Annotated in this window: 52 protein-coding genes, 3 tRNA genes, 1 pseudogene and 1 riboswitch (2 of these 57 cut by a window edge); of the genes and pseudogenes, 52 read left to right on the top strand and 4 right to left on the bottom strand. The window is 31.1% G+C overall.

Going from position 1 to position 57671, the window contains the following annotated elements:
• The 12 genes from B5S50_RS04375 to B5S50_RS04325 all read left to right on the top strand — a co-directional run.
• A protein-coding gene (locus B5S50_RS04375) for a sensor histidine kinase (protein WP_207644834.1) crosses the window boundary here: on the top strand, window positions 1-970 show its 3' portion. 212 nt of this gene lie to the left of the window's left edge; 970 of the gene's 1182 nt are visible here — the last part of the coding sequence; the start codon falls outside the window, past its left edge; the stop codon is at window positions 968-970.
• Window positions 951-1625, top strand: a complete 675-nt coding sequence (locus B5S50_RS04370; protein WP_065079560.1) for a response regulator transcription factor — start codon at window positions 951-953, stop codon at window positions 1623-1625. Before B5S50_RS04375 ends, B5S50_RS04370 begins: the two co-directional genes overlap by 20 nt.
• A 318-nt stretch (window positions 1626-1943) precedes the next feature.
• The gene (locus B5S50_RS04365) at window positions 1944-2120 is read left to right on the top strand and encodes a Flp family type IVb pilin (protein ID WP_013239524.1); all 177 of its coding nucleotides are present in this window, start codon (window positions 1944-1946) and stop codon (window positions 2118-2120) included.
• A 66-nt stretch (window positions 2121-2186) separates the two neighbouring features.
• Complete coding sequence (locus B5S50_RS04360) at window positions 2187-2606, top strand: TadE/TadG family type IV pilus assembly protein (protein WP_083985792.1); 420 nt, start codon at window positions 2187-2189, stop codon at window positions 2604-2606.
• A 12-nt stretch (window positions 2607-2618) separates the two neighbouring features.
• Window positions 2619-3512, top strand: a complete 894-nt coding sequence (locus tag B5S50_RS04355; protein WP_217303204.1) for a pilus assembly protein TadG-related protein — start codon at window positions 2619-2621, stop codon at window positions 3510-3512.
• A 35-nt stretch (window positions 3513-3547) separates the two neighbouring features.
• Window positions 3548-4513, top strand: a complete 966-nt coding sequence (gene cpaB / locus B5S50_RS04350; protein ID WP_065079558.1) for a Flp pilus assembly protein CpaB — start codon at window positions 3548-3550, stop codon at window positions 4511-4513.
• An 11-nt stretch (window positions 4514-4524) separates the two neighbouring features.
• Window positions 4525-5403, top strand: a complete 879-nt coding sequence (locus B5S50_RS04345; RefSeq protein WP_254306705.1) for a response regulator — start codon at window positions 4525-4527, stop codon at window positions 5401-5403.
• Window positions 5404-5428: 25 nt separating this feature from the next.
• Window positions 5429-5683: a hypothetical protein gene (locus B5S50_RS21485; RefSeq protein ID WP_254306704.1), complete on the top strand. Its 255-nt coding sequence runs from the start codon at window positions 5429-5431 to the stop codon at window positions 5681-5683.
• A gap of 78 nt (window positions 5684-5761) precedes the next feature.
• The gene (locus B5S50_RS04340; protein WP_065079556.1) at window positions 5762-7090 is read left to right on the top strand and encodes a CpaF family protein; all 1329 of its coding nucleotides are present in this window, start codon (window positions 5762-5764) and stop codon (window positions 7088-7090) included.
• Between the two features lie 49 nt (window positions 7091-7139).
• Window positions 7140-8102, top strand: coding sequence for a type II secretion system F family protein (locus B5S50_RS04335; RefSeq protein ID WP_065079555.1), 963 nt, complete (start codon window positions 7140-7142; stop codon window positions 8100-8102).
• A 16-nt stretch (window positions 8103-8118) separates the two neighbouring features.
• Window positions 8119-9039, top strand: coding sequence for a type II secretion system F family protein (locus tag B5S50_RS04330; protein ID WP_065079554.1), 921 nt, complete (start codon window positions 8119-8121; stop codon window positions 9037-9039).
• Between the two features lie 4 nt (window positions 9040-9043).
• Window positions 9044-9391: a DUF192 domain-containing protein gene (locus B5S50_RS04325; RefSeq protein WP_242872172.1), complete on the top strand. Its 348-nt coding sequence runs from the start codon at window positions 9044-9046 to the stop codon at window positions 9389-9391.
• A gap of 15 nt (window positions 9392-9406) precedes the next feature.
• Here B5S50_RS04325 and B5S50_RS04320 read toward each other — a convergent pair whose 3' ends face one another.
• Window positions 9407-10318 carry a LysR family transcriptional regulator gene (locus B5S50_RS04320; RefSeq protein ID WP_065079552.1) on the bottom strand — a complete coding sequence of 304 codons (912 nt, stop codon included), beginning with the start codon at window positions 10316-10318 and terminating at the stop codon, window positions 9407-9409.
• 288 nt (window positions 10319-10606) lie between these two features.
• Between B5S50_RS04320 and aroD the strand changes: the two genes are divergently transcribed.
• The 5 genes from aroD (at window position 10607) to B5S50_RS04295 (ending at window position 17405) form a co-directional block, all read left to right on the top strand.
• Window positions 10607-11374 carry a type I 3-dehydroquinate dehydratase gene (gene aroD, locus B5S50_RS04315; RefSeq protein WP_065079551.1) on the top strand — a complete coding sequence of 256 codons (768 nt, stop codon included), beginning with the start codon at window positions 10607-10609 and terminating at the stop codon, window positions 11372-11374.
• A gap of 42 nt (window positions 11375-11416) precedes the next feature.
• The gene (locus B5S50_RS04310; protein WP_065079550.1) at window positions 11417-12292 is read left to right on the top strand and encodes a shikimate dehydrogenase; all 876 of its coding nucleotides are present in this window, start codon (window positions 11417-11419) and stop codon (window positions 12290-12292) included.
• 216 nt (window positions 12293-12508) lie between these two features.
• Window positions 12509-14506: an FAD-dependent oxidoreductase gene (locus B5S50_RS04305; protein WP_217303203.1), complete on the top strand. Its 1998-nt coding sequence runs from the start codon at window positions 12509-12511 to the stop codon at window positions 14504-14506.
• A 61-nt stretch (window positions 14507-14567) separates the two neighbouring features.
• Window positions 14568-15440 carry a sugar phosphate isomerase/epimerase gene (locus B5S50_RS04300; RefSeq protein ID WP_065079548.1) on the top strand — a complete coding sequence of 291 codons (873 nt, stop codon included), beginning with the start codon at window positions 14568-14570 and terminating at the stop codon, window positions 15438-15440.
• 42 nt (window positions 15441-15482) lie between these two features.
• The gene (locus B5S50_RS04295; protein ID WP_217303202.1) at window positions 15483-17405 is read left to right on the top strand and encodes an FAD-dependent oxidoreductase; all 1923 of its coding nucleotides are present in this window, start codon (window positions 15483-15485) and stop codon (window positions 17403-17405) included.
• Between the two features lie 453 nt (window positions 17406-17858).
• Here the strand turns inward: B5S50_RS04295 and B5S50_RS04290 are convergent.
• Window positions 17859-19203: pseudogene (locus B5S50_RS04290) on the bottom strand (transposase).
• 172 nt (window positions 19204-19375) lie between these two features.
• On the opposite strand from B5S50_RS04290, the gene B5S50_RS04285 reads away from it, so the two are divergent.
• From B5S50_RS04285 to B5S50_RS04190, 20 genes are all read left to right on the top strand, one after another.
• Window positions 19376-20575 carry an MFS transporter gene (locus B5S50_RS04285; RefSeq protein ID WP_065079546.1) on the top strand — a complete coding sequence of 400 codons (1200 nt, stop codon included), beginning with the start codon at window positions 19376-19378 and terminating at the stop codon, window positions 20573-20575.
• A 305-nt stretch (window positions 20576-20880) separates the two neighbouring features.
• On the top strand, window positions 20881-22191 hold the full coding sequence (locus tag B5S50_RS04280) for an MFS transporter (protein WP_217303201.1): 1311 nt from the start codon (window positions 20881-20883) through the stop codon (window positions 22189-22191).
• Between the two features lie 314 nt (window positions 22192-22505).
• Window positions 22506-23477, top strand: a complete 972-nt coding sequence (locus tag B5S50_RS04275; protein WP_217303200.1) for an alpha/beta hydrolase — start codon at window positions 22506-22508, stop codon at window positions 23475-23477.
• 220 nt (window positions 23478-23697) lie between these two features.
• On the top strand, window positions 23698-24615 hold the full coding sequence (locus B5S50_RS04270) for an alpha/beta hydrolase (RefSeq protein WP_065079543.1): 918 nt from the start codon (window positions 23698-23700) through the stop codon (window positions 24613-24615).
• 158 nt (window positions 24616-24773) lie between these two features.
• Window positions 24774-25655, top strand: a complete 882-nt coding sequence (locus tag B5S50_RS04265; protein WP_065079542.1) for a hydrogenase small subunit — start codon at window positions 24774-24776, stop codon at window positions 25653-25655.
• 13 nt (window positions 25656-25668) lie between these two features.
• Window positions 25669-27054, top strand: coding sequence for a nickel-dependent hydrogenase large subunit (locus B5S50_RS04260; protein ID WP_065079541.1), 1386 nt, complete (start codon window positions 25669-25671; stop codon window positions 27052-27054).
• Window positions 27051-27515, top strand: coding sequence for a hydrogenase maturation protease (locus B5S50_RS04255; protein WP_065079540.1), 465 nt, complete (start codon window positions 27051-27053; stop codon window positions 27513-27515). Before B5S50_RS04260 ends, B5S50_RS04255 begins: the two co-directional genes overlap by 4 nt.
• Window positions 27516-27929, top strand: coding sequence for a cytochrome b5 domain-containing protein (locus B5S50_RS04250; RefSeq protein ID WP_242872171.1), 414 nt, complete (start codon window positions 27516-27518; stop codon window positions 27927-27929). It abuts the gene before it with no gap.
• 35 nt (window positions 27930-27964) lie between these two features.
• Complete coding sequence (locus B5S50_RS04245; protein WP_065079539.1) at window positions 27965-28231, top strand: hypothetical protein; 267 nt, start codon at window positions 27965-27967, stop codon at window positions 28229-28231.
• 131 nt (window positions 28232-28362) lie between these two features.
• The gene (locus B5S50_RS04240; protein WP_065079538.1) at window positions 28363-28653 is read left to right on the top strand and encodes a DUF503 domain-containing protein; all 291 of its coding nucleotides are present in this window, start codon (window positions 28363-28365) and stop codon (window positions 28651-28653) included.
• Window positions 28654-28943: 290 nt separating this feature from the next.
• Complete coding sequence (locus tag B5S50_RS04235; RefSeq protein WP_217303199.1) at window positions 28944-30455, top strand: cell wall-binding repeat-containing protein; 1512 nt, start codon at window positions 28944-28946, stop codon at window positions 30453-30455.
• A 184-nt stretch (window positions 30456-30639) separates the two neighbouring features.
• Window positions 30640-30815, top strand: a riboswitch (cobalamin riboswitch).
• A gap of 237 nt (window positions 30816-31052) precedes the next feature.
• Window positions 31053-31832 (top strand): cobalt ECF transporter T component CbiQ, encoded by a 780-nt coding sequence (gene cbiQ / locus B5S50_RS04230; protein ID WP_065079536.1) that lies wholly within the window; start codon window positions 31053-31055, stop codon window positions 31830-31832.
• Between the two features lie 12 nt (window positions 31833-31844).
• Window positions 31845-32681 carry an energy-coupling factor ABC transporter ATP-binding protein gene (locus B5S50_RS04225; protein WP_217303198.1) on the top strand — a complete coding sequence of 279 codons (837 nt, stop codon included), beginning with the start codon at window positions 31845-31847 and terminating at the stop codon, window positions 32679-32681.
• Window positions 32682-32913: 232 nt separating this feature from the next.
• Window positions 32914-34947, top strand: coding sequence for a methyl-accepting chemotaxis protein (locus tag B5S50_RS04220; RefSeq protein WP_217303197.1), 2034 nt, complete (start codon window positions 32914-32916; stop codon window positions 34945-34947).
• A gap of 114 nt (window positions 34948-35061) precedes the next feature.
• Window positions 35062-35259: an alpha/beta-type small acid-soluble spore protein gene (locus tag B5S50_RS04215; RefSeq protein WP_013239496.1), complete on the top strand. Its 198-nt coding sequence runs from the start codon at window positions 35062-35064 to the stop codon at window positions 35257-35259.
• A gap of 434 nt (window positions 35260-35693) precedes the next feature.
• Window positions 35694-37211 carry a hypothetical protein gene (locus tag B5S50_RS04210; protein WP_217303196.1) on the top strand — a complete coding sequence of 506 codons (1518 nt, stop codon included), beginning with the start codon at window positions 35694-35696 and terminating at the stop codon, window positions 37209-37211.
• 166 nt (window positions 37212-37377) lie between these two features.
• Complete coding sequence (locus tag B5S50_RS04205) at window positions 37378-37968, top strand: ECF transporter S component (RefSeq protein WP_217303769.1); 591 nt, start codon at window positions 37378-37380, stop codon at window positions 37966-37968.
• An 84-nt stretch (window positions 37969-38052) separates the two neighbouring features.
• Window positions 38053-39012, top strand: a complete 960-nt coding sequence (locus B5S50_RS04200) for a P1 family peptidase (RefSeq protein ID WP_217303195.1) — start codon at window positions 38053-38055, stop codon at window positions 39010-39012.
• Window positions 39013-39315: 303 nt separating this feature from the next.
• Entirely contained in the window at window positions 39316-40494 is a 1179-nt protein-coding gene (rpsA, locus tag B5S50_RS04195; RefSeq protein ID WP_217303194.1) for a 30S ribosomal protein S1, read from the top strand.
• Window positions 40495-40660: 166 nt separating this feature from the next.
• Window positions 40661-42544 carry an EAL domain-containing protein gene (locus B5S50_RS04190; protein WP_254306703.1) on the top strand — a complete coding sequence of 628 codons (1884 nt, stop codon included), beginning with the start codon at window positions 40661-40663 and terminating at the stop codon, window positions 42542-42544.
• 75 nt (window positions 42545-42619) lie between these two features.
• Here the strand turns inward: B5S50_RS04190 and B5S50_RS04185 are convergent, their stop codons facing one another.
• The gene (locus tag B5S50_RS04185; RefSeq protein ID WP_217303192.1) at window positions 42620-43321 is read right to left on the bottom strand and encodes a radical SAM protein; all 702 of its coding nucleotides are present in this window, start codon (window positions 43319-43321) and stop codon (window positions 42620-42622) included.
• Between the two features lie 294 nt (window positions 43322-43615).
• Between B5S50_RS04185 and B5S50_RS04180 the strand changes: the two genes are divergently transcribed.
• The 13 genes from B5S50_RS04180 (at window position 43616) to B5S50_RS04120 (ending at window position 55251) form a co-directional block, all read left to right on the top strand.
• The gene (locus B5S50_RS04180; RefSeq protein ID WP_217303191.1) at window positions 43616-43759 is read left to right on the top strand and encodes a cyclic lactone autoinducer peptide; all 144 of its coding nucleotides are present in this window, start codon (window positions 43616-43618) and stop codon (window positions 43757-43759) included.
• A gap of 99 nt (window positions 43760-43858) precedes the next feature.
• Window positions 43859-45178: an ATP-binding protein gene (locus B5S50_RS04175; protein ID WP_217303190.1), complete on the top strand. Its 1320-nt coding sequence runs from the start codon at window positions 43859-43861 to the stop codon at window positions 45176-45178.
• Between the two features lie 4 nt (window positions 45179-45182).
• Window positions 45183-45734: an accessory gene regulator B family protein gene (locus B5S50_RS04170; RefSeq protein ID WP_065079529.1), complete on the top strand. Its 552-nt coding sequence runs from the start codon at window positions 45183-45185 to the stop codon at window positions 45732-45734.
• A 150-nt stretch (window positions 45735-45884) separates the two neighbouring features.
• A complete protein-coding gene (locus B5S50_RS04165; RefSeq protein ID WP_065079528.1) occupies window positions 45885-46058 on the top strand; it encodes an aspartyl-phosphate phosphatase Spo0E family protein in 174 nt (57 codons plus the stop codon).
• 310 nt (window positions 46059-46368) lie between these two features.
• Window positions 46369-46443 (top strand) — tRNA-Gln (locus B5S50_RS04160).
• Window positions 46444-46445: 2 nt separating this feature from the next.
• Window positions 46446-46521: transfer RNA gene (locus B5S50_RS04155), tRNA-Lys, on the top strand.
• A 71-nt stretch (window positions 46522-46592) separates the two neighbouring features.
• Window positions 46593-46677 (top strand) — tRNA-Leu (locus B5S50_RS04150).
• A gap of 165 nt (window positions 46678-46842) precedes the next feature.
• On the top strand, window positions 46843-48171 hold the full coding sequence (locus B5S50_RS04145; RefSeq protein WP_013239484.1) for a hemolysin family protein: 1329 nt from the start codon (window positions 46843-46845) through the stop codon (window positions 48169-48171).
• 73 nt (window positions 48172-48244) lie between these two features.
• Window positions 48245-49429: a cyclopropane-fatty-acyl-phospholipid synthase family protein gene (locus B5S50_RS04140; protein WP_217303189.1), complete on the top strand. Its 1185-nt coding sequence runs from the start codon at window positions 48245-48247 to the stop codon at window positions 49427-49429.
• Between the two features lie 88 nt (window positions 49430-49517).
• Entirely contained in the window at window positions 49518-51527 is a 2010-nt protein-coding gene (locus B5S50_RS04135; RefSeq protein WP_217303188.1) for a UvrD-helicase domain-containing protein, read from the top strand.
• A complete protein-coding gene (locus B5S50_RS04130; RefSeq protein ID WP_217303187.1) occupies window positions 51524-53719 on the top strand; it encodes an ATP-dependent helicase in 2196 nt (731 codons plus the stop codon). Before B5S50_RS04135 ends, B5S50_RS04130 begins: the two co-directional genes overlap by 4 nt.
• A gap of 12 nt (window positions 53720-53731) precedes the next feature.
• Entirely contained in the window at window positions 53732-54469 is a 738-nt protein-coding gene (locus B5S50_RS04125) for a PD-(D/E)XK nuclease family protein (RefSeq protein ID WP_242866895.1), read from the top strand.
• A 161-nt stretch (window positions 54470-54630) separates the two neighbouring features.
• Window positions 54631-55251 (top strand): IDEAL domain-containing protein, encoded by a 621-nt coding sequence (locus B5S50_RS04120; protein ID WP_217303186.1) that lies wholly within the window; start codon window positions 54631-54633, stop codon window positions 55249-55251.
• A 39-nt stretch (window positions 55252-55290) separates the two neighbouring features.
• Here B5S50_RS04120 and B5S50_RS04115 read toward each other — a convergent pair whose 3' ends face one another.
• The gene (locus B5S50_RS04115) at window positions 55291-56010 is read right to left on the bottom strand and encodes a polysaccharide deacetylase family protein (RefSeq protein WP_063600640.1); all 720 of its coding nucleotides are present in this window, start codon (window positions 56008-56010) and stop codon (window positions 55291-55293) included.
• A 329-nt stretch (window positions 56011-56339) separates the two neighbouring features.
• Here B5S50_RS04115 and B5S50_RS04110 point away from each other — a divergent pair, with 329 nt between their 5' ends.
• Both B5S50_RS04110 and thiI read left to right on the top strand, forming a co-directional pair.
• Complete coding sequence (locus B5S50_RS04110; RefSeq protein ID WP_217303185.1) at window positions 56340-57476, top strand: cysteine desulfurase family protein; 1137 nt, start codon at window positions 56340-56342, stop codon at window positions 57474-57476.
• Window positions 57473-57671 carry the 5' end (the start) of a tRNA uracil 4-sulfurtransferase ThiI gene (thiI, locus tag B5S50_RS04105; protein WP_122059759.1) on the top strand. 944 nt of this gene lie beyond the right edge of the window, so 199 of the gene's 1143 nt are visible here — the first part of the coding sequence; it begins with the start codon at window positions 57473-57475; its stop codon lies beyond the right edge, outside the window. The genes B5S50_RS04110 and thiI overlap by 4 nt, the downstream gene beginning before the upstream one ends.

Below are 57671 nucleotides of genomic sequence, written 5' to 3'. Positions count from 1 at the left end.
TAGAAGAAGATTGGCTCATGTATCTGCAAACTTTAATAAGTATACTGAAGATGATATTAAGGAAGCTTATGAAGCAGCATCTGATATGAGAATTAAGTTTTATACGAAGATAAATGAAGAAAAGTCATTGAGAAAAGAAAGAGATAGCCTGGAAATAACCATAAAAAAGATAATGGATAATATTGAAAATGGTGAAAGGATAATTAATCAAATAAGTATTGCTATGGGTTATTTAGAAGGTGATGTTCTTTCTGCTTTAGAAGGATCAGATAAGAATTCTGAAATGTTTATTGGTATAAAAATTTTAGAAGCTCAGGAAAGTGAAAGAAAAAGAATTGCAAGGGATATTCACGATGGACCGGCTCAACATATGGCTAATGCAGTTATGAAAGTAGATATATGTAAGATGGTTATTGAAAAAAATTTGGAAGAGGGACTTAAGGAATTAGAAGATTTAAAGGAAAGTGTTAAGGTGGCATTAAAAGAAGTTCGAAGTATTATTTTTGATTTAAGGCCTATGTCTTTGGACGATTTAGGTTTAAGGCAAACTATAGATCAAACGGCAAATACTATTTTCAAAGAGTCAAATATTGATATAAAGATAAAAATGAAGCCAATCCAAATGGAAATAGAACCTATTATTCAAGTAGCAGTATATAGAATTGTTCAAGAAATATTTAATAATATCAGGAAACATTCTAAAGCAAAACATGCAAAGGTAAGAATGGATTTTGGAACAAAATATTTAATGTTAATAATAAATGATGATGGTGTTGGGTTTAATGTAGAAGAGACTTTAAAGAGAGTAAATACTAAAGGAGCGTCCTATGGACTTATTGGAATTTTAGATAGAGTAAAACAACTTCAGGGAGAAATTGAAATCAAATCCTCTGAGAAAGTAGGCACAACTTACACTGTTAAGCTTCCTATTAATCGAGAGGTGATAAAGAATGAAGAACAAGGTGATTAGAATATTAATTGCCGATGATCATGATATAATAAGGCAGGGGTTAAAAAGGATTATAAGTTTTGAAGAGGATATGGATATTGTATGTGAGGCAGAAAATGGAGAGAAGGCTTTAAAACTTTTAAATAATCATGAGTTAGATGTTGTTGTGCTGGATTGTAATATGCCAATTATGGATGGTATTCAGGTTCTTAAAAGTATAAAGGATAAGGACAATAAAATTAAGGTTATAATGTTAACTGTTGAAGATGATAGAAAGACACTTAATACGGCTATAAGTATTGGAGCCGATGGCTATATGCTTAAAGATTCAGCTGGAACAGATATTGCAGAAGCAATTAGAAGAGTGTATAAGGGTGAAAAATACATCGATAAGTCTTTGGTTTCCACACTTTTTTCTGACATAAAAATTAAGGCAAAGAAAGCATCTAATATTTTAGATAATCTCTCAAAAAGGGAAATTGAAGTGCTTGATAAAATTTCAAAAGGATTTAGTAACAAAGAAATAGGAGAGCAGTTGTACATTTCTGAAAAAACAGTTAAAAATTATGCTACAAATCTTTTTAAAAAAATAAATGTAGACGATAGAGTTCACGCCGCAATTGTTGCAATAGAAAATAATATTGATGAATATTATAGAAGTAAATATGAAATTTAATCATAGAGTATTTTTTAGTGATTGGGTAATTACTTATCAAGTGATTCTTAGGTTCACGTGGAGTTTGCTTATAAGGAATACCTTTTTCTCCATCTGAACCTTAGAAGAACTTATCCAGGTGCGTAGCAGTGCCTATCCCCCACTTTGAAGAAGGTGGGGGGTTAGCAATGGTAGCAATCGGATAAAAATAGGGACTTTGGTCTCTATTTTTTTCTGACTTTTTTACTTATGATATGTGACTTTTGCAATCTGCCAAGTTAAAGACGGTAGATTTATAATAAAATCAATAAGAAAATAAATTTAAAGGGGATGAATAATATGCTGCAAAAATTTAAAGGATATGCCTTAAATAAGTTAAAAGAAGAAAAAGGACAAGGTATGGTTGAGTACGCACTAATAATAGGACTTGTAGCAATAGTAGTTATTGCCGTATTAGTACTACTTGGGCCAGCGATTTCTGCAAAATTTCAGGATATAATAAATGCCCTTCAATAAAATAGAAAAAGTTCTGCTGAGGTTTTTCCAAAGTACTCTAATCACAAAAAAGGTGGTTAGAGTATTTTGAAAACTAATCAAAAGGAAGTGGTTATATTGAAAAACTTAAAGAATGAAAAGGGGCAGGCTTTAGTTGAATTTGCAATAATCCTTCCAATCCTTCTATTGATTGTAATGGGAATAGTTCAATTTGGAATGGTGATAAATTCCTATCTTACTATTGAAAATGCATCGAGAGAAGGTGCAAGGGCAGGAATTATAGGCAGCACTGATCAGGAAATTCAATATTTAATTGTAGCTACTTCTCCTAATTTAGATCCTAAGAATTTAACAGTAACTATAACTCCTGATGAAAGTAGCAGAAGATCCGGGGATAGCCTTATTGTAAAAGTAACTTATAAATATAATCTCACTGTTCCAATTATAAGTAGTCTTTTTAATAATGTAATAGTATTAAATGGACAGACAACTATGAGGGTTGAGTGAGGAGAGATATAAATGAGGAAGTTAAATGATAGAGGAAATGTTGCTATTATTTCCTGTTTACTCATTACTGTATTACTTGGGTTTACTGCTTACGTACTTGATGTAGGTATGGTTTATATAGAAAAGACAAAGTTAACAAATGCAATCGACTCAGGGGCCTTAGCAGCGGTACTTGAATTACCTGATAATGAGATGAAGGCAAGGACTGCAGCTGTAGATTATCTTCAAAAAAATAATGTAGATCCAAGTCTAGCCCTAATAACTGTTGGTGTAGATCATAAGAGCATTCAAATAGAAGAAGTTAAAAATGTAAAGCACCTATTTGCTCAAGTAATAGGAATAAACAGCAGCAATATAAAGGCTAAGACAAAGGCTGTAGTTGCCCCTGCAAAATCAGTAACAGGTGGGATAAGGCCTTTTGCTGTAGAAGTATATAAATTTTCTTATGGAGACTTAGTAACACTTAAAGAAGATGCAGGAGATGGATACTCAGGAAATTATGGTGCAGTTTCGCTTGGTGGGTCTGGTGAAAGTGTTTTTAGAGCAAATGCACTATATGGTTACAGTGGAACAATATCAGTAGGTGACTATATAGATACTGAACCGGGTAATATGGCAGGAGCTTGTAATGATATAAAAAAGTATATCAACTCTGAATACAGCACTTTTGATAATTTTCCAAGAGACTCAATAAGACTATGGATAATGCCTTTAGTAGATTCTTTAGCTGTAAGTGGACAAAAGTCAGTATTAGTAGTAGGATTCGCAGCGTTTTATGTAGAGGATGTAACTAATAATTCAGGAAAAATAGAAGTTAAAGGAAGGTTTGCTAGATTTGTTTTAAATTGTCCGGTTGATACAAATTTAAATGACACAGGGTTATATGGTGCAAAATTATCAAAATAAGTAGGATTACTGATATGGGATGAAGGAGGATAGTGATGAAAAGCAGAGGACAAAAATTGATATTGATATCTTTTATTTTAGCGCTAATAGCTGCAGTGGCTGCTTTTGCATATTTACAATCGTTGAAATCGTCAAGTGAAGCGGCTAAAAAAACAACAATTTTAGTAGCAGCTGAGACAATATCTTCAGGAACCCTTATAGATAAGAAAATGATAAAAAAGATACAGGTGCCTTATAATCCTATTTTTGATAACTATATTAAAGATTCTTCAAAAATTGCGGGAAAATATGCAACTCAAACAATTTCAAAAAATGAAGGGTTTCATATTGATAAACTTTTGGAGAAGGGTGGAGATGAACTTAATTTAAAAATGGATAATGATTATAGAGCAATTTCTATTAGTGTTACAGGTGATTCAGGGGTTTCAGGATTGTTAAAACCAAAAGATTATGTGGATATCATTGTGTATACATCTGAAAAGAGAGATGGAACAAAAGTAGTTAGACCAGATGAAGCAAAAATTGTATTACAGAACATCCAGGTATTAGCAGTAGATAAACAGATAAGTAGAGAGAATAAAGAAAGTAATAGTAATAAAAGCAGTGATAATGGAAAAGCACCAACAAATTTTTTAGTAACCCTATCAGTTAAAGTATCAGATTTGGAAAAGGTAGTACTTGCTCAAAGTATAGGAAGCATCAAGCTAGCTCTTAGACCATTAAAAGATGAAAGAACTACAGAAACAAATGGAATTACATGGGAAGAGATGTCTGTTAATACTGATGAAAAGACTTTCAATAAAGAAAATAATTTAAACATTACAAGTAGTGAAAATTATAAAAGCTATATAGTGGAACCTGGAGATACCTTAGAAAATATTGGTAGAAAGTTTTATGAAGATGAAGGCAAATATACTATTATAAAAGAAGCAAATAATATACAGGATGAGAATTTAATATTAACTGGAGAGACAATTAAAATTCCAATACTCGGACAGTAGGGGGATGAAAAATGAATAAGATCAGAGTGCTAATTGCAGATGATATTGAAGAAACTAGAAATGTAATAAAAAAAATATTGAATTTAGATAAAGAAAATATTGAAGTTGTAGGAGAAGCGGATAATGGTGAAGAAGTATTTAAAATTATACCAAAGGTAAATCCTGATGTGGTTTTGATGGATATTAACATGCCTGTTTTAAATGGCTTAGAAGCTACTGAAAAGATAACCATGGAGTACCCTTCTGTAATGGTAATTATTATGTCTGTTCAGGCTGAAAGTGAGTATTTAAAAAAGGCAATGTTTCATGGTGCTAAAGAATATATAATAAAACCTTTTAACTATAATACCTTAATTGAGACTATAACAACAACTTATGAAAAGTGCAGGGAACGACAGGTAAAGCTTACAGGAAGTGCAGAAAAAGTGAGAGATGCCAAAACTATAGCTTTCTTTAGTTCTAAAGGTGGTGTGGGAAAATCAGTTTTAGCGGTTAACACAGCTATTGTTTTAAGCAAGGAATCCTATAAAAAAGTACTTCTTATAGATATGGATTTACAGTTTGGTGATATATCTATGCTGGTTAATAAGTATAGTGAAAAGACTATTTTAGATGCAGTGGAGGATGGACAAATAGATTCTTATGAAAATATAAAACCTTATTTATATAAATATAATGATAATCTTGATATATTCTTTGCTCCTCAAAAACCGGAAGCAGCGGAATATATAACAAAAGAAGCTATTGAGAAAATAATGAAGGATGTAAGAAAAGAATACGACGTAATTGTTGTAGACACAGGTATTAATTTTAATGATAGTACCCTTTATATTTTAGATATGGCACAAAAAATACTTATGGTGTCAACTATGGAGATTATAAGCTCTTAAGAATACTAAATTGGGTCTTAAAGTTATGGAATCCGTTGGATATGATAAAAACAAAGTTAAGCTTGTTATAAATAGATTTAATGTAAAGTACGGAATAAACAAAAAAGAAGTGGAGGAGGCCTTTAAGGATGGTGTCTTTGCATTTATACCAGATGAAGAAAAGACTGTTATTGCTTCAGTAAATAAAGGGATTCCTTTATGTCATGATGACAAATACTATAAATTAAAAGTAGTAAAGGCACTGGATGAAATGTGTAAGAGCTTGATTAAGGCATTTTGAAAGAAATAACAAGGGGCACTATGCGAAGAATATTTGACTTGTTATTTTCTTTCAAATACCTAAGCAGGAGGAATTACTATGTCTCTTATGAAAAGATTGGAAGAAATAAATGTAGATAAAAAAGCCAATAAATCTGTTAGGGAAGAAATAGATCCTTATTATGAATTGAAGATGAAAATTCAAAATAGGGTAATTGAAGAACTTGATATAGATTTTAATGAAATTTCTGAACATAATCAGGAATTAAAGCAAAAAATTGATTATATTGTTACCAAGCATATTGAAATGGAATCACTAAATATGACTAATAATCATAAGAAAAAAATAAAAGAAGAGCTGTTAAATGAAATTATAGGATTTGGTCCGATTACAGGATTGCTTTCAGATAACGGTGTTACTGAAATTATGGTTAATGGTCCAGAGCATGTATATATTGAAAAAAACGGAAAGCTAGTACTTACGGATGCTAAATTTAAAGATGATAATCACGTACTCCATGTTATAAAAAAAATTGTAGCACCAATTGGAAGGAGAATAGATGAAAGTTCACCTATGGTAGATGCTAGGCTCCCTAATGGCTCTAGAGTAAATGCTATAATATCTCCCTTAGCCATTGATGGTCCCTCTATCACTATTAGAAAATTTGCAGAAGATCCATTTAAAGTAGAGGATTTGGTTAGCTTTGGAACAATGACTCAAAGCATGGCGAAACTTATAAAATATTGTGTAGAAGGAAGATTAAATATAGTTGTTTCAGGTGGTACAGGAAGTGGTAAAACTACTACGTTAAATGTTCTTTCCTCATTTATACCTGAAAATGAACGTATAGTGACTATTGAGGATGCAGCAGAACTTCAGCTTTCTCAGGAGCATGTAGTAAGGCTCGAGACAAGGCCTGCAAATGTAGAAGGAAAAGGGGAAGTTACTATAAGGGATTTAGTTAGAAATAGTTTAAGAATGCGTCCTGACAGAATTATTGTAGGTGAGGTTCGTTCTGGAGAAGCTTTGGATATGCTGCAAGCTATGAATACTGGCCATGATGGATCTCTTACAACAGGTCATGCTAATTCACCAAGAGATATGTTATCTAGAATTGAAACCATGGTGCTTATGTCGGGAATGAATCTTCCAATTAAGGCTATCAGAGATCAGGTGGCTTCTGCTATTGATATAATAGTTCAGCAATCAAGGCTCATGGATGGAAGTAGAAAAATCACTTATATAACGGAGGTTCAAGGCATGGAGGGGGATGTAATTATACTTCAGGATATATTTAAGTTTGAGCAAAGGGGCGTTGATAATAAAGGAAAAGTAAGAGGAGAATTTATTCCTACAGGTATTATGCCCAAATTTGTACAGAAGCTTAAGGAGAAAGGTATAAATGTACCACCAGATATTTTGAGATAATTTCTTATTTTCTTTCAAATGCCTAAAGCAAAATCAAGGAGGAGGGCTTATGATATATGTCATAGTAACAGTGATATTTTTAATGGTGTGGCTTTTTATAAGCACTGTATTAATTGAATTATTTAGTAAAGATAAACCTATTCGTAAGCTTAAATATTTTGATGAGGATTATGCTATTTCCCAAAAGTATAAAAATAATAAGAAGGACAGGGTAAGCATATTAAAAACTCTATCAAATTTAATACCTAAGATCTGGTTAAATAAAAAGAAAGATAAAAAGCTTGAGGTTGAACTCATGAAGGCAGATTTATCTATTACTGTAGAGGAACTTCTGGTTATAAAAATACTATTTTCCTCTGCCTTTGCTTTTCTGGCATTTGCAGTTTTTAAAAATTATTTTGTTATCATTTTAATTTATATTCTAATATGGAACGTCCCCAAATTTATAATAAGAAAGAGAAAAAAAGATAGAATTAAGGACTTTGACAGTGAATTAAATGAAGGTATAACTATAATTTCAAACTCTTTAAAAGCAGGATATTCTTTCTTACAAGCTATAGCTGTAGTATCAGAAGAAACCAGTGATCCTTTTTCAAAGGAATTTAAGAAATTACTCAAAGAGATGAGTCTTGGGATTTCTGAAGAAGATGCTTTAAAAAATTTGCTTAGCAGAGTTGAATCAGAAGATCTTAGACTTATAGTGAATGTTATTTTAATACAGAAAGATATAGGAGGAAATTTGTCTGAAGTACTTGATAATATATCGGAAACTATAAGGGAGAGACAAAAGATAAAAAATGAGCTAAAAACACTGACAGCTCAGGGAAGATTATCGGGCATTATTTTAATGCTTATACCTATTTTTTTAGGGTCAGCAATTTACCTTTTTAACAAGGAGTATATACTTTTGCTATTTACAACTTCTATTGGTTTAATTATGGTAGCGGCTGCTGTATTAAGTGAGCTTCTTGGATTATTAATGATAAGAAAAATTATTAATATAGATATGTAAGAAAGGAGAGAGGTACATGCTTTATTTTGCATTTTTCATCTTCTTTTTGTCAATTTTTTTTCTTTCCTATGGAATACTAACAGCTATAAACGGTGACAAAATAAAAATTAAAAAGAGATTTACAGAGATTAATGAGCTGGATAATTTGAAAGAAGAAGAAATTGAAAATAAGACTTTTTCACAAAGAATGATAATGCCTTTTTATGAAAACTTTAGTAAGGTTATGCTTACCATAACGCCTCATCAAAAAATTGTAATGCTTAACAAAAAGTTAGAAAGAGCAGGGGTTTTAAAAAATAGTACTGCTCAAAAATGGATGCTTAAAAAGAGCATGATTATCTTGATTTTTTCTACAATTCTAGGAGTACTTGTGCTAATGGTTGATTTTAATATAATGAAAGTTATTGTTTTTACAATACTTATAGTGATAACTATTAATGCCTTCTTTAATTTTTATCTATCAAGAAGAATTCAAAATAGAAAAGATAAAATTTTAAAGGACTTACCTTATACTTTAGATTTAATTACAGTTAGTGTTGAGGCAGGTTTATCCTTTGACGGTGCTATAGCTAGAGTTATAAGTAATATAAATGGAGAACTTTGTGATGAATTTGCAAAGAGTCTTAAGGAAATTACTATGGGAATAGAGCGAAAAGCCGCCCTTAAAAATATGAGTGAACGTTGTGATGTAAAGGAACTTTCCATGTTTATTAGTTCGTTAATTCAGGCAGATGAATTAGGAGTAAGTTTAAGCAAAGTGATCAGAATTGAATCTGCAAATTTGAGAGAACATAGGAGACAGGTGTCTAGAGAAAAGGCTATGAAGGCTCCTATTAAAATGCTTTTTCCATTAATTTTTTTTATTTTCCCTACCATATTTATAATTATATTAGGGCCTGCCGTTATAAGGATGATTACTATATTTGCTAAGAGGTGATAATGTGGTCAAGACTTTAGTATATGAGTCAGAGGTTATAGCTGAAATATTTATAGCAGATAGTTTTGTTAAAAGATTTTTAGGGTTTATGTTTCGTAAAAAACCACATCATGAGGGGATTTTGATTAAGCCTTGTAACAGCATTCATACATTCTTTATGAAATTTTCTATTGACGTTTTGTTTGTAAGTGAAGACATGAAAGTGATAAAAAAAGTAGAAAATTTGAAACCTGGAAAGATTATAATGCCCCAGGGAAAAGCTAAAATGGTTATAGAAGGAATCACTGGAACATTTAAAAATGTTGAAGAAGGAAAATTAATAGAGATTCGTCAAAAAATTTACATAAAGTAAAAGAATATAATTTTTTTAGGATTCAGAATAAAGCTTCATGCCTTCAATGATACTTTTCTTTTTGATGTATGAAATAAAGTTATGAACAGCAGGAGGAAAAATCCTATTTTTCTTATAAGCAAGGTAAATTTTCCTAGAGTATTTAGGATTAGTAATTGTTAGTTTTTTTACTTTTGCATGTTTTAGTGCAGGTGCTTCTGCTATGATAGATATACCAAAGTTTGAAGAAACTAGAGCAGTAATAGCATATTCATCTGCGGCTTCACAAATTATTTTAGGTTTTATATTTATACTCTTCATTAAGTTAGAAATAAATTTTCCAAGACCAGAATCTTTGTCATATCCCACTAAAGGATAAGGTTTGATATCAACAAGATCAATATTATTAAGTTTCCCAAGAGGGTGGTTTAGTGGAACTATAACAAATAGTTCTTGTTCAATAATTGGCACAAAGGTTATATCTGGCTCCTCTTCTGAATAAGATGAAAAAATCAGGTCATATTTATCACTTTTTAAGCCTTTAATAAGCTCATTTGTAAATCCTTGGTTGAATGTAAAAGTAACATTTTTGTTCTCTTCTAAATCTAAAAAGTTACGTACTGTATTTGGAATGTACTGATGTGCTAAGGGAGAAATATATGCAATGTCAATATGCCCTGTATCACCACTGGCTAACTGCTTCATCTTTTTTTTTGCATTTTCCAATTCATCAAGTATTTTTTCTACATCTTTTAAAAATATACGACCATATTTTGTTAGTATGACATTTCTACCTTGCTTTTCAAATAAACAAAGACCAAGTTCTGATTCTAAATTTGTCATTGAATTACTTAAACTTGGCTGAGAAATATTTAGTTCAGATGCTGCTTTTCTAAAGTGTTCAAGTTTTGCAACAGTTCTAAAATAATATAATTGATTTAAATTCATATAATAGTTCCCTCCAATATACATTAAAAATAATATACCATAATTCATAGAAAAAAACTATCAATAATCATGAAAAGATGTATTAGAATTATCAAAGAGAATGAATTATAATATAATCATGATATGTTAAAAAAATAACTATTATGTCGTTAAAAATAATACGATTTTTGTAAATTAAAAAAATTACTTTTATTAAATTATAAATTTAGTTAAAAAATAAAAAAGATTGCATTTAATTTTTTTATGAGTTACGATAACGATTACTATAAAATCGGAAGGAATGAAAATATGAAAAGTATAGTAAAAGTTAAAAATGTAAAATTGGGAGAAGGAATTCCTAAAATTGCAGTACCTTTTATGGGAAGAACTAATGAAGAGTTAATAGATGATGTTAAATACTTAAAGGCAATCAGCCTTGATCTTGTGGAATGGAGAATTGATTACTACAAGGATGTAGAAGATATTGAAAAGGTAAAAGAAATTTTAACTAAGCTTAGAGTTCAATTAGATGATATTCCACTACTGGTAACTTTTAGAACTGCAAAAGAAGGTGGAGAAAAGGAAATTACTCCAGAATATTATGTTGAACTTAATAAGGCAATTGCATCAACTAAGAATGCAGATTTAATTGATGTTGAATTATTTATTGGTAGTAGCAAAGTAGTAAAAGAAATTGTTGATACAGCGCATGAAAATGGAGTAAAGGTAATTATGTCAAATCATGATTTTCATAAGACTCCATCAAAACAAGAAATAGTATCTAGATTGTGTAAGATGCAGCAACTAGGAGCAGATATACCTAAGATAGCAGTTATGCCTTCAAATCCTGATGATGTACTTGAGCTTTTAAGTGCAACTAATGAAATGAGACGTGATCATGACCAAACTCCAGTTATTACTATGTCAATGGGACCTCTTGGAGTTATAAGCCGTTTAGCAGGTGAAACTTTTGGTTCAGCACTTACTTTTGGTTCAGCTAAAGCAGCATCAGCACCAGGACAATTACAAGCAAATGAATTAGATAAATTACTTAAACTTATAACAGCAACTAAATAGTAGACTATAAGTAAAAATAAAATACGAATGGGAGAGGTTACTATGACAGAAAGAATTACAGGACATACAGAACTTATAGGATTGATTGCATATCCCATAAGACATTCAAGTTCACCAGCAATGCACAATGAGGCATTTGCAAAATTAGGACTTGACTATGCTTATCTTGCATTTGAAGTTGGAAATGAAGAACTTGAAGATACTATAAAGGGTTTTAGAGCAATGAAAGTACGAGGAGCAAATGTATCAATGCCCAATAAAACAGTAGTACATAAATATCTAGATAAATTGTCAGAGGCAGCAGAACTTTGTGGGTCAGTAAATACAATTGTAAATGATAATGGCGTTTTAACTGGACATGTTACAGATGGTATTGGATATATGCAATCATTAAAGGATAATGATATAGATGTAATAGGAAAGAAAATGACAATAGTAGGTGCTGGTGGAGCTGCTACAGCAATTCAAGTACAAGCGGCACTAGATGGAGTAGCAGAGATATCAATATTCAATAATAAGGATAAATTTTTTGAAAGAGCAAAGAAGACAGTAAAAGATATAAATGAAAGAACTAAATGCAAAGCTAAATTATATGATTTGGCTGATCTTGATAAATTAAAGGAAGAAATAGCAGATAGCTACTTGTTTGCAAATGCAACAGGAGTAGGAATGAAACCTTTAGAGGGTAAGACATATATTCCAGACAAAAGCTTTTTGAGGCCAGATTTAATTGTAACAGATACTGTTTATGCACCAAGAGAAACAGTACTTCTAAAAATGGCAAAAGAAGTGGGGTGTAAGAAGACAATGAATGGACTAGGAATGATGTTGTTCCAGGGAGCAGCAGCTTTCAAATTGTGGACGGGAAAAAATATGCCTATTGAACATATGAAGAAAGTATTAGACATTGAATATTAAAATAGAAATTGTATTTTAGTATTTTGCAAGAGGTATTGAGCTTTAAGCTCCTTACCCTTGCTATGTTGTTTTTTAAAGATAAGTTTCGGAAAATTCTGTATTTTAACTGAATATGTTTTTTCGTATGCACTTGAGAGCATCAAATTTTTTGTAGCATATACTTTTATCATATTTGTTAAGAGCAAAGTAGAATATATGAAAATGGAGGAATAGAAAATGACAAAATATAAAAATATTTTTAGTTCACTAAAAGTAAAAAATATGATATTAAAAAATAGAATAGTTATGCCACCAATGGGTACAAATTATGCAGCAGAAGATGGAGAAATCAATGAAGAACATATTAAATATTATGAGCAAAGGGCTAAAGGTGGAACAGGATTAATAATTATAGAGAATGTAGCTGTTGATTTCCCACTAGGTTCAAATGGAACCACACAACTTAGAATAGATCAGGATAGTTATATGCCTGGACTGTATAAATTAACTGAAAGATTACATAGATATGGTGCAAATGCTGCAGTACAAATCAACCATTCAGGTGCATCAGCAGTTCCATCTAGAATAGGTTGTCAGCCAGTTTCTTCTTCAAATATACCTTCTAAAACTGGAGGAGCTGTTCCAAGACCACTTGAAAAAGATGAGATATTAGATATAGTCCAAAAATATGGTGATGCAGCAAAGAGAGTTCAAATAGCTGGATTTGATGCGGTAGAAATACATGCAGGTCATTCATATTTGATAAGTCAATTTTTATCTCCTCTCTATAATAAACGTACTGATGAATTTGGAGGGAGCGTTGAAAATAGGACAAGATTTGGAAGAATGGTAATTGATAGTGTGAGAAAAGCAGTAGGCCCTAAATTTCCAATATTATTGAGATTTAGTGCAGATGAATTTTTAGAGGGTGGTAATACTCTAGAAGATACACTAGAAATATTAGAATACTTAAATGATGAAGTTGATATATTTGATGTATCTGCAGCTTTAAATGATTCAATACAATATCAGATAGACAAGGCAGATCTTAAAGATGGATGGCGTTCATATATGTCTAAAGCTGTAAGAGATAAATTCCATAAACCAACAATAACAGTAGGAAACATAAGAGATCCAAAAGTAGCTGAAAAAATATTAGCTGATGGAGAAGCAGATTTAATAGCTATAGGTCGTGGATTAATTTCTGAACCTAAATGGGTAGCAAAAGTTAAAAATGGACAAGAAGATATGCTTAGAAAGTGTATATCATGTAATGTTGGATGTGCAGGACATAGAATAGGTTTAAATAAGCCAATAAGATGTACAGTTAACCCGGATATTATATATGAAGATGCTTATAAAAAAAGAAAAGTTACAAAACAGACTAATGTAGTTGTTATAGGCGGTGGAACTGCTGGACTTGAGGCAGCTTGTACATCAGCAGAATTAGGATGTACCACATTTTTATTTGAAAAGAAATCCTATGTAGGTGGACTTGCAAGAGAAATATCAAAATTCCCAGCTAAGTACAGAATAGCTTATTTTCCTAGTTATCTAATAAAAAGAGCTGAAAACTTAAATAACCTAACAATATTTACAAATATCAAAGCTGATATTAAGAAAATAGAAAATCTTAATCCGGATTTAATAGTAAATGCAACTGGATCAAAACCATTACTTCCTCCAATAAAAGGACTTGAAGAAAATATAGGTAAAGAAGGAGGAAAAGTAGATTCAATTTTTGGTGTATTTAGTAAAATTAATGAATTTGAAAAAATGGATCTTATAGGTAAAAAAGTGGTTGTTATAGGTGGTGGAGCTGTAGGCTTAGATGTTATAGAATTTTTCTCAGAAAGAAAAGCAAAGACTTCAATAGTTGAAATGCTTCCTGTGCTTGGCAAAGATTTAGATGTAATATCAAAATCAGCTGTAAAGGAAATGCTGAAAAAATATGATGTTGATGTAAATACAAGTACAGCTCTTGTGGAAGTAAATGAAGATAACTTCAAAGTTAAAAAAGATGAGAAAGAAGTAACAATGAATTTTGATTATGGTTTCGTATGTCTTGGAATTAGATCACAAATTGAGGGATTAGAAGAAATACAAGAGTACTTTGGAGAAAAGGATGTTGAAGTAGTAAATATAGGTGATAGTGTTAGAGCAAGAAAAATAATTGATGGTGTTAGAGAAGGAAGAGATGTTATTCTCGCATTAGAAAAAATAGGTGTACTGTAAAGGTTTTATGATAATTAATCATATTTAATAACAAAATTTTTGATGGAAAGAGGAATGTATCATGACTAATGAATGCAAGAAAGGTACTTGTAAGCCGCCAATCACAGTAAGTTCATGGACATTAGGAGATCAATGTAAATTTGAAGAAAGAGTTAAAGTTGCAAAAGAAGCAGGTTATGATGGAATAGGTCTTCGTGCCGAAACATATGTAGATGCATTAAACGAAGGTTTGTTCGATGATGATATTCTTGATATTCTTAAAAAATATGATATGAAAGTTACTGAAGTTGAATATATTACACTTTGGGCTGAAGATAATCGTTCTTATGAACAAAAATACAAAGAGCAAATATGTTTCCATATGTGCGAATTATTTGGTGTCCAACATATAAACATTGGTTTAATGGAAACTTATAGTGTAGAACATACTGCACAGAAGTTAAGAGAATTATGTCAAAGAGCAGGCAAATATATTATTGGTGTTGAGCCTATGCCATACAGTGGTATTCCAGATATCAAAAAAGGTTGGGAAGTAGTTAAAGGTGCTGGTTGTGATAATGCCAAACTTATCTTGGATACATGGCATTGGGTAAGAGCAAATCAAGAAAATGATATTAAATTATTAGAAGGCATTCCAGCTGATAAGATTGTATCTATACAAATTAATGATGTTTATGAAAGACCTTATGCAAAATCTATATTAAGAGATGAATCAATGCATGACAGACTTGCACCAGGTACTGGAATTAATGCAACAGAAGGCTTTGTTCGTATGATCAAAGAAAAAGGAATCAAACCTGTATGTATCGGCGTTGAAGTAATAAGCGATGCTATTTTATCAAAAGGTGTTGCTGAGGCAGCTAAATTTACATATGACAATGCTAAAAAAGTGCTTGACAAAGCTTGGCCAGAGGTTTCTCCAAAGACAAAATAGTAAGTGCAATCAATCTTAAAAAGTGAAAGGATGATTTATTTTATGATATTTAAATCTATGTTTACGCCCATAAAAATTGGTCCTATAACAGTTCCAAATCGTTTTGTAGTTTCGCCTATGGGAAATAATTTTGCAAATACAGATGGGTCTATGAGTGATAAATCTTTGGCATATTATAGAGCTCGTGCTTGTGGCGGTTTTGGATTAATTACTTTTGAGGCTACTGTTGTTGATAAGAAAGCTAAGGGGGGAATTCGTAAACCCTGCTTATATGATGATAGTACTATAGAAAGCTTTAAACGTGTTATAGATGCATGTCATGAGGCTGGTGCAAAAATATCCATTCAACTTCAACATGCTGGAGCTGAAGGAAATGCAAAAGCTGCTGGGTATCCTTTAAAAGCTGCCTCTGCAATTCCAGCAGCAGTAGGTCGTGATATACCTATAGCTATGACAAACAAAGAAATTTATGAATTAATAGAGGTATATGGAGATGCAGCAGTACGTGCAAAAAAAGCAGGAGCTGATGCAGTTGAAGTACACTGTGCACATGGCTATTTAGTTAGCAGTTTTATTTCTCCAAGAACAAACAAGCGTGTGGATGAGTTTGGCGGATGTTTTGAAAATAGAATGAGGTTACCTCGTCTTATTATTGAAAATATACTTAAAAAAGTTGGACATTCTATGGCAATTATTTGTCGTATAAACAGTTCAGATGAGATGGATGGAGGGCTAGATGTTCACGACAGTGCAGCAGTTGCTGCTTATTTAGAAGAATGTGGTGCAGATGCTATCAATATTTCACGTGCGGTACATCTTCATGATGAGTATATGTGGGCACCTACGCTTGTACATGGAGGATTTAATGCTGAATTAGTTACAGAAATTAAAAAAGCAGTAAATATTCCTGTTATTGCTGTAGGACGTTTTACAGAACCATATTATGCAGAACTACTAGTTCGTGAAGGAAGATGTGATTTGGTAGCATTTGGACGTCAGAGTCTAGCTGATCCAGAAACACCTAATAAAGCTGCAGCTGGATGTTTGGATGAATTAAGTCCATGTATTGCTTGCCTTCAAGGATGTGTTTGTAACATGTATCGAGGAAAGCCAATAACTTGTCTTGTTAATCCTCTGCTTGGAAGAGAAGCTGAACTTAAGAAAGCAGATACTAGTAAAAAAGTAGTAGTTGTGGGCGGTGGAGTTGGTGGTATGCTTGCAGCATGGATATCTGCTAAGAGAGGACATGATGTAACTCTGTTTGAAGCAACTGATACACTTGGTGGACAAATGCGTTTAGCAGCTTATCCTCCAGGAAAAGGCGATATTACAAATTTAATACGCAGTTATATTACTAAATGCAAAAAGTATGGTGTAAAAGTTCGTTTAAATACAAAAGTAACTCCTGAACTTATAACTGAAGAAAAACCGGATGCAGTTGTTTTGGCTACAGGAGCAACACCGCTTATATTACCTATACCTGGGATTAATGAATCTGGATTAATTCATGCAGTTAATCTTCTTGACGGAAAAGATTCCTGTGGCAAAAATGTTCTTGTTGTAGGTGGCGGAATGGTTGGATGTGAAGTTGCTGATTTCTTAGCTGAATTAGGCCATGATGTTACTGTTATTGAGCTTCGTGATGAAGTTGGAGCTGATGTAATTTCAGAGCACCGTAAATTTTTAATGAAAGACTTTGATAAATACAAAATTAAGACTGTTACTGGAGCTAAAGTTGCAAAGTTTTTTAAAGGTGGAGTTTCATACACACTAGCAGATAATAATGAATACAAGTTAGAAGGATTTGATTCTGTTGTTCTTGCTATGGGATCACGTAACTATGATCCATTAAGTGAAGAAGTTAAAAAAGTTGTAAAAGAAACTTATGTTGTTGGTGATGCAACAAGAGCACGTAGAGCAATAGATGCAACAAGAGAAGCATTAGATGCAGCACTTAAAATATGATAACAAAATATTGAAGCAGTTTTAGGAGATTTTAAGTTGGGTTGGATTTTGTGTCCAACCTAACTATTGAAGGTAAAAAGTTAAGGAATTAACAATAAAGTAAAAATTACCAAGATGATAGATTTATATGCATTAAATAGATGAAACATTAAGAAACAACCTTTCCTTGAGATAGGTAATTGCGAAACTCGCTAATAAAAATGAATAAAAGATGTTTAGAAGTTGCAAAAGTATTGTTAGAAGTTTAAAGACAAATTTTTATGATTTGAAATAGCCATATTGATAAAAAAGGGCGCACGAAATAAAGCAAAGTTGGGTTTCTATTTTTTACAAATAAAATTTATGCAATTAATGGTTTTAGGCTTCTAATATATTCATTTTTATGTATTTTATTTGCTACAATAACTGTTATTAGCTGAGTTATACCGGCTAGAAGTAAGTCAGAATGAAGCGTTAGCTCATTTTGTGTCTTACGATCCGCAACGCAATAACTGCCTTTGAAATGGTTGATGTTTTTCTCGACAGCAGTCCTGATTTTATAAGTGTTTTCCCATTGGAGAGTTCCACGAGTAGTTCCAGGATATGCACGAAGATTCTTTTCAGGATAAATGTAAAACATTCTGCCGCAAGAAGATTTTGTACATGGATTTTCACATAGAGTTACACGTTTGCTCTTTTTAGTTTTTTTATTGTATACCCATTTCATTTTGGGACATACGAATTTCATTGATGGAATTCCAGAACGTAAGTGTGTTTTACTGCCTTCTCGTTTCATTGGAAGCGAATGGTCATAAGGACAGCATGGAATACCATTTTCATTTAAAGGGCAGTCGAATTCTTTTGATGCAAGTTTAGTTTTTAATGGAATGAATGCCTTTTCAAATTTCAAATCATGCAAAAGGTATCGATAAATCAGAATGCTGTCAAAAGCAGCATCACCTAAAAAGATTTTTGGATTTATCAAAGGATGTTTTGCAAAGAAATCCATAAGAACAGGTATAAGAGCTTTAGAATCAGCAAGAGATTTATCTTCATCCGGTGAATCAGATTTTTTCTCAATAACAATATCAGGATGTGCTTTTAGAAAATCCTGATTGTAAAATGAAATATCTCTTACAATACCAAGTCCGTTGGTTACAATGCCAAATTTAAAAGCATAGCAAAAATGACCGTTAATGTACATTTGTTGAATGGCCGGATTAGCTGAAGCGTGTGGAGGCATAGAACCATAGGCAGCTTTATAAGGATCATAAGAATCATCTAAAGCATGTACTTTCTTAAAAGTCTTAAGCTGTTTTATGATGCGGTTAGCATACTTAGGGTTGTTTTCAGTAACAAAAGCTTCGATACCAGAAGTATCAAAAATAGTCATAGAAGCAAGTTTGGGGTCAATTTGCTGGCATATTGGTTCAGTAATATCAACGAGATTATCAAATATCAATTGTAAGTCCAGAATAAAATCCTGTTTAAAACGTGTGAATTTAGAAGCATCAGGGACTTTAAGGAAACCGCAGAAATCCCTTAACTCTTGAGAATATTTAAGAAAAATAATCAAAAGGGAATCCGTAGGAATAGAAAAAATGTGCTGCAAAATCAAAGCACGGAGCATGGCGTAAAGACTGTATTTACGGGGCCTTCCAGTAGAAGCATAAAAATGATTTATGAAGGAAGCAGGGATTAAATCATCAAGGTTAATAGTATTTTCAAGTAAAGAAAGAAACTGAGGCTTGTTATTTTCAAATTTTTCTTTGCAATCAGAAAAAATATCTGCCAAAGAAAGCTGTTTATATGGTATCATAAATATATAACTCCTTTCTGAGGTATATGGTGATTTTGTTTCTTTGCAATTCAATTTTACCATAAATCAGTGAGGAGTTATTTTGTTTTGTAACAAAAAATACACCGCATTTATACGGGTTGTAGCGTTTCGCAAACGCCTATTTCCTTGAGAGAATGAAAGGAGAAAGTAAATGAATAATAAAAAATATTATTCGACGGCTTTGGCATTATATTTAGCCTATTTTATACATGGTATTGGAGTATCAATTTTAGGACAGTACAAGCAAAACTTTGTGGGTGTATGGGGTGCGAAAACATTAGCTAATGGTACTTTTGATGTAAGTGTAGTACTTGCTGTTATTGCCGCACTTGGATTAGGACGCCTTATTGGATATCCTTTTGCTGGGCCTGTTTCTGACAAGCTTGGAAGAAGAGTTTCTGGATTAATTGGTATAGTTTTTTATATCGCATATTTTGTAGGTATTATAATAGCACCAAATATGTATGTTGCGTATATATTTGCACTAATCGGTGGTGCAGCTAACTCATTTTTAGATACATGTATCACTCCATCATGTTTGGAAATTTTTATAAATTCAGGTGATGCTGCCAATATGTTTACAAAGTTTTCTATATCATTAGGACAACTTTTGCTTCCATTTGGGATAGGTTTTGTTTCAGCAAGCCATATGTCGTATAAAACAATCTTTATTGTAACGGCTATTTTACTTGTTATAGATGGTATTTTGATTGCAACTATGCCTTTTCCACCAATGAATAATAATGTCAAGGGTAAACCTAAAGAAAAAAGGATGAAATTTACAGTGACTAGTATTGCATTAATTTGTATAGGTTTTACATGCACTTCTACATTCCAGTTATGGTTAAATTGCAACCAAGAATTAGGAAAGTTATATGGACTTGCTAGCCCAGGACAAATTCAATCATACTATGCAGTAGGATCAATGCTTGCTGTATTAATAACAGCAGCTCTTGTAAAAGGATTTCTTAAACCAGTTAGAGTACTTGTTCTATATCCTTTACTTTCTACAATTATGCTTATAATTATATATTTTATACAGACAAAAACTATTTGTTTAATAGGTGGATTTGTAATTGGATTTACAGCAGCAGGTGGAGTGCTTCAGTTGGTTACGTCTACAGCAAATGCAATGTTTCCAGCAAATAAAGGTAAGATTACTTCTATAGTTATGATTGCATCTAGTGTAGCAAACTATGTTATTTTAAATATTGCAAGTGTTATAACAAAATCAGGTGGTGCAAATGGGCCAAGATATGTTGTATTATTCAATGCTGTAATCACTATTATAGGAGTTTTACTTGCAATATTTGTAAACAGGCAATATGCAAAATATGCAGTAGAACAATAGGAATAGAGTTCACTAAATAATATCTATTTCAAAAAATAATTGTTTGAAAATTTTTAAAACTTTAATTGTGAAAGTTAAAATTAATTCAAACAAATTTAATCAAGAATGGAGGAATAGCAATGGGATAATATGACACGAATAATTTAGAAAAAAGCAACTAAAGAAAGGTGGTTTACATGGTTTTTGAAATGTTTTGATGTTAAGTGAGTATGATGGTTATTGGTATAGGGATTGTATGTTAATTTTAAAATTATGTTAAATCAATAGTTAAATTAAATAATTTTTTATAAAGGAGGAATATATTAATGGAAACTTCAACAAAAAAAATACCTGGAGCAAGATGGCTGTATATTATGCCAGTATGTTTTATTACAACTTTTTTCTATTTTATAGATCGAAACATTATAAGCATAGCACTGCCAGGAGGTCTTCAGAAGGGGCTTGCATTAAATTCTACAATGGCAGGTTTAGTAGCAGGGGTATTTTCAATCGGCATATTGTTTCTTTCTGTACCAGCGGGGCAGATGGCTCAAAAAGGAAAAGTTAAAAAATTTGTTTCGTTTTGTATTATTGGATGGAGTATATTTACTATACTTACTGGATTTGTTCAAAATGGATGGCAACTAGTGATAGTTAGATTTATTATTGGATTTTTTGAAGGTGCATTTTCTCCAGCAATCACTACTATATTTACATTTTGGTTTCCAGATAAACATGGGGAACGAAATAGAGCAAATTCAACCTATTTTACAGCTATTTCAATAGCAGCAGTTTCTATGGGACCTATTGGAGGAGCTATCATACAATTTTATGGATGGAGAAATTTATTTATCATACTTGGTGTATTAAGTTTAGTAGGTTTTGTTTTATGGCAACTTCTTATATTTGACAGACCTGGACAGGCAAAATGGTTGAGTAAAGAAGAAAGAGATTACATAGAAACAACTATACAGGAAGAACGTGAAGAGGCTAAAAAAGTAGCAGGGGATGTTAAGGTAAAAGGTAAAAAGTTGCCTTTAGGGCTTCTACTGCGTAACAAATATGTGTGGTGCTTATGTATCGTGGGTTTTACTGTGAATATTGGTCAGTTTGGATATACCATTTGGATGCCAACTATGATTAAAGCTATTACGAAAACTAATATTTTAAATGTAGGTTTTATATCTATAGTACCAAATATATTTACGGTAATTGGACTTTGGTTGTGGACTTATCTTGCAACTAAGATAAAGAGCAGGAGACTTACTACAGGTTTACCACTTATTATGTTTGCTGCATCTTTGGTAATAGCAAGTTTACCGTTAGGATTAAACCCGGTAATTAAAATTGCATTATTATGTCTTGTTAGTATATTTGTACAGGGACATATGCCAAGTTACTATTCAATACCATCTCTTGTACTGGTAAAAGAACTCGATGGCCCAACAAGAGGTTTGATGGCTGCGGCTATGGGATTAGGATCATTTGTTGGACCATATGCAGTAGGTTATTTAATTACATTAACTGGATCATCAAGTGTTGGAATGTACTTTTTAACAGCTATGCTTGTAATAGGAGGTTTGTCTACTCTAATATTACCAAAAAATATGGTAGCAGGTTCTTCAGAATCTAAATAAATATAAAGCTTATGATAACGTTTATAATCTATTGCCAAACTTTAATTATTAAGCGGTGATTATATTCTGTAATATTTATCCGATGGCTACCAGCCGTAATACACCCATCGCACACAGCGAAAGCGACTATCACCAAATCAAAGATTTGGGATATCTGCTTTTCTTATAAAGTGGGGGATAACGGCTGCTACGCCCCTGGATAACGATTTCTAAGTTTCAGATGGAGAAAAAACTCCACCTGAAATCAAGAACTCTGTTTATTTGCTGTGATAAGTATACAATAAAAATATTACTACAATTAGGAGGAGATTGTTATGTTGACTAATAATGATGGAATTGGTGTAGAAGTATCAAATGAGGCATTAATAATGTTGGATGTAGAAAAGGTTTTTAAAAAAACTTACTTAGATGTTCCATATGCCAATGAAAGTAAACATCAGAAAATGGATATAATTATTCCAAATGAAGGAGAAGGACCATTTCCAGTAGTTATTAATATTCATGGAGGTGCATGGTTCTTTGGAGATAAGAGAAATGTGCATACAAGATCAGCAATTCAGTTAGCTTTTGAAGGATATGCTGTTGTAACTATCAATTACAGATTAAGTGGTGATGCAAAGTGGCCTTCACAAATATATGATTGTAAAGCAGCTGTAAGGTTTTTAAGAGCAAATGCTGCTAAGTATAATATAAAAACAGATAAGATTGCAGTGTTAGGCAGTTCAGCAGGAGGTCATCTTGCTGCGATGCTGGGGGTCACAAACGGACGTCCTGAGTATGAAGATTTATCAATGGGTAATTCAGAATATTCTAGTGATGTACAAGCTGTAGCAACATGGTTTGGAGTTTTTGATTTTATTAATACAGAAAATCATAAAAGACAGCTTGTTAGAGAAGGAGAAACTTATAAATGTCAAGATGATGGTGTTGCAGATCGTTTAATGGGATGCAGCATGGAAGAAAACAAAGATAAATATATTTCAGCATCTCCAATTTATCAGATGAGAAAGAATATGCCTCCAATGTTAATTCAACAGGGTACATCTGATAAAGTAGTACCATATCTTCAAGCAATAGAGTTTTTTAATAAGTATATAAAGATTTGTGGAGATGAAAATGTACATATTGATTTGCTTGAGGGGGCTGGACATGGTGATGATGCCTTTAGAACTGATGAAAATATGTACAAAGTTCTCAGGTTTATGGATAAATATATTATGGGAGTTAAAGATAGGACATATGGTCCAATTCCTAAGATACCAATGGTTAAATCAAGTGATTCTTAGGTTCAGGTGGAGTTTGCTTATAAGGAATACTTTTTCTCCATCTGAACCTTAGAAGGACTTATCCAGGCGCGCAGCAGTGCTTATACACCACTTTGAAGAAAAGCAGATATCCCAAATCTTTGATTTGGTGACAGTCGCTTTCACTGTGTTCGATGGGGGTGTTAGCAATGGTAGCAATCGGATAAATATTAGGAAGTTATTATTTAAGGGGTGACATATAATGAAAGTAAAATTACATCCTGGATACGAGGTTCTAGAAAATCTTCCATCTGATGTAAAAGAGGCAAACAAGTTGATTGAACCATTTAAGCATTGTGATATAGCGGATGATATTGAAATATATGATTCAAAAGTTCCTGGCATAGATGGTGAACCTGATGTGCCAATAAGGGTTTATAGAAAAAAAGGTAGCTCAAAATCTCCATTGGTTTTAGGAATACATGGAGGAGGATTTGTAGCTGGGAATATAGATAATGATAATGTTAGAGATGTGGGATTTGTAGATAATGTTCCATGTACTGTCATTTCAGTAGGCTACAGATTGGCACCTAAGTATCCTTATCCAGCACAGCTTAAGGATTGTCTTGCTGCATTAACTTATGCACATGACCATCTAGATGAATTTGGTATAGATCCTGAAAGAATTGCAGTATTTGGGACAAGTGCAGGTGGTGCAATTGCAGCAGGTCTTTGTTTGTATTTGCGTGATCATAATGGTCCTAAAGTTTGTATGCAAATTTTAAATTTTCCTGCTATTGATTATTTAGCTAATACAACATCAGCTAAGCAGATGTTTGATGATGTGCCTATGGTTAAAGGTAATGGTTTATCTGGTGTATGGAAATTATATCTTGGTGATCATGGATTTAATGGAACTCAACCTCCATATTATGCAGTTCCTGCTTTAGCAAGAGATTTATCTGGTTTGCCAGCTACATTTGTTGTTACATTGGAATATGATCCACTTCGTGATGAAGGAATAGATTATGCTAGAAGATTGATGGAATTTGCAGTACCTACAGAATTGTATAGCCTGCCGCGTGTTTGTCATGGTTTTGATATGGTACCTGCTAATTTGACATTGTGGATAAGGGAAGGTATGTATAATTCCCTTAGACGTGAATTTAATATGCTATAAGTATACAAGCTTAAGAAGAATATATTAGAAATGATTTAAAAGATAAAGCTACTTTAAAAAATAAGGTGGTTTTATTTTTTTGTATAAATACACGTTATATTAATTGTCTTTTAATTATATAAATAATATAGAAAATTAAAAGGCAGAGTGATAGGTAAATGAATGTTCGAAACAAGGGTATATGTCCTTTAATCGTAGATAAGGAACGCAGTTCAAAGGCTTTTACTAGTGAAGCTATAGATTTAATTAAAAGGGGAAAGACGAAAAAATTAAATGCTATATGGCTTGAAGTAACAGGATGTTCAGGAAATATTATTTCTTTTTTAAATAGTGAAAATCCTGGACTCGATTATATTTTAGAAAAACTCATTAATTTAAAATACAACAATACTCTAATGACTTCAGAAGGTGAGTATGCTTTTAAACAATTCTTAGATACATTGGATACTGAATTTATACTACTAGTAGATGGAGCGGTATCTACTGCTCAAAATGGTTTTTATAATATTGTTGCCAATTATGAAGGAAAACCTGTTACTGCACTTGAAGCTGTAAAAATGGCAGGAGAAAAAGCAAAGTATGTTCTCTGTGTAGGAACTTGTGCATCCTATGGTGGAATTTCTGCCGCCAGGCCAAACCCATCAGAAAGCAAAAGTGTTAAAGAAATACTAAATCGTGAAGTCATAAGACTTCCAGGCTGTCCATGCCATCCGGATTGGGTAGTTGGAACTTTAGCACATTTAGTTGCTTTTGGCAAACCGCAATTGGATGAAGATGGAAGACCTCTTCTTTTTTATGGAATTACCATTCATGATAGGTGTACAAGAAGGGGATTTTTTGATAACAGAATTTTTGCAAAAAAATTTGGAGAAGATGGATGTATGTTTAAACTTGGATGCAGGGGGCCTGTAACTAAAACAGATTGTCCTAGGAGAAAGTGGAATGGATATGTGAACTGGCCTGTTGAAGACAATACCAACTGTATAGGATGTGCAAATTCTAGATTTCCAGATGGTATGGAACCATTTGTAAGGTATTAGTAAGGAGGGTGCTATGAAAAAGAAAATTACCATTGATCCAATTACGAGAATAAGTGGTTTTTTGGAAACTAAAGTGCAAGTAGAAAAAAATATTATAGTAGATGCTGAAACTAGTGGATTGCTTTTTAGAGGATTTGAAAAAATGTTAAAAAACAGACAGCCGCTGGATGCAGTATATTTTACAGAAAGAATTTGTGGGATATGTTCAACAGCTCATGCTGTGGCAGCTGCTACAGCTCTTGAAGATGCTTTGAAGATAAAAATTAGTGTAAATGATTCGTATATGCGTAATTTAATACATGGTTTTGAATTTATACAAAATCATATAAGACATTTTTATAATTTGACTATACCAAGTTATGTGAAGATGCCCAATATAAATCCTCTTTTTTCAGATCAATATGAAGATTATAGATTACCTTATAACTTAAATAAAAAGATAAGTGAAGATTATATTGAAAGTATTAAATACAGTAGGTTAGCCCATGAAGGATTGGCTACTCTTGGAGGAAAGGCTCCCCATAATCACGGAATTTTTGTTGGAGGAGTTACCATAAATATAGATCCATATAAACTTACAAAAGTTAAATCTATTATTTCTCAAATTAATGAATTCGTAAGTAGTGTTATGTTAGAGGACATGAACATAATTTCAAAATACTATGCTGATTATTTTAAAATGGGAAAAGCCTATGGAAACTTTATGACTTATGGAATTTTTGATAAGTATGCTGATCCTGAGATAAGTTATGTAGGACCTTCTGTCTTAATAAATGGACAAAAGCATAACTTTAATAGTAATAAAATTACAGAGAATATACTTTACACCTGGTACATGAATGATGATGAAACAATAAATTTATCTAAAGAAACAGGTTACAGCTTTATAAAATCGCCAACTTATGATGGCTATTCTATGGAAGTAGGACCTCTAGCAAGATTGATACTTTCAGGTGAGTATACTGGTGGAAGTTCATGTATGGACAGAAATGTTGCCAGAGTACTTGAAACAAAAAAGATTTTAGAAATTATGCAAGGACTTGCAGATAGAATTAAGCTTATTCCAGCAGAACAAAGAATATATGAAATCCCAGATAAAGCATTTGGTGCAGGATTAATTGACACAACTAGAGGATCCTTGGGACACTGGATAAGTATAGAAGATAAATTTATAAAGCATTACAATATTATAACTCCTACAGTGTGGAACATGGGGCCAAGAAATCAATCAGGTGCGCTTGGAATTGGAGAAAAATCTTTACTTGGAACGAAAATAAAAGATATAAAGCAGCCTATAGAAGTTGGGAGAATTATGAGGTCCTTTGATCCTTGTGTTTCCTGTGCAACTCATTTGATAAGTGATGCATATGAACCAGTGGACGTACAGGTTATAGTATGAAAGCAAAAGTTATTGCTCTAGGAAATATATTAATGGAAGACGATGGCATTGGAATTAAGATCCTGGAAAATATAAAAGAGGAACTTGCACATAACCATATTCAATCTATAATAGGAGAAACAGATGTGGAATACTGCATTTCCCAAGTAAAAGATGGTGATTTTATATTTATAATAGATGCTTCTTATAATGGAAAAGTTCCAGGTACGATAACAGTTGCCAGCTTACAAGATTATAAGTGCAAAAACAAATATTATACCCAGCACAGCTATAGCTTCATAGACATTATAGGAGTTTACTACAAATCATTAACTGGGTTTATTATTGAAATTGAAGCAGCTAGTGTAAGCTTTAAATTGGGACTTAGCCATAATTTACAAAGTAAGCTTAAGGATATTTCAAAAGATGTATTGAAAAATATTTTTCTGAGATTGAATGATAGAGCAGAGGAGGAAAAATAGTTGGATTTTTATTTAATGAAAAAGCTGAAGATAATTAGGCGAAAAATAACTTTTTATAAAAAAAGTAGTATGTTTGCTGTATGCCCTTTTATAAAAAGCTATTATGGACATCTCATGAATATTCAAATAGGGGAATTAGAAAAACTAATGAATACAATGAACAAAGATATAGTAAGACAGGAAAAACAATTTACTTTGGAAGAACTTTCAAAATACAATGGTGCTGGTGGCTCTCCGGCGTATGTTGCTGTAAATGGAATAGTGTATGATGTGAGTTTGTCTCCTGTATGGGGTGGAGGGACGCATTTTGGTCTGTATGCTGGAAAAGACTTAACTTTACAATTTAGGGCATGTCACAGTGGAGAAATAAAGATATTAAATGGTCTACCTAAAGTGGGAGAGTTAAAAATTTAATAACAAATTAGTTTTGAAAAAGGGGTAAATAATAAATGCATGATATGATTTTATTGAGTAAAATATCTAGGGCTTTAAGTGAATGCTGCAGTTCAAATAAGATTTTAAAGATAGGTAAAGTAGTTATAGCTGTAAATAGTTACAGTCATGTTAATGAAAATAATCTTTATGATTATTTGAGAAACTATAATGAAGACATAACTGATGAATCAACAGAAGTTAAAATTGAAATTGAAAATTTGCCTGATCAAATGGCAATAATTAAAAATATAGAAGGTTACCAATATGAAGATGAAAAGTAGAAATGATATTAGCAATTTGGAGGGCATAATTGAAGAGATTATTTGTGCTATTGTAAAACTATTTCTATAATCAAAAGTTGACAGGAAAACAGAAAGCAAATTATACTTATAATGAAAAGATGGTGAAACATATGAAAATATTGCTTATGAAAATTACCTTGAGAGCATCTTGGGTTCATTCATTAAAAGAAAAAAGAATGGTAGTAAAAAGCATAGTTCAAAAGTTAAAAAATAAGTTTAACGTATCTGTGGCAGAAGTTGATGAGCAGGATGTTCATCAAATGATAGTTATAGGAGCTGCAGGAATATGTGGAACTTCTGCACAAGTAGATTCAACAATGGAAAATATCATAACTTTTGTAGAAAATAATACTGACGCAGAAATAATAGATATTCAAAAAGAAGATGTTGAAGGTATATGAAGCAGCGTTTAATTAATAGTTAAGAATGAAGAATTAATAGTTAATGTGGATTTTTCTCCGTTACACTACAAAAAATATTTGATTAAGCTTTTCATCACTCGTTTCGCTAAAGCGAAATATTGATGAGTTATATAAATTTAAAGATTTTTTGCGATAGCTAAAAATCATCCTTCACTATTAATTTTTCATTATTAATTCTTAACTTGCGAGCTTTGCTTCACAAGGTTTTTATATTAAGTCAAAATATCGTATGTGTGAAAGCTGATTACTAAATAATAAGGGGTGTACATATGAGAAAAAAATTAATTGTTTTACTTTCTGTTTTTATGTTTATATTTATATTTTTTGGTGCAAAAGCTAGTGCAGCTTCACCAGAATCTATAAGATTAGGTGGACAAGATAGATATGGAACCTGTTCACAAATAGTAAATCAAGGCTGGAAAAATTCCAACTATGCAGTTATTGTGAATGGATATAACTTTCCAGATGCTTTAAGTGCATCAACCTTAGCTAAAAAGTATAATGCACCAATACTTTTAAATGGCAGTGATAGACTAGAGAATACTACAATTGAGCAAATAAAGAGATTAAATGTTAAACAAGTTTTTATTGTAGGAGGCACTGGAGTTATAAGCAATGAAGTTGACGATGAACTTCATGAAATGAATATACCAACTGAAAGATTTTCTGGACTTAACAGAACTGAGACCTCTGTATCAGTGGCAAATCAAATAGGGATATATAATGGAATAATCTTAACTACAGATAGTGATTATACTGATGCACTTTCTATAGCTTCTATAGCTGCAAAATTGCAGATGCCAATTATATTAGTCCCAAAGGATTCAGTACCAGATTCAGTAAGTCAATTGGTAGAAAGTAAAAATATACCGGTAACTTATGTATTGGGTGGACAAGACATAATAAGTGATGCTGTGTCATCTAAGTTTCCAAATGTTAAGAGGATTTCTGGAAGCGATAAATATGAAAGAAATATAAATATAATAAATGCTTTTTCTGATAAATTTGATTTTAGTTCGATTTGTCTGGCTTATTCAGAAGACTTTGCAGATGCTTTAAGCGGATCAGCTTTTGCTGCATTAAATTCAAATCCGATAGTTTTGGTAGGAAGCAGTACAGCTCCTGTAACACAATGTTTTATAGAAAATAAAAGCTTTAGTAAGTTATATGTATTTGGCGGTGAAGCTGGGATAACTGGAGACATAGTGGCAACTTTGACAAATGGCAAAACGTCGGACAAGCCTCAACCATCACCTGAGCCACAACCGCAGCCGCAGCCAGAACCAGTTGACCCATCACCTGAGCCGACTACACCAACAGATACTTCTGCTTCCCATTCTGAGTTGCAGAAAAATCTTTATAATTATCTTAGCGATGAAGATCATAGACAATCAGTTTTAAATAGAGCTATTGAGCTTCACGGTGGTGACACAAGCAATAACTGTGTATATTTTCAAAGTGAAGCTTTGAGAAGATCAGGACTTACTGATTTGCCAGAGTGGGTATGTAATACTGTACAATTTACATCACAACTTTTACAAAGAGGGTGGACTAAGTGTGAGGATTTAGCAAAACTTCGACCTGGTGATATATGCTTTACAACGAATGGTCCAAGCCATACCTATACTTTCATGAAGTGGTGTGACCCAAAAAGTTATGATTATGCTTATATATGTGATAATCAATCTAATGAATATGGAGGAAATGTTTATCATAAGAGAAATGTGGATTTTGCTACAGTATTAAAAGATGCTATTGCTTATTTTATGTATGAAAACTAGATTCGTGGTATTTCTAAGTAAAAGACTCATAAAAGTGAAAAATATATGTGCCATTTTACAATAATGAATTTCCAAATTACGAATTGCAGGGCATTAAGTAGCATACTTGACATGAAAGAAATATTGTGAGAAAATTGCATTAAATAGTTATATATCATAATTAGAAAAGCAATTATTGATAAAAGAATATAAAAAAGATATAGGTGCATTATTATGCTGAAAAGGGAAGCCAGATGGAAAGTCTGCACGGTCCCGCCGCTGTGAAAAGAGGAGTCCTTATTATATGTCACTGGGAAACTGGGAAGGCTATAGGGATGATGATCTTAAGTCAGAAGACCTGCCTATGTTGCTTTAGGAACCATTAAACTCTACGAGTGATAGGGAGGTGACCTTTGTTATAGTATATTATTTCAGTTATTATAATTTACCCTTCCTAGGTTTCTCTAGGAAGGGTAAAATCGTTTACGAAAAGATTATTAAAAATTGGACGTCCTGTAACGTGATGAAGAATTAGGTGTTTTTTCTGCAGGATTGATAGTTGGACATTACTGGGGAAAGATGTTCGGCAAATTAAAGTCAAAGGGGAAGAATAAAATTATGGAACTAGCTTCATTTAGAAAAATGTATGATAAAAATAGTTTTTTACATTGTTTAGATGGGAGAGTCAAAACAGTTTTGTTTTTAAGTGGTATTATTATTGCTACTTTCCTTTCACATTGGTATTTGGTAACTTTTTTATGGGTGCTATCTTTATTTGGGTATTATACATTACATTTGCCATTGAAAAGGCTTGTAAAAAGATTACTCATACCTTTTGGAATAGCCTGGATTGTATTTATAAGTATGCTTTTTACTAATGGTAGTCATGTTTTAACTTATATCTCATTTGGAAGTTATCATTTATATATTTATAAAGAAGGACTTGACCTTGGAATTTTACTAATGCTTAGAATAATGGCAGCTGTTAGTTTAGCTTGTGTACTATCATTTTGTACGCCTATGATTGAAATACTTGAAACCCTTAGAATATTTAAAATGCCATCTATAATAGTGGACTTGGCAGATATGATGTATAGGTATATATTTATTATTGAAGAGACGGGAAAAAGTATGAGACATGCTCAGTTGAGTCGTATGGGATATAAGTCTAGTTGGTTTCATCAGATTAAAGATACTGCGGAAATAGCAGTCTATGTTATAATACAATCTTTAGATCGAAGTATAAGAGTTTATAATGCCATGCTGTCAAGGGGATATAATGAAGATAGTATAGAAGCTAAATTTTTTACATATCCAGTACCTTCTAAGGATTTTGGACTTGGAGTAGTAGGTGTAATTTTATTGATTGTTCTAATTATTGCAAATGTATTGATTTAAAGGAGAATGTTTATGGAAATTATTGATGTGTCTCAAGTTAGTTATGCTTATGGTGATGGGAGTATGGCACTTAAAGATATTAATATGAAAATAAAAGGTGGGGAGAAGGTAGCAATACTTGGCCCAAATGGTGCGGGAAAGTCTACACTTTTTCACCTATTTAATGGGATTTTAAAACCTACATCTGGAACTATCACTGTAAATGGTATGGAAGTATGTAAAAGAAATTTAGTAGAGATTAGGCGCAGTGTGGGAATGGTATTTCAGGATTCTGATGACCAGCTTTTTAACCCTACAGTCAGGCAGGAAATTGCCTATGGACTTTTAAACATGGGATTTAATGGAAAAAAGTTAGAGGATACTATAGAGTGGGCTTTAAAAACAGTGGGAATGTCAGGTTATGAAGATAAAAGCCCTCACAATTTAAGCGGTGGACAAAAAAAGAGAATTGCACTTGCAAGTGTACTTGCTATGAAACCAAAAGTTATGGTATTGGATGAGCCAACCGCAGCACTTGATCCACGAGGAGTGCACAAATTAATTAGACTTTTGGATTCTATAAATAAAAAACTTGGAATTACTTTAATTTTTGCAACACATGACGTGGATACAGTTCCACTTCTTGCGGATAAAGTTTATCTTCTAGATAGAGGAAAGATTATAATGGGGGGAACTACTGAAGAAGTATTTAATAAAAAGGAAATTATTCGTAAGATTAATTTAAGACTTCCTAGAGTAGCACATTTAATTGAAATTTTAAATAAAGATGGAATTTTAAATGTGGATGATTTGCCCCTTACAATTGGACAAGCGAAAAACTTGTTGGAAAAAAGTAAAAATATTTTTTGAATTTTAATAATTTACAATTTTCACAGAATATATTTTATAGCTTATCTTATTTAAGAGAAGTTGTATGAGAATACTTAGTTGTGGTATTTTTATATAACTTCTCTTTTACTATTTAGCACACTTTTTTGTAAAATATTTTTAATGTTTAAGCTTTGAATTTAAATTAAATTAAACCTAAAGCTCAAATATACGAAAATAGAATTAATAGATTCAAATATGGAAGGAGAGTATTATGTCTATAAAAAGAAAAATACCAATACTAATAGCAGCTATTATTGTTGTTCTAATGTCCATAACGACTTTTTTTGTTAGCAATCGATCTAGCGGCATAGTGGAAGAGAAAACTAATAGTGAAATACTAGGGATAACTGGAAGCTCTTCAGAAACTATAAGTGTGATAATAGAAAAAGAAGCTTTGGCAGCTAGAATTTTTTCAGAAAAAAATGTAGTTAAAAATTTAATGAAAATAAATGAAGATTCTCCGAATAGTGAAGATTTTAATAAACAACGACAGGATATGAATTTAACGTTACAGGACTATGTAAAAAAATCTAAAAATCTTGAACACGCATTTTTAGTAGATACTAAAGGAAATATAATTTCAGATAGTGACAAAAGCTACATAGGTAAAAGTTTAAGTGATAGGTCCTATAATAAGCCTACCCTTGAAGGTAAAAGTTCTATAAGTGAGATAGTTCTATCAAAAATAAGCAATAAACCTATAATAGTTTTTACAAATCCGATTAAAGCAAATGATCAAATTTTGGGATATGTTGGAATGGCCATATATGGAACTAGTTTTTCAAAATATTTATCTGGTATCAAAATAAGTGAATTTTCATCTAGTTACAGTTTATTGATGGATAACAAAGGTAAAATAATTTATCATCCAACTAATAGCAAAATAGGTAAACCGATTGAAACACCTGAAATAAAAGCTATAGCTGATAAATTGAATAGAGGTGAAAGTATAAAAGGGGGTTTAGTGAAATATGTTTTTAACAAAGAGGAAAAAATAGCAGGCTATGGAGTTATACCTGAAACAAACTGGGTTATAGTAATAACTGCTGACAGGTCAGAGATGCTCAAAGATATAAGAGCTACAACTTATGCTATAATACTTATAGCAATGGTGTTGTCAATTATAGCTATAGGAATAGGTTATGCATTTTCATTAAAAATTACAAATCCTATTATAAAAATAGTTGATCTTGTAAATAAAACAGCTAATTTGGATTTAAAATATGATAAAAGTTTTGAAAAACTATACAAATATAATGATGAAGTTGGAACAATGTTTCGTGCTATGACAAACATGAGAAAAGTATTGAGGGAAATGGTTGAAAATATGAAAGAAGCTTCAGGCACAATAAGTTCTAATGCAATTATGGTTGAAAATTTAATTGCTGAATTAAAAGGGTATGCTGAAGAAACTGCATCAGAAAGTGAAAATCTTTCAGCAGGCATGCAGCAAAATGCAGCTACAGTAGAGGAAGTTTCAGCATCTTCTGATGAAATGAGTGGGACAGTGGATTCTATGGCTAAAAAAGCTGCAGATGGTTCAACTAATGCTAATAGTATTGCACAGAGGGCAGAAAATTTAAAACATGATGCTGTTAGATCGAATGAAAGTACTAATGAAATATATACAGTAGTGAAAAGCGATTTAGAAAAAGCTATTGAAAAATCTAAATCTATAGAAGAAATAAATTCCCTCTCTATTGATATACTTTCAATAACAGATCAAACTAATTTACTTGCTTTGAATGCTTCTATAGAAGCAGCTAGGGCTGGTGAAGCTGGTAAAGGCTTTGCTGTAGTAGCTGAAGAAGTTCGCAAACTAGCTGAAGAATCTTCGGCAACAGTTAGTAACATTCAAATTGTAGTTGGTAAGGTTACAGAAGCAGTAGAAAATTTGTCAAATAATTCTTCAAAAATTCTTAATTTTATTAATGAAACTGTTTTGAAGGATTATGATAAATTAGTAAAAACAGGTAATCAGTATAACGAGGATGCTGAAATAGTAAGCGATTTCATGGTTGACTTTAGTGCTGTAGCAGAAGAACTAAGTTCCTCTATTGAAGGAATAACTAATGCTATAGGAGAAGTAGCTAATACTGTGAGTGATGGTGCTAGAGGTGTCACTGAAATAGCTAGTAAGGCAAGTAGTATAAATGAAAAATTAAGTGACATAAAATCTACTGCTGAAGATAATAAAAAGAGTGCAGATAATCTGCAGGATATTATAAACAAATTTAAAATTTAACTTTTTTGTTATTAATTCAATAGAGTATTAATTTTGAAATTGCACAAAATTTAAATACACAACTAATAAGTACTTCAATAAAAATCTATCAAAATCCTAAAGGGGGAATTAATTATGGCAAGTAGAAGTAATAGAGCATTAGTTCCAGAAGCAAAAGAAGGTCTGGATAGATTTAAAATGGAAGCAGCAAGAGAAGTTGGAGTAGATTTAAAAGATGGATATAATGGTGATATTACAGCAAGGGAAGCTGGATCAGTAGGAGGACAGATGGTAAAAAGGATGATAGAATCCTATGAGCAGAATTTAAAGTAGTAAAATATTAAAAAATAGACCGGGCGATTGAAAAATCTCCCGGTTAATTTTTTATATGAAAGGTTTTGTGGTGGTATAATATATATATTTCAAAAATTAATTACTCAACTTTCGCAGTTTAAAAATATTGCGTCGCAATATTTTTAATTAATAGTTAAGAATGAAGAATTAATAGTTAATGTGGATTTTTTTACGTTACACTACAAAAAATCTTTGATTAAGATTTTCACTACTCGTTTCGCTAAAGCGGAACATTCCTAATCTATATAAATTTAAAGATTTTTGGCGATAGCTAAAAATCATCCTTCACTATTAATTTTTCATTATTAATTCTTAACTTGCGAAGCTTTGCTTCGCAAAGTTTTTATATTGAGTCAAAATTTTATATGTGCCAAAGTTGAGTTAAAGTTAAATTAAAGGAGGGATATGGGTTTATGCCTGAAAAATATTGGCCTGAAACGGTAGTATTATGGGGAGCTGGTGCTACTAAAAATTTGGGACTTCATCCTACAAGTGAGTTAATACAATTGGTCCTAAAAATTAGTAAAAATGATTTTTCATTTTTGGAAGATAAAGACGAAAAACTAGCAAGTGCTTTTAAAAAATTAGTAACAGAAGATCTAATTAAGGATTCTAAATTGTCAAAAGTTTATGACTTTAAGGCCCTTGAAACTATAATAAGTACAAATACTAAGTTTAATATGCATGAATTATTTACTATGCTGGATCAACTTATTGATAATAACATGGGCTTTAATGCATTTTGTGGTGGGAAAAGGAAATTCTTAAGAGTTGAGAGAGTACAGGCAGCTAAAAGATGTCTTATACTTCTTATTGAAGAATTGGAAAGATTGAGTATACAAAAGGTACCGGGATATATGGATGAAGAAAAAATGGAACCTTATTATCAATTTGGAAAAATTCTTGCCGAACTTATGGTAGAGGAGGCAAAAACATTTGAAAGCAGAGGATATAAGATGGATACAAGGAAGTTTTACCTTTATTCCTATGCTATAATATCCTTTAATTGGGATCCTGTAATACTTTGGAACATATTTAATGTGCACAAAGAAGTGAACATGGATCCTACCTATTTAGAAAATGGATTAAAGCTTCAGCTATATGATGATTTTGGAACTCAAATAGCTTCTGCTGGATTAGACGGTAATGAATGCGAAATACGATATACGACAAATGAATCTCAGTGCAAGGTTATAAATGATTATAGCTATCCTTCTAGAACAATGAGAATAGGTAAAGTATTATTTCCTCATGGAATGTTTGGATCAAGGATTTGTCCTGAATGTGGGAAATCTATAGTAACTTTTACAGAAAAATGGGATAGATTATCTTCAGAAATTTTTGGCCCCTCCATTTTAAAACCTTTACAAAAAAATTGGAAGTATAGGACGCCTAAGGAAAAGTTAAATAAAAGAGGAGCAATAGAATGTCCTTATTGTGGACAGATAACCTATCCCTATGATATGACACTTATAATACAGAGCCTTTCTAAAAAAAAGAATATACCTGCCTTAGAAGAGTTAAAAACCGAGATGGGGCTTCTTATAAAGAATGCAAAACATATAATTTTTGCAGGATATAGTTTGCCTATAGATGATATTATGGTTAAAACTTTTTTTATGTCATCTATATCGGGAAATGATAAAGAAAAATTAAAATGTACTGTTATAAACTATGATGACAAATATAAAGGGACTGATTGGCTAAAGGGAGAAAAAATAGATGAGTACATAAGAAAATCTAAAAATAATTCTGTTGTAGAATGTATAAAAAATGTATGTGACATATTTCCTAAAGAAAATGTACGGGTTTATTTGAAAGGAATACCTGATGTATTTATGAAAAACGGAAAATGCAGTAAGGAAAAGGTAATAAATTTACTATATCCTAAAGAATGTTTTAAAGATGGCTTTCCAATAAAACGAGATTAATGATATATTTATGATTTATATATTGAAGTTTTGGTTAAACATGATAAAATTAAATCGTCAGTATTTATTAAAATAAAACTGAACTAAATTTTATAAAGGAGGGTCCGTGTTGTATCTACATAAGGCATTTTATTTCAAATGCCTAAGAACAACAACGGAAAAAATTATGGAAAGACAAATAAAAAGTCATTCAAAGTTTGGAATTAGACAGATTACTGTAATTGGAATGCTGTCTGGGATTTCTATTGTACTGGGAATTACAGGACTGGGTTTTATACCTATTCCACCGGTGAAAGCCACTATAATGCATGTGCCTGTTATAATAGGTTCTATTTTAGAAGGACCTATAGTTGGTGCCTCAGTAGGGCTTATTTTCGGTATATTTAGTGTGATTCAGTCTATAACTGCACCTACACCAGTTTCTTTTGTATTTATGAATCCACTGGTATCAGTTTTACCTAGAGTACTCATAGGTATAATACCTTATTATGTATACAGGTGCTTGAGTATGAAGAAAAAAATTATTTCTATAGGAATAGCTTCAGCAGTAGGCTCATTGATGAATACTATTGGGGTTTTAGGAATGATATACATTATATATCTTGGATCTTATGCAAAGGCTTTGAATATAAGTTCAAGTGTTGCCCAAAAGGGAATTATAGCTGTAGGTGTTACAAATGGTATACCTGAAATGATTTTATGTATACTTATTACAATATCTGTAGTTACTGCAGTTACCAAGATAAAACACAAATAGATGCAATTATGTTTTATCTTAAATTGATAATATAGAAATAAACCCTAAGCTTTTAGCTTAGGGTTTTGATATAGGAGGAAAAAAATGAAGGAAATAATATTTAATAGCATAGAGGGAATGAGAATAGGAAATTCTCAAAAATTAAATGGACCTACAGGTTGTACTGTACTTGTGTTTGAAGAAGGAGCAAGTGCTGGAGTTGATGTAAGGGGAGGTTCTCCAGGTACAAGGGAAACTGATCTCTTAAATCCTGTAAACTTAGTAGATAGAATTCATGCCGTAGTACTTGCAGGAGGAAGTGCTTTTGGGCTTGATACAGCAGGAGGAGTAATGCAGTACTTAGAAGAAAAGAGTATTGGTTTTGATGTATCAGTTACAAAAGTGCCTATAGTTTGTGAAGCTGTTTTATTTGATTTGAATATAGGAGATTTTAGAGTAAGACCAGATAAAGCTATGGGATATGAAGCCTGTAAAAATTCAGAATTAAATTTATGTGAAAATGGAAATGTAGGTGCTGGAGCAGGTGCAACTGTAGGAAAGATACTTGGAAATGAACATGCAATGAAGGGCGGACTTGGAACTTTTGCAATTCAGGTTGGAGAACTTAAGGTAGGAGCTGTAGTTGCAGTTAATTGTCTTGGAGATGTAATAGATAGCAAGAGCCAGCATATAATTGCAGGAGCCTTAAATGAGGATGGAAAATCTTTTGCAGGCACTGAAAAAGTAATGCTTGAAAGATATTCTGAAAAGAAGAATTTGTTTAGTGGAAATACTACTATTGGGGCTGTGGTGACCAATGGAAATTTCACAAAAACACAAATGAATAAAGTTGCTTCAATGGCACATAATGGCTATGGAAGAGCGATAAGACCTGCCCACTCTATGTTTGATGGAGATACTATTTTTGCTGCGTCATGTGGAAAAGTGGAAGCTGATTTAAGTGTAGTTGGATTTTTAGCTGCTGAAGTTATGGAAAAAGCTATTGTAAGAGCTGTAAAAAGTGCAGATTCAATTTTAGAATATAAAAGTTATAAAGACCTTTAAGTATGTATAACTACATAAACAAAGTTCTTGCCATCAGATGGAGTTTTGACTCCACCTGATGCTTATTAACAGGATTCTTAGTGCTTCAGCACTTAGAAGGCGTTATCCTTTAGGGAAAATCGTTATCCAGGGACGTAGCTGCTCTAATACTCCTACTTGGAGAAGTAGGAGTATTAGAGCAGGTAGTCATCGGATAAATGTAACTTTATATAGCATTTGTGATAGAATATAATTGTTAAAATGGTATAGTGATTTTAAGTAAAAATTAAACTATAACTATAACAGAATGGGAGATGGAATTTAATGGACAATGATAATGAATTAAATTCAATGAATGAAGTTATGGATCAAATTGATTCATCTATGAAAAATGTGAGAAATGGAGAAGTAGTAAAAGGTAAAGTAATTTCTGTAACTGATGAACAGGCTACGGTAAATATTGGTTACATAGTTGATGGAATATTGCCTAAAAATGAAATATGTAAAAATGAAAATGCAAATGTGGATGAAGTCCTAAAAGTTGGGGATGAGATATACGTTTATGTAATTAAAACAAATGATGAAGATGGAAATGTACTTTTGTCAAAAATTAAAGCAGATAGGGAGATATGCTGGGACAGACTTACTGAGCTGCTAAAGGATGATAAAGCATTTGAAATAGTGGTAAAACAAGTGGTAAAAGGTGGAGTAATCACTGATTTATATGGCCTTAGAGCATTTATACCGGCTTCACAACTTTCAGTTAAATACGTTAGTGATTTAAACGAATTTTTAGGAAAAACTCTTTTGGTGAAGATAATAGAACTGGATAAAAGTAAATCAAGAATTGTGTTATCTAGGAAAGAAGTAGAAAAGCTAGAGGTTGAAAAGAAAAAAGAAAAACTTTGGAGCAGCATATCTAAAGGAGATAAGGTGAAAGGAGTAGTAAGTAGGCTAACTGGATTTGGAGCTTTTATTGATTTAGGTGGTGTAGAAGGACTTGCACATATTTCAGAACTTTCTTGGAGAAGAATAAAAAATCCTTCTGAAGTAGTGTCTGTTGGGGATTGTGTAGAGGTATATGTGCTGAACACAGATAAAGATAAAAATAGAATATCACTTTCCTTAAAGGATACGAAAAAAAATCCATGGGATAATATAGATGAAAAGTATAATGTAAATGATATGATAGAGGGAACTGTAAGCAAGATTATAAATATAGGTGCATTTGTAGAAATTGAACCAGGAGTAGAAGGACTTGTCCATATTTCAGAAATATCTGAAGAACATATTGCAAAGCCATCTGATGTATTAAGAGTAGGTGATAGAGTAAAAGTAAGGGTATTGGACATAAATACAAAAGATAGTAGAATATCTCTTAGTATAAAAGATACAGTGGATAAGCCTAAAGATAATTTTAAACAGTATTTAGATGAAGATGAAAGTGGAGTTACCCTTGGGGATTTACTAAAAGATAAATTAAAAAACATAAAATTTGAATAAAAGTGTTTTCAAAATCATGAAATGATTATATAATTTAAAGACAATATACAAATTTATTAACACTTCCAAGTAAGATTTTGCAATATGATTATAATAGTAACAATTTAAATAGTAAAATATATTTTACAATCCCTGTAAATAAATGAGGATGAAAGTTGGTGCCCATATGGCCTTTGTATTAGCTGATATGATAAATATATCCGAACTTAAAAATTTAATGGAAAGATTTTATTCTATAACTTCAATAGCCTGTTATGTAAAAGATGTAAGTGGAGAAGTACTTAATATAAATTCACAAAAATACATACATATATTTGATAAATTAGGTGATAACAAAAAAGAAGAATATATATTAAATCAAATTAGAAACGAAAGGAAAATAGGAGTTTTCGAGGGATATAGTAATTTAGTTTACATAGGTATACCAATTACCATAAACGAAGAGAATATTGGCACAATTTTTTTAAACCCTGTTTTTCTTGAACAGTCTGATAAAGATTGTTTTAAAGTTAAATTTGAAGAATCTAACTTTGATGAAGGAAAATATAAGCTTCTAATAAAAAATACACCTGTTATTTCGGAAAGGTACATTGAAAAAATTACCCAGTTTTTTCATTATGGATTGATATTAGCACAAAAGACAGAAGATGGATTTATCACGGATTTGGATACAAATAAAAAGCTAAATCAAAGTTATGTAGAACTTTTTGGTATATATGAACAATTATGTGCATCAGAACGGCAGCTTAGATCTAAATATGATGGGATAAAAAAATTAGCCTATTATGATCAATTAACTAACTTACCTAATTGGAATCTTTTCAAAAAGGAAGTTGAAAAGAGAATAGAAAAAAGATCAGGGGATAATTTTTCTATATTCCAAATAGACTTGGATAATTTTAAAAATATAAATGATATCTTTGGGTATGAGTATGGAGATAAACTGTTAAGAAAAACAGGAGAGGTTTTAAGCCAATTGCATTTGGGTATGGTTGCAAGGATGGGCGGAAGTGAGTTTTTAATTTTAAAAAGTGGATATGATAATAAACAGCATTTGGAAAGCATAGCTCAGTGTATGATAAATACTATAAGTGGACTTTGGAATATAGATGGAACGGAAACCTTAATATCGGTTACTGTAGGAATAACTGTATATCCTAGGGACGGAGAGGAAGTTGCCACTTTACTTAGGAATGTAGATATAGCGTTAAATAGAACTAAATTGCTAGGTAAAAATTCTTATAAATTGTTTGAAAAATCCATGTACAATGAAATTTTGAAAAAAGTTGAGATGGAAAAAGAGCTGAGAAAGGCAATAAAAAATAATGAATTTATTCTATACTATCAACCTCAAGTGGATATGGAGAATACAAAAGTAGTAGGTTTTGAAGCCTTAATTAGATGGAATAGTCCTAAGTTAGGATGGGTTATGCCTTTAGAATTTATAAATTTGGCAGAGGAAACAGGACTTATAATACCTATAGGAGAATGGGTCTTGAAAACTGCTTGTTCTCAAAATAAGATATGGAAGGATAATGGATATTCTTATGATTTCATATCCATAAATGTATCGCCAATACAACTTAAAGAAGATAATTTTGTATATACGGTGAAGAAGGTTCTGGAGGAAACAGAATTAAAACCAGAATACCTGGAAATAGAAATAACTGAAAGTGTTATGATGGAGTCTCTTGAAAGTAATCTTAAAGTGATAAATGAACTTAAAAATATGGGAGTAAAAGTTGCACTTGATGATTTTGGAAGTGGGTATTCTTCTTTGAACTATTTAAAAAGTATTCCAATAAATACGCTTAAAATTGACAAAACTTTTATAGATGGTATATGCAGTGATTATTATGAAGACATTATAACGGAAGAGATAATAAAACTTGCCCATAGAATGAAATTGGAAGTAGTAGCAGAAGGTGTTGAAGAAGAAAATCAGATTAAATCTTTGAAAGGTAAAAATTGTAATAAAATTCAGGGATATTATTTCGGAAAACCAATGCCGTCAGAAGATATAAAAGATTTTTTAAAAAAACAGCTTTAATGTAATAAATGCCATCGTATTTATTACATTAAAGCTGGCTTACCTTCTGGTAAGTCAATGACTTAACGTAGATTTTTAACTGTCACAAATAGTTCCAACACCAAAATCAGTATTATTCCAAAGCACTTCTATATTTTTTTCTCCATCCAAAAAGGAATAATTTTCTTTAAACCAATTTATCAATTTATCATCTCTTTCTATGCTTGTGGAATTTTGTGTAAATATATTTACGCATCCATATTGAAAATATTTAAGTAAGTAATCTATATCTTTTTTTATCATTTCAGTAGTCTGTCCTTTTATGCCAACTAAAAGGCATATGGACTTAAAATATTTGGCAACTTCAGCTGGACCAGAAAAAACAGCACCTTTACGTAATACCTTATTTCTAAAATTATCGTCAAAGGTTTCGATACCACATTTAAATATTATAGGTACTTTAAAAAAATTCTCCATTTCATGAAGCCTGTCTTTGTAAAGCCAGTGGCTTTCAAAAAATAACTTTTTTATGCCTTTTGAAACTACCACAGATTTAATGTACTCCAGTGTTTGAATTGGTAATTCAAAGCAGCTTCCTGAATTTATGATTTCCAGAGTTTTATATTTTCCTGTAACTTTTTTGAGAATGTTCTCATTAAAAATTATATTTGAATTAGTGTCTGTGCTGTTGTCATCTATGTAATCACAAAAACTGCAGTGTCCCCATATACAAGGAGAGGCTTTAAGTAAAACAATCTCCCTGGGATTTTTTTGTGTTACTAAGCTGTATCTTATCATATTAAAATCCTCCCTATTTAGTGCATTTATCTTAAAAATATGTTCAGCTTTAAAGATTTGCGTGTCTATAATACTACAAAATTAATAAGAATGTAAAGAAGAGTTATTTGCGTGATTAGAAAATTACTAACTGTAAGTTTTTGACTGCATTTTAAGTAACATTTATCTAAAAAATTATTTTTTTAGATAAATGTTATTTTTTTTATAAATTGAGGAAGGAAAAAACAATATATTGTAGAATATATAAAATGAGCTATATAATTACAAAATTTTTACTAAGGAGTGGAGTATAAAATGAAAAATTTAAAAAAATCTTTATTAAGTAAGACAATGAAGGCAGTAGGTTCATTATCTTTATTTTTGGCAGCAATAGTTATAACCCCTACATCAACAGGTATGGGATATCAGCCAAAATGCCCTGAAGAACTTTTAAAGTAGTACATCAAGTTTTTATAAATATTGTAGTTAAATTATTATATAATGTTAATCTTTTAACTACAGTATTTATATAAAAGACATACATAGGGGAGAAAGCATATGGATATGGTAAAAGAAATAATATTGGATAGTATTGAAGCTTTACTTTTTTTAGGAGTTTTTCAATCACTTTATAATAAAAAAAGATTTATAAAAGACAATAAAATAAAAACAATCTTATTTTGCACATTATTTGTTAGTATAACTTGTTGTAGCACATTTTATATTCCAAATGTTTATCATACACTTTTTCTTTCAGTATGTGATGTTTTGTTATTGACATACATTACAAAAATAAAGATATATAATTCTATGGTTATATACTGCTTATTTGTTACAATAATTTTGGCTACAGAAATTTTCGTTGAAATTATTGAAATGATAATATTTAATGTAAATATAAATCAGGTTTTTTTAAAACGTCAATATGTATGGACATTTTTAATATCATCTAAACTTTTACAAGTAGTTATTGTAATTATATTTCTGAAATTTAATTTTTATTTTACAAAACTTAAGCTATTTGAAAAAGAAGGCCATGTTTTTTCAAATTTAATAATTGAGATAGGGGTAGTTACTTTATTTGTATACAGTGTTAATTTAAGTATCTTTGATATAAAAAGCATACAAACTTATAATATCTTAATTTTTACCGTATATTTCGTATTTTTAATTTTAAAATTTAAGAATTTAAAGGAAAAACAGACCCTTGTAAACATAAATGCTAAGTATAAAGTTCAAGAAAGCCAAATTAAAAATATGGAAGAAATAATTAGTATAATAAGACAGGAAAAACACGATTTTGCCAATCACATAAATGTCATACAAGGGCTATGCATGTTAAACAAACCTAACACTGTTGAAAAAATAAACGACTATGTGTTAAAAATTTCAGATACTGTACATTCTTCTTTTAAGTACTTAGATACAGGAAATGATTACATAGATGGGCTATTGTCTATCAAAAATAACTATGCTATGAAAAATAATATAGATTTTGAAGTGATGATTGATGAACCTTTTGATTTGATAAAAATTAGACAGGATGAGTTGATAAGCATTATAAGTAATCTAGTAGACAATGCTTTTGAGGCATTCCAATCTAAAATATATACAGATTATAAAGAGATAGCTGTAAGTACCTTTAGGGAACATGAGGATTTTTGTATTGAAGTAGCTGACAATGGAGATGCTATTTCAGAAAATATGAGAAAAAAGATTTTTGATAAAGGCTTCTCTACGAAAACCAGCAAAAAAAGTGATCATGGTTTTGGGCTGTATATTATTAAGCAGCTAGTTGAAAAAAATAATGGAAGTATATGTGTGGAAAGTAGTCCGGAAATTACTAAATTCACAGTAAGATTTAAGATAGAAGGATAGATAAATGGATAAACTTATAGGGGCTATAGTAAAAAAAATTTCTGAAACAAATCCTCAATTTTCTGATTTGGAACTAAAAAAGATGGAATATGGATTGCTTTGTATTTTTGATGAAATAACAAAAATTATTCCATATTTTATTATATTTTGGCTGTTTTCATTGCAGCGGTATTATATAGTTATTCTTATATTTTTTTGCCCAATTAGGATATTCTCAGGAGGGTATCATGCAAAAACCTATTGGGGATGTTTTTTCATTAGTTTTATTGTATTTTTATCTATAATAATTGTTGGAAAGTATGTTTCATTTAATACATATATATTGTTGATGTTGGAGTTTGTTTCCTTTGTACTTATTTGTATTTTTTCTCCTGTAGATAATATTAATAAAAGGATAAAAAGTAAAGAACGAAGAATGAAGCTTAAATATGTCTCTATGATAATTACGTCCTTTTTAATTATATTATGCTACTTTTTACCACATAAGTTTTTAAATACTGCAGTAATATCTATTGCTAGTGCAGCAGCGTTTATGATTGCTGGTAAATTTAAATAATTCATAATTTTATTTAGAGCTGGTATTTACCAGTTCTTATTTTTTTACTTTTAAATACAGTTAGTGAATACTATGGGGGTATTCCCAATAGATTAATATTTATAAGAATTTCCTTCCTTTCTATACTAATTTGAGAGAGGAGGGAATAATATGAGTGAAATTGAAGAAATATTGCAAAAAATAACTGAATTAAGAAAAGAACTAGAGAATTTAATTGAGCAAAAGAAAAATTTGATCGATCCAGAAGTGGTTGTTGCAAGTCAAATGTTGGATTCAATTTTAAATGAATACAATAAAATAGTAAAAAGTAAAACCGATAGTTAATAGAGCTGGCACATTAATTAATTAGTGTGCCAGCATTTATCTATAAAATTGCTATTGCAACAGCGACATATAAAAGTTAGCATACTAGGAAATAATAAAGGGTATCAAATTTAAAAACAAAAAAACTATTGACATTATATTTGTTATGTTTTATAATATATCTTGCAGTTACAAAAAATTCCCTAGTTTTTATAGGTAGAGGAATAAATTAGTACACTTAAGTATATAACCTGTAAATTAATGATTTCTAAAGTGTTTTTATTTTATGGATACTTATTCATATATAAGAAGAAGGAAATCTGTTTAACGTTGGGGTGTAGCCAAGTGGTAAGGCAATGGACTTTGACTCCATCATTCGTAGGTTCAAATCCTGCCATCCCAGCCAATGGTTTACTAGCTCAGTTGGTAGAGCACATGACTTTTAATCATGTTGTCCGGGGTTCGATTCCCCGGTAAGCCACCAATTTAATCAAGGTTGTAGTTTTGTGGTAAAGTTGTAACGAGGGAAAATCCTAATATTTATTTTTTATATATGCAGGTGTGGCGGAATTGGCAGACGCACTAGACTTAGGATCTAGCGCTTTACGGCGTGGGGGTTCGACTCCCTTCACCTGCACCATTGATTTACAAGAAAGTTCAAGTTATATTCAAGTTATAAATGATAAGAATGGCTTGTAAGTTACACACAAGTATAATAAAAGGATTTTATTGCAGGAATTAGACTTATCATCTAATTCCTATTTATTTTATTATCTAAAAAATAGATGAAAGGACGATTGTGGGCATGGATGTTACCTGGCAGAGTATAATATTCGAACTTATGTTGTTATTAGTACTCACGGTGATTAATGCATTTTTTTCAGCCATAGAAATGGCTATAGTTGCTTTAAACAAAAGTAGAATTAATTATTTAGCAGAAGAGGGGAATAAAAAGGCAAAGAGGATATTGAAATTATTAAAAGAACCAAACAATTTTCTAGCTACTATACAGGTGGGAATAACTCTTGCTGGATTTTTAGCTAGTGCGTTTGCAGCTACTACCTTATCGGAGAAGTTTTCATTTTTTTTGGGTAAACTTCACGTTCCCTATAGTGACAAACTGTCTGTAATTATAATTACAGTGCTATTATCTTATGTTACTCTTGTATTTGGAGAATTATTTCCAAAGAGAATTGCACTTCAAAAATCAGAAACAATATCAATGGCATTAATAAATCCAACTTTGTTTATAAGTAAGTTGATGTTACCCTTTGTAAAATTACTTTCAGGTTCTACTAATGTCCTTTTAAAAATATGTAATATAAGTACAGAAAATATTGAAGATGAAGTATCTGAAGAAGAAATTAGATCAATGATAGAACTTGGACAGGAAACAGGAGTTTTTAATCAATCTGAAAAGAAAATGATAGAGGGAATATTTAAATTCGATGATAAACTAGCAAAAGAAGTTATGACTCCTAGAACAGAAGTATTTGTTATAGATATAAATGACATAGATTCGGGTACTATTGAAAGTATTATTGAAGAAAAATATTCTAGAATACCTGTTTATAGAGATGATATAGACAATATAATAGGTATATTGTATGTTAAGGATCTATTTGTGAAGCTTATGAAAACTTCTGCAGATAATGTAGATATAGAACCACTGCTCAGAACTCCTTATTTTATACCGGAAAATAAAAATATAGATGTACTTTTTAAAGAGCTCCAAAATACTAAAAATCATATGGCAATTTTAATTGATGAATATGGTGGATTTTCTGGAATTGTAACTATAGAAGACTTGATTGAAGAGGTAATGGGAAATATCTTTGATGAGTATGATGATAATGACCAGTATATAAATAAAATTGATCAGGATACTTATCTAGTAAGTGGATTAGTATCAATAGATGAAGTAAATGAATTTTTAAATTTAGAATTGGAATCAGATAATTCAGATACTATAGGTGGTTTTGTAATAGAACTTTTAGGAAGCATTCCTAAAGAAGGGGAAGAAAATACAGTTGAATATGAAAATATAATTTTTAAAGTGGAAAAAGTAGATGAGAAGAGAATAGAGAGCTTAAAGATATATATTCCAAATGAAAGTCATAGTAATGAAAATTAAATGTGTGATTGTTGTGTAGTATATATCTATTTTAAATATAGTTTTATTTTTCAAGAAAGGAAGATATAAAGATATGGGATTAGATAAAATATTTTTTAGAAAATTTTTACAAAGTGCCTTTTCGGACACTGTAGCAGTTAAGTATTGGGATGGTTCTGAAGAAAAGTATGGAGAGGGAGACATAAAATTTAAAGTATGTATGAATAAGCCCATTTCTGAAAAAGACATATTGCGAGATCCTTTTCTTACTCTAGGAGAGGCATATATGGACGGGATTCTTGATTTTGAAGGAAATATTAGAGAAATATTAGAATCAGTATATAAGAATAGAGAAAGCTTTTTAAATAAAGCGGATATATTTTCTAAAGTGTACAAAATACTTCCAAATACTTTAAAGAGAAGCAAAACTGATGTACAGTATCACTATGACCAGGGAAATGATTTCTACAGTTTATGGCTTGATAAAACAATGAGTTATTCTTGTGCATATTTTAAGCATGAAAATGATTCCCTTTATCAGGCACAATTGAATAAGGTAGATCATATATTGAAAAAGCTTAATTTAAAAGAGGGACAAACACTTTTAGATATAGGATGTGGATGGGGAGAACTCATTCTCATGGCTGCAAAAAAATATGGAGTAAAGGCTGTAGGCATAACTTTAAGTAAGGAACAGTTAAAAAAAGCAAATGAAAGAATAGAGGAAAATAATTTACAGGGGAAAGTTGAAGTTAAACTTGCAGATTATAGAGAACTTGCAGATAAAAAAGAAAAATTTGATAGAATAGTAAGTGTAGGAATGATTGAACATGTGGGAAGAAAAAATTTGTCCACTTATATGGAAGATGTAAGAGATATGCTAAATCCAGGAGGAGTATCACTTCTTCATTGTATTACTGCACAAACAGAAGGAGAAGTGAATGAATGGATAAAGAGATACATATTCCCAGGAGGATATATACCATCTATAAGGGAGTTAGTCAGTTTAATGGCAGATAATGATCTTCACCTTGTGGATGCAGAAAGTTTGAGACTTCATTATTTTAAAACACTAAAATGTTGGGCTGAAAACTTTGAAGGTGCTATGGATGAAGTTAAAAAAATGAAGGATACTAGATTTATAAGAATGTGGAGACTTTACTTAAATGCTTGTGCTGCTTCATTTCATTATGGGGTAGTAGATATACATCAGTTTGTATTTACAAAAGGACTTAATAATGAACTGCCAATGACAAGAAAATATTTGTATGAAGATTAAAATTATTGTAAAATCAGGGTTATAGACCCTGGTTTTTTTAAAAGTGGTATAATTACTCATTAAAAAAATTAATTTAAAAAAGTGGGTGATGAAAATAAAGTATGAAGAAATAAGAGAAATGCTTTTTAAAGATGATTTCCAAGGAAATAGTCTTGTTATAGATGGAATAAGCGGCAGTGGTAAAACTACTTTAGCACAAGAAAAATATAGACATATGATTGAATCTCAAAAAATTAAAAGTGAAGAGATTTTAGTATTTGTTATGAATTTAAATCAGATAATGGCATGGAGGAGGAATCTTTCTTTTAATTTTTGTGGTCAGTGTAAAATAAAAACTTATGCTAATTTTGTAAAAGAAGAAATTATAAAATATTGGCCAATTATTGAAAAAAGCTGTAAACTGATAGGAAAAAGCGAAATAAGACCTGAATTTGTAAATTATGATACTGCAAGGTACATGATGGAAATGCTAATTGATTATTATAGAAAAAGAAAAGGATACTTCTTAGATATAACAGTGGAATCTAAAAAAATGGCTGGCATTTTCGTTTCAAACATGAGTCAAGCTGCATGTTCATTAATTGATATGGATAAAATAGGGCACAGGTTATATAATTCTTTAAAATTGAAGAAAAATGTAAATGCCAAGAATTTTGATAAGATGGATGAAGTAATAATGCATTACACAAAAAGTTTTTTGAATTCAGGAACTATTGATATAGCTATGGCAATACAACTTTATAACAAATATTTACTTAAAGATGAAGGTTATTTAAAAAAGCTTGAGGATATAAAATATGTACTGGTAGATGATATGGATGAAATTTGTGCTGCTGAACTTAATTTGGTAGAAATAATTTCTCAAAATACACATAAGTGTTACTTTTTTTCTAACATGGAGGCAGGGTTTTGCAACTCCTATGGCTCAGATATAGATTTTATAAAGAAAAGTAAATTTTTTAGTGGTGAATTTATAAATTTAGAGGAACATTTTTTATGTAGTTCTGAGTTTTGTAACATTTTAGAAAGTCCCAATAAATTGAAATACTTAGATAATATTTATATGGATATAGGGTCCTCCTTAAGAAGTGAAATGATTGAAAAAATAGGAGATAAATTAAAGGATCTTATAGATGCTGGGACACCTCCAGGAAATATAGCTATTATATGCCCTATAAATGATTTTGTATTGAATTATGAATTACAAAGTAGGTTTAAAGATGCACCTTTTGAAATCAACAATTTAGGAAAGAAAAGCAAACTGATGGATAATGTGTATGTTCACTGCATTATAATGATTATATGCATGTGCATTGAAGATATAGAATATGATTTTACAATGGATGATTATAGAAAACTTTTTTCAACGCTTTTGGTCACAGATGCAAAAACTTCATGGATTTTATCTAAGGAAGTTGTAAATTTTCGAAAGCTAGGGGATTTAACGGATACTCAAAAGAATATTATGGGAGATGAGAGAGCCTCTAAATATAACTATATTATAAATTGGATAAGAAACTGCAGCAAAAATATTAGAAGTGACAGTATAGATATGCCAGAGCTTATAAGACTAATATTTTTAAACATTATGATAGAACTTCCAGGTTCTAGAGAAAACATAGGCATATGTGAAAACTTGAGTGAATTGGCAGATAGGTTTATAAATACTCTTGATAAATTTAAAACGATAGATAACCCATCACAAAAATTTGTAGATTTTATAATAAACGAAGCTGAAAATTTTTCTTCCTTTAGAGACATAGAAAATATGTATTTTGAAAAAAAGGATATAATTTTGAGCAGTGCCTTTAATTTTTTAACCAGTAATATAAAAAGTTCTGTACAAATTTGGACTGATGTGACGAGTAACTTGTGGAGTCCTAGAAATATAAAAAAATTTTCAAATGACTGTGTGTTAAAGAGGAGTTGGAATGAAAATGTTGTGTATACAGAGGAAATAGAAACAAAAAATAGAAAGAAAAATTTATATAGTGTAGCCAAAGCACTTTTAAGGAAGTGTAGTGGTAGAATATATTTATATGGAAGTGAATATTCTGAAATGGGGTATGAGCAAAATGGAGGATATATGGATATATGAAATTTAGAGATGATCAGTTGCCTATAATGAAATATAAAGGTGGTACTATGGCAGTTTCTGCAGTGCCTGGTGCAGGAAAAACCTTTATTACAGCACAGCTTGTTTGCAAAATAATAGAAGAAAAATTGAACAAGCCTGGAAAAGTACTTGTAGTTACATACATGAATAGTGCTGTAAATAACTTTAAAAATAGAATTTCTCACATACTTGAGGAGAGAGGAATAGATTCGAACAACGACTATGAAGTTATGACAATACATGGCCTTGCAATGAAAGTATTACAGGAGAGACCTGATGTAGTAGGACTAGATGAAAATTTTAAGGTCATAGATGATGTACAAAAGATCTTTTATTTAGATAATACTGTAAAAATGTGGAGAAAGCTGGGAGGAGAAAAGACATACAGAAGTCTTTTAAGTGAGTATGGTACTAAAAAGTATGATGAAAAAGGTGAGAGATGGTGGAAGGATTTTTTACAAATATCAGATGTGATTATAAGTGAATTAAAATTAAACGGAATAACTCCTGAGAAAGTAGAAGAAAACAGAGAGGTTTTAGGAAACAATAGCATAATTTATATTTTAAATTACATTTACTCCAGATATGAGAAAATGTTGAGTTTAAATGGATACGTTGACTATAATGATATACTTGTACTTGCTTATAAGGCACTTATTTCAGATGAGGATTTGAGAAAAAAGTTTCAACAAAAATATAGTTTTGTATTTGAAGATGAATGCCAGGATTCAAATTTGGTGCAGTGTGATATACTGTCCATTATTTCTGAAAGGGTAGGTGCAGATAATAAGAAAAGAGAATGTAATTTGGTTCGGGTAGGAGATTTAAATCAAAGTATAATGGGAAGTTTTACATCTTCAAATCCCATATATTTTAAACAATTCTTAAGAGAAGCAGATAAAAACTATGTAATGAACAGAGCAGGCAGAAGCACAAGAAATATAATGAATTTAGCTAATTCTTTAGTTGAATACACCGTAAAAAATCATCCAGAGAAAAGATGTAGAGAGGCACTTAGATATCAAAAAATACATCCTATAGAAGATGTAGAAGATTTGAAAAATCCAGAAGTTGATGAATACGGCATCTATGCATACAGCATGAGTTCTTGGGAAGATGTGAAAAAAAGGACTATAGAAGTGGTAAAAAGTTTTAAAAGCAAGCATCCAGATATGACGCTTGCCATATTAATTCCCTTTAACAGCCACGTAAAAGAAATAGCAGAAGAGCTTAGAAAAAATAAAATAGAATGTGATGAACTATCAAGCACGTCTTCAGATAGGCTTAAAATCATAAATATTTTGGGGAAAATATTAGGCTTTTTAGGAGAACCGGATAGCCTGGTGAAATTTAGAGATTTGATGTATGAAATTATAGAGGGGGACAATGAAAAAAAGAATGTTATAATAAATAACATCACAAGTTTTAAAATTGAGGACATACTAAAAGAAAGTGTATTTAAGACTACGTCTGTTTGTAAATTAGAGGAGATAGACAAGAATATATTTGAAGATTTTATATGTAAATTAAGAATGGTAAAAGATATATTGGGCAATTTGAATATGCCTTTGCAAGAATTGATTCTATATATAGGTTATGAACTTAAATTAAATAATGAAGATAAAGCTATTCTTCAATATATAGCATCTTATGTAAGGCATAAGAATGCTGAAAATAATTCTATGACTTTGGATGAAATTTCACAGGAGCTTTTAGATGTAAGAAGTTCTGCATTTACACATATATGCAATGTAATTTATGACATAAGAGGATATGAGCCAGTTCCAGAGAAAGTTACGGTTACAACTTATCATAAATCGAAGGGATTAGAATGGGACTGCGTATTTTTGTTGTATTTAAATAATTACATATATCCTTATAGTATTAAGGGGAAATTTAGATCAGAACACTATTACTTTAAAGATGAATTTAAAAATCCCACAGCTATAGGAAAAGCAGAAGTGCAAAAACTACTTCAAAATGATGTTTACTACAATCCTATTATAAAGGCTAGGGAAGAAGTGATATGTGAAAAAATACGACTTTTGTATGTGGCTATAACCAGGGCAAAGAAGTACTTAATACTCATGTCTCACTATGATGAAAACAAAAAAGATTGCCCATCTAAGTATTTTGAAATCATAAAAAAGTTCATTTGTGAGAATAAAATTTAGAATGTATAAGTGGTGAAAGTTTTGGATATAAGGAAATTGGAATATTTTTATTACAGTCAAAATTCTATAAATGCATTTATAAAATGTCCTCTTAAGTTTAGACTAAAGTATTTGGAAAACTTGTCTTGGAAGAGGGAAGATTCCATAGAAGAAAATTATTATGAGAATATAAAGCAGGGTCTGGATTTTCATTTAATATGTGAAAGGTATTTTGCAGGGATTCCTTTAGGAAAACTAAATAATGATGATTTAATAAAAAAAGTAAATTCTTTAAAGGACACATTTAAAATAGACAGAAAAAATGATTATTTAGTAGAGTATGAAGTGAAGATGACAAAAGATGTCATGAGACTTCAGGCAAAGTATGATTTGATACTAGTAACACCAGATAAAAAAATTCAAATATGGGATTGGAAGACGGAAAATAGAAAATTATCTATAGAGGAGATGAAAAAAAGAGTTCAAACTTTAGTATATATGTATGTATTAGCTGAAAATGTTGAAAATATGTTTGGCTTTGAATGTAAACTGGAAGATATAACAATGAACTTTTGGCAGCCTCAATATGAAAATAATATTATAACTATAGGGTATAGCAAAAAGGCTCATATTGAAAATGAAAGGTACTTGAGTAAAATAATAAAAAATATAAACTCCTATGATTTTTATAGTGTTAATACCAAACTTTACTCATCTCATTGTAAGTTTTGTGAGTTTAATTATCTTTGCAATAATCAAAAAATTTATTAATGGTAATATATAGAAATAAATATATTTATTATGGATAATGGGCTTATAAGTAGGGTTTTGAGTACTATATTGTGAAATTTCACAATATTGCGTATAAACATAAAAAATCACCTTTTTCATGTATAATAAATCAGGTATATTACGAAAAAGGGGATAAAATTATGGATATAAGTAACTTTGTTGTTTTGAAGGAGCATAAAAACGGGGACTTTGAATATGGAATAAAGCTAATACCAAAACGTGCAATGGACAAATTTGTAGATAGCATTTTTATTTCTAATGTGAGCAATGCAGGAGGATGCAGCAATTATAAAATTTCTTTCCAAAAAAGGTGCGGCTTTAATACTGTACTAAATGATTTTAAACTTGGAGAAAAAGATTTTTTAAGGTATATAGAATTTTTAAGTGAATTTAAAAGTTCTAGTTTTAAAAGCAGTAAGTTTAAAGTACGCAATTTTGGAGAAATGGAATTGACTTACTTGCAGAGTGATATGATAAAGATATCTTCAACAAATAACTGTAATAGATTGTTTTTTACCATATCAAAAGAAGAACTAGCATATTATATATGGATTTTAAAGAAAGTCCACAGGAAAAATTTGGACAACTCTTTTGATCTTCATAAAAATCCTACTATGAACCCTATAACTAGTCTGGATAAAAGAAAATTGTATACTGAAATTTTGTATATTTTGATAGATGGAGCTTTGGACAGCAATAATAAAAAATTATTTTACTCGTTGTGTAACAAGTTGAAAAAAAGCTGTTGGAAAGTTAACTAATAGTTGACTTCCTGGCAGCTTATTTTAATGTATAATTCACTATCTCTTCACTCTAAAGTGATATTCAGGGGTGTTTTCTGTAATTGCTTTGAATTCATATCCCAATTCTTTGTAGTGTTTTATTATTTTAGAGAGTACCACACAGGTGTTTTTATTTTGACCGTCACAATGAGCAAGTAAAAATATTTTATTTGGATTGACACACTTTCCAGTACCTTCCCTGTATAACTTGTCAACTGATGTATTGTAGTCAATGCCATCGGACAAAGACAAATTCCAATCATATATCTTATAGCCTGAAGAATGAAGTTTTTCAAGAAGTGAATTGGTTAAGTGGCCATTACTTCCCGTGGGAAATCTTATTATTTTAGGTGCAAATCCTACTACTTTTTCAACTTCGATGCCGGTTTTATTCATTTCATCGATAAAAGAATCAGAATTTGAATATATTTTACTTGATTTATGAGTATATGTATGGAGACCTATACTGTTACCTTCATTGAATATTCTTTTTACTATATCCTCTCTTCCTTGAATTTTACAGCCTATTAGGAAAAAAGTGGCCTTTACGTTTTCTTCTTTTAAAATATCAAGTATTTTTGGTGTAACTTCTGTACTTGGCCCATCATCGAAAGTAAGATATATTGTTTTATTGCAGGAAATTTCTTTTAAGGTGTTTGGTGAAGATGCAAAAACTGTAGAATTTAAGCTTATACATAAAATATAGAATATGGTTAATAAAAAATATTTAACTTTCATTAAAATGTCCCTTCTATTCTTAGTTTTTATCTATAATAGTATGTGTTCTTATAAATTTTTTTATCCGATCGCTATCATTGCTAATACCACCATTTTTATCAAAATAGGTGATAAGCACTGCTACGCGCCTGGATAAGTTCTTCTAAGGTACAGCTGGATAAAGTTATTCTTATAAGCAAACTCCAGCTGTACCTAAGAATCACTTGATAAGTTTATAAGAGGAAAGTTGTAAAAATAGATTTTGTCTATAGCATATAAGTGTGATAATATATGTTATATTGGCTTTTTATGATATTTTAATTATTTTTATGTATACGAGGTGAAAGATAGTGGAAGTTTATTTTGACAACAGTGCAACAACTAAACCTTACGATGAAATAATAAATTTAATGGCAGAAACTATGAAAAATTATTATGGAAATCCCTCTTCTTCTTATTCTCTAGGATTGAAAGCAGAGTTAAAGATGAATGAAAGTAGAGATATAGTGGCACATACCTTAAATTGTAGTAGAGATGAAATAATATTTACTTCCGGTGGCAGTGAAAGCAATAACTTTTTAATAAGGGGTTTTATAAAACCTGGGCAGCAAATTATAACTACAAAGATAGAACACCCCAGTGTCTTAAATACCTGTAAAGCTCTTGAAAGAGAAGGAATAAAGGTTATTTATTTAGATGTAGATGATAGTGGGAAAATAGATCTTGAAGAACTTAAAAGAAGCATTAATAAAAAAACTAGAATAGTAAGTATAATGCACACTAATAATGAAATTGGAACGGTACAGGACATAGAAACTATAGGAAAGATTATAAAAGAAAAAAATAGTGGAGTAAAGTTCCATGTAGATGCAGTTCAAGCCTATGGAAAGTATGATATTGATGTTAAAAAATGCAATATAGATTTGTTATCTGCAAGTGGACACAAAATACATGGACCAAGAGGAATAGGTATTGCCTATGTAAAAAAAGGTCTTAGACCTGAACCGCTTATATATGGAGGGGGACAGGAAAAAGGGTTTAGATCGGGCACTGAAAATTTAGCAGCTGTTGTTGGATTTGCAGAAGCGGCGGAGAAAGTGTACAAAAATAGAAAAGAAAGTTTTAGTAAAGTAACATGTGTAAAAAATTATTTTATAGAAAAACTTAAAGCTATATCCAATATTAAAATAAATAGTGATGGAAATGACTATTCACCTTATGTATTAAGTGTATCTTTTATAGGTGTAAGAGGAGAAGTATTACTACACTTGTTGGAGGAAAAAGGTATATATGTATCTACAGGGTCTGCATGTTCTGCTAAAAATAATGAAGATAGTCATGTGCTTAAAGCTCTGGGATTGAAGAAGGAAGAAACCAAAGGAACTATAAGATTTAGTTTTGATGAAGATAATTCAAAAGATGAAGTTGATTATACCTTAAATGTATTGGACAAATCTTTAAAATTTTTAAGGAGTGTGGGTAAATGAGAAAATTGCTACTTTTAAAATATGCTTCAGAAATATTTTTAAAGGGATTAAATAAGGGCAAATTTGAGAAGAAGTTAAAGGATAATATAAAAAATGTTCTTGGAGAAACCAAATACGATTTTGTGGTAGATGAGGGAAGATGGTTTATAGGCTGTGATGATATGGATGAAGCTATTGCAAAATTAAAAAAGGTAT

Source organism: Clostridium sp. 001 (assembly GCF_019056555.1).
GTDB lineage: Bacteria > Bacillota > Clostridia > Clostridiales > Clostridiaceae > Clostridium_B > Clostridium_B ragsdalei.
Note: the sequence above shows the minus strand (reverse complement) of the source record. Positions and strands in the feature narration are given on the sequence as shown.

Bases quoted from the DNA above. Each gene is read 5' to 3' on its own strand.
- B5S50_RS04300 (WP_065079548.1), top strand. From the start codon at position 14,568: ATGACTAATGAATGCAAGAAAGGTACTTGTAAGCCGCCAATCACAGTA.
- B5S50_RS04180 (WP_217303191.1), top strand. From the start codon at position 43,616: ATGAAAAATTTAAAAAAATCTTTATTAAGTAAGACAATGAAGGCAGTA.
- B5S50_RS04310 (WP_065079550.1), top strand. From the start codon at position 11,417: ATGACAGAAAGAATTACAGGACATACAGAACTTATAGGATTGATTGCA.
- B5S50_RS04285 (WP_065079546.1), top strand. From the start codon at position 19,376: ATGAATAATAAAAAATATTATTCGACGGCTTTGGCATTATATTTAGCC.
- B5S50_RS04260 (WP_065079541.1), top strand. From the start codon at position 25,669: ATGAAAAAGAAAATTACCATTGATCCAATTACGAGAATAAGTGGTTTT.
- B5S50_RS04175 (WP_217303190.1), top strand. From the start codon at position 43,859: ATGGATATGGTAAAAGAAATAATATTGGATAGTATTGAAGCTTTACTT.
- aroD (WP_065079551.1), top strand. From the start codon at position 10,607: ATGAAAAGTATAGTAAAAGTTAAAAATGTAAAATTGGGAGAAGGAATT.
- B5S50_RS04190 (WP_254306703.1), top strand. From the start codon at position 40,661: ATGGCCTTTGTATTAGCTGATATGATAAATATATCCGAACTTAAAAAT.
- B5S50_RS04130 (WP_217303187.1), top strand. From the start codon at position 51,524: ATGAAATTTAGAGATGATCAGTTGCCTATAATGAAATATAAAGGTGGT.
- B5S50_RS21485 (WP_254306704.1), top strand. From the start codon at position 5,429: ATGGAATCCGTTGGATATGATAAAAACAAAGTTAAGCTTGTTATAAAT.
- B5S50_RS04280 (WP_217303201.1), top strand. From the start codon at position 20,881: ATGGAAACTTCAACAAAAAAAATACCTGGAGCAAGATGGCTGTATATT.
- B5S50_RS04270 (WP_065079543.1), top strand. From the start codon at position 23,698: ATGAAAGTAAAATTACATCCTGGATACGAGGTTCTAGAAAATCTTCCA.
- B5S50_RS04295 (WP_217303202.1), top strand. From the start codon at position 15,483: ATGATATTTAAATCTATGTTTACGCCCATAAAAATTGGTCCTATAACA.
- B5S50_RS04255 (WP_065079540.1), top strand. From the start codon at position 27,051: ATGAAAGCAAAAGTTATTGCTCTAGGAAATATATTAATGGAAGACGAT.
- B5S50_RS04240 (WP_065079538.1), top strand. From the start codon at position 28,363: ATGAAAATATTGCTTATGAAAATTACCTTGAGAGCATCTTGGGTTCAT.
- B5S50_RS04200 (WP_217303195.1), top strand. From the start codon at position 38,053: ATGAAGGAAATAATATTTAATAGCATAGAGGGAATGAGAATAGGAAAT.
- B5S50_RS04145 (WP_013239484.1), top strand. From the start codon at position 46,843: ATGGATGTTACCTGGCAGAGTATAATATTCGAACTTATGTTGTTATTA.
- B5S50_RS04220 (WP_217303197.1), top strand. From the start codon at position 32,914: ATGTCTATAAAAAGAAAAATACCAATACTAATAGCAGCTATTATTGTT.
- B5S50_RS04165 (WP_065079528.1), top strand. From the start codon at position 45,885: ATGAGTGAAATTGAAGAAATATTGCAAAAAATAACTGAATTAAGAAAA.
- B5S50_RS04305 (WP_217303203.1), top strand. From the start codon at position 12,509: ATGACAAAATATAAAAATATTTTTAGTTCACTAAAAGTAAAAAATATG.
- B5S50_RS04140 (WP_217303189.1), top strand. From the start codon at position 48,245: ATGGGATTAGATAAAATATTTTTTAGAAAATTTTTACAAAGTGCCTTT.
- cpaB (WP_065079558.1), top strand. From the start codon at position 3,548: ATGAAAAGCAGAGGACAAAAATTGATATTGATATCTTTTATTTTAGCG.
- B5S50_RS04170 (WP_065079529.1), top strand. From the start codon at position 45,183: ATGGATAAACTTATAGGGGCTATAGTAAAAAAAATTTCTGAAACAAAT.
- B5S50_RS04225 (WP_217303198.1), top strand. From the start codon at position 31,845: ATGGAAATTATTGATGTGTCTCAAGTTAGTTATGCTTATGGTGATGGG.
- B5S50_RS04210 (WP_217303196.1), top strand. From the start codon at position 35,694: ATGCCTGAAAAATATTGGCCTGAAACGGTAGTATTATGGGGAGCTGGT.
- B5S50_RS04185 (WP_217303192.1), bottom strand. From the start codon at position 43,321: ATGATAAGATACAGCTTAGTAACACAAAAAAATCCCAGGGAGATTGTT.
- B5S50_RS04115 (WP_063600640.1), bottom strand. From the start codon at position 56,010: ATGAAAGTTAAATATTTTTTATTAACCATATTCTATATTTTATGTATA.
- B5S50_RS04135 (WP_217303188.1), top strand. From the start codon at position 49,518: ATGAAAATAAAGTATGAAGAAATAAGAGAAATGCTTTTTAAAGATGAT.
- B5S50_RS04320 (WP_065079552.1), bottom strand. From the start codon at position 10,318: ATGAATTTAAATCAATTATATTATTTTAGAACTGTTGCAAAACTTGAA.
- B5S50_RS04235 (WP_217303199.1), top strand. From the start codon at position 28,944: ATGAGAAAAAAATTAATTGTTTTACTTTCTGTTTTTATGTTTATATTT.
- B5S50_RS04365 (WP_013239524.1), top strand. From the start codon at position 1,944: ATGCTGCAAAAATTTAAAGGATATGCCTTAAATAAGTTAAAAGAAGAA.
- rpsA (WP_217303194.1), top strand. From the start codon at position 39,316: ATGGACAATGATAATGAATTAAATTCAATGAATGAAGTTATGGATCAA.
- B5S50_RS04340 (WP_065079556.1), top strand. From the start codon at position 5,762: ATGTCTCTTATGAAAAGATTGGAAGAAATAAATGTAGATAAAAAAGCC.
- B5S50_RS04335 (WP_065079555.1), top strand. From the start codon at position 7,140: ATGATATATGTCATAGTAACAGTGATATTTTTAATGGTGTGGCTTTTT.
- B5S50_RS04345 (WP_254306705.1), top strand. From the start codon at position 4,525: ATGAATAAGATCAGAGTGCTAATTGCAGATGATATTGAAGAAACTAGA.
- B5S50_RS04370 (WP_065079560.1), top strand. From the start codon at position 951: ATGAAGAACAAGGTGATTAGAATATTAATTGCCGATGATCATGATATA.
- B5S50_RS04205 (WP_217303769.1), top strand. From the start codon at position 37,378: ATGGAAAGACAAATAAAAAGTCATTCAAAGTTTGGAATTAGACAGATT.
- B5S50_RS04275 (WP_217303200.1), top strand. From the start codon at position 22,506: ATGTTGACTAATAATGATGGAATTGGTGTAGAAGTATCAAATGAGGCA.
- B5S50_RS04245 (WP_065079539.1), top strand. From the start codon at position 27,965: ATGCATGATATGATTTTATTGAGTAAAATATCTAGGGCTTTAAGTGAA.
- cbiQ (WP_065079536.1), top strand. From the start codon at position 31,053: ATGGAACTAGCTTCATTTAGAAAAATGTATGATAAAAATAGTTTTTTA.
- B5S50_RS04330 (WP_065079554.1), top strand. From the start codon at position 8,119: ATGCTTTATTTTGCATTTTTCATCTTCTTTTTGTCAATTTTTTTTCTT.
- B5S50_RS04215 (WP_013239496.1), top strand. From the start codon at position 35,062: ATGGCAAGTAGAAGTAATAGAGCATTAGTTCCAGAAGCAAAAGAAGGT.
- B5S50_RS04120 (WP_217303186.1), top strand. From the start codon at position 54,631: ATGGATATAAGTAACTTTGTTGTTTTGAAGGAGCATAAAAACGGGGAC.
- B5S50_RS04265 (WP_065079542.1), top strand. From the start codon at position 24,774: ATGAATGTTCGAAACAAGGGTATATGTCCTTTAATCGTAGATAAGGAA.
- B5S50_RS04355 (WP_217303204.1), top strand. From the start codon at position 2,619: ATGAGGAAGTTAAATGATAGAGGAAATGTTGCTATTATTTCCTGTTTA.